General features: G+C 72.1%; 57 protein-coding genes and 1 pseudogene (2 of these 58 cut by a window edge). 21 read left to right on the top strand and 37 right to left on the bottom strand.

Features of this window, described 5'->3' with window-relative positions:
* Positions 1-34: the final stretch of a GNAT family N-acetyltransferase gene (locus IC605_RS05325; RefSeq protein ID WP_216319976.1), read on the top strand. Its footprint begins 788 nt before the window's first position; 34 of the gene's 822 nt are visible here — the last part of the coding sequence; its start codon lies off the left edge, out of view; its stop codon occupies positions 32-34.
* A 39-nt stretch (positions 35-73) separates the two neighbouring features.
* On the opposite strand, the gene IC605_RS05320 is transcribed toward IC605_RS05325, so the two are convergent.
* From IC605_RS05320 to IC605_RS05310, 3 genes are all read right to left on the bottom strand, one after another.
* Positions 74-289, bottom strand: a complete 216-nt coding sequence (locus IC605_RS05320; RefSeq protein ID WP_216319973.1) for a hypothetical protein — start codon at positions 287-289, stop codon at positions 74-76.
* Between the two features lie 169 nt (positions 290-458).
* Complete coding sequence (locus IC605_RS05315; protein WP_216319970.1) at positions 459-1,121, bottom strand: ribonuclease HII; 663 nt, start codon at positions 1,119-1,121, stop codon at positions 459-461.
* Between the two features lie 40 nt (positions 1,122-1,161).
* Positions 1,162-2,286 carry a ScyD/ScyE family protein gene (locus tag IC605_RS05310; protein WP_216319967.1) on the bottom strand — a complete coding sequence of 375 codons (1,125 nt, stop codon included), beginning with the start codon at positions 2,284-2,286 and terminating at the stop codon, positions 1,162-1,164.
* A 444-nt stretch (positions 2,287-2,730) separates the two neighbouring features.
* Between IC605_RS05310 and IC605_RS05305 the strand changes: the two genes are divergently transcribed.
* From IC605_RS05305 to IC605_RS05285, 5 genes are all read left to right on the top strand, one after another.
* Positions 2,731-3,927, top strand: coding sequence for a class I SAM-dependent methyltransferase (locus IC605_RS05305; protein WP_216320321.1), 1,197 nt, complete (start codon positions 2,731-2,733; stop codon positions 3,925-3,927).
* Positions 3,928-4,092: 165 nt separating this feature from the next.
* A complete protein-coding gene (gene rpoD / locus IC605_RS05300; protein ID WP_216319965.1) occupies positions 4,093-5,661 on the top strand; it encodes an RNA polymerase sigma factor RpoD in 1,569 nt (522 codons plus the stop codon).
* A 362-nt stretch (positions 5,662-6,023) separates the two neighbouring features.
* The gene (locus IC605_RS25350) at positions 6,024-7,412 is read left to right on the top strand and encodes a DUF4129 domain-containing protein (protein ID WP_216319962.1); all 1,389 of its coding nucleotides are present in this window, start codon (positions 6,024-6,026) and stop codon (positions 7,410-7,412) included.
* Complete coding sequence (locus tag IC605_RS05290; RefSeq protein ID WP_216319959.1) at positions 7,409-8,380, top strand: AAA family ATPase; 972 nt, start codon at positions 7,409-7,411, stop codon at positions 8,378-8,380. The genes IC605_RS25350 and IC605_RS05290 overlap by 4 nt, the downstream gene beginning before the upstream one ends.
* Before the next feature lie 32 nt (positions 8,381-8,412).
* The gene (locus tag IC605_RS05285) at positions 8,413-9,492 is read left to right on the top strand and encodes a DUF58 domain-containing protein (protein WP_343216509.1); all 1,080 of its coding nucleotides are present in this window, start codon (positions 8,413-8,415) and stop codon (positions 9,490-9,492) included.
* 46 nt (positions 9,493-9,538) lie between these two features.
* On the opposite strand, the gene IC605_RS05280 is transcribed toward IC605_RS05285, so the two are convergent.
* From IC605_RS05280 to IC605_RS05265, 4 genes are read right to left on the bottom strand one after another with little or no spacing between them, the layout of a single operon-like run.
* Positions 9,539-9,907: a DUF6960 family protein gene (locus IC605_RS05280; protein ID WP_216319956.1), complete on the bottom strand. Its 369-nt coding sequence runs from the start codon at positions 9,905-9,907 to the stop codon at positions 9,539-9,541.
* A 33-nt stretch (positions 9,908-9,940) separates the two neighbouring features.
* Positions 9,941-10,825: a complex I NDUFA9 subunit family protein gene (locus IC605_RS05275; RefSeq protein WP_216319954.1), complete on the bottom strand. Its 885-nt coding sequence runs from the start codon at positions 10,823-10,825 to the stop codon at positions 9,941-9,943.
* Positions 10,822-11,436, bottom strand: coding sequence for a helix-turn-helix domain-containing protein (locus tag IC605_RS05270; RefSeq protein ID WP_216319950.1), 615 nt, complete (start codon positions 11,434-11,436; stop codon positions 10,822-10,824). Before IC605_RS05270 ends, IC605_RS05275 begins: the two co-directional genes overlap by 4 nt.
* Before the next feature lies 1 nt (position 11,437).
* A complete protein-coding gene (locus IC605_RS05265; protein WP_216319947.1) occupies positions 11,438-12,412 on the bottom strand; it encodes a MerR family transcriptional regulator in 975 nt (324 codons plus the stop codon).
* Between the two features lie 193 nt (positions 12,413-12,605).
* Between IC605_RS05265 and IC605_RS05260 the strand changes: the two genes are divergently transcribed.
* Together IC605_RS05260 and IC605_RS05255 are read left to right on the top strand one after the other, a co-directional pair.
* Positions 12,606-13,484 (top strand): UbiA family prenyltransferase, encoded by an 879-nt coding sequence (locus tag IC605_RS05260; protein WP_216319945.1) that lies wholly within the window; start codon positions 12,606-12,608, stop codon positions 13,482-13,484.
* A complete protein-coding gene (locus tag IC605_RS05255) occupies positions 13,481-14,875 on the top strand; it encodes a phytoene desaturase family protein (RefSeq protein WP_246580383.1) in 1,395 nt (464 codons plus the stop codon). The genes IC605_RS05260 and IC605_RS05255 overlap by 4 nt, the downstream gene beginning before the upstream one ends.
* 54 nt (positions 14,876-14,929) lie before the next feature.
* Here the strand turns inward: IC605_RS05255 and IC605_RS05250 are convergent, their stop codons facing one another.
* The 7 genes from IC605_RS05250 to IC605_RS05220 all read right to left on the bottom strand — a co-directional run bounded on the left by IC605_RS05250 (position 14,930) and on the right by IC605_RS05220 (position 21,965).
* The gene (locus IC605_RS05250; protein WP_216319941.1) at positions 14,930-16,681 is read right to left on the bottom strand and encodes a S8 family serine peptidase; all 1,752 of its coding nucleotides are present in this window, start codon (positions 16,679-16,681) and stop codon (positions 14,930-14,932) included.
* Positions 16,682-17,052: 371 nt separating this feature from the next.
* Positions 17,053-18,624, bottom strand: coding sequence for an L-glutamate gamma-semialdehyde dehydrogenase (gene pruA, locus IC605_RS05245; RefSeq protein WP_216319937.1), 1,572 nt, complete (start codon positions 18,622-18,624; stop codon positions 17,053-17,055).
* A gap of 20 nt (positions 18,625-18,644) precedes the next feature.
* Positions 18,645-18,866, bottom strand: a complete 222-nt coding sequence (locus tag IC605_RS05240) for a hypothetical protein (protein ID WP_216319933.1) — start codon at positions 18,864-18,866, stop codon at positions 18,645-18,647.
* Between the two features lie 210 nt (positions 18,867-19,076).
* The gene (locus tag IC605_RS05235) at positions 19,077-19,487 is read right to left on the bottom strand and encodes a hypothetical protein (protein ID WP_216319930.1); all 411 of its coding nucleotides are present in this window, start codon (positions 19,485-19,487) and stop codon (positions 19,077-19,079) included.
* Positions 19,484-20,368, bottom strand: coding sequence for an SDR family oxidoreductase (locus IC605_RS05230; protein ID WP_216319926.1), 885 nt, complete (start codon positions 20,366-20,368; stop codon positions 19,484-19,486). The genes IC605_RS05235 and IC605_RS05230 overlap by 4 nt, the downstream gene beginning before the upstream one ends.
* Before the next feature lie 14 nt (positions 20,369-20,382).
* Positions 20,383-21,315: a proline dehydrogenase family protein gene (locus IC605_RS05225; protein ID WP_216319923.1), complete on the bottom strand. Its 933-nt coding sequence runs from the start codon at positions 21,313-21,315 to the stop codon at positions 20,383-20,385.
* Entirely contained in the window at positions 21,312-21,965 is a 654-nt protein-coding gene (locus IC605_RS05220) for a GntR family transcriptional regulator (protein WP_216319920.1), read from the bottom strand. The genes IC605_RS05225 and IC605_RS05220 overlap by 4 nt, the downstream gene beginning before the upstream one ends.
* Before the next feature lie 61 nt (positions 21,966-22,026).
* Here IC605_RS05220 and IC605_RS05215 point away from each other — a divergent pair, with 61 nt between their 5' ends.
* Entirely contained in the window at positions 22,027-23,577 is a 1,551-nt protein-coding gene (locus tag IC605_RS05215) for an FAD-dependent monooxygenase (RefSeq protein WP_216319917.1), read from the top strand.
* On the opposite strand, the gene IC605_RS05210 is transcribed toward IC605_RS05215, so the two are convergent.
* The 3 genes from IC605_RS05210 to IC605_RS05200 all read right to left on the bottom strand — a co-directional run bounded on the left by IC605_RS05210 (position 23,574) and on the right by IC605_RS05200 (position 24,865).
* Positions 23,574-24,053 carry an MgtC/SapB family protein gene (locus IC605_RS05210; protein ID WP_216319913.1) on the bottom strand — a complete coding sequence of 160 codons (480 nt, stop codon included), beginning with the start codon at positions 24,051-24,053 and terminating at the stop codon, positions 23,574-23,576. The two genes, IC605_RS05215 and IC605_RS05210, sit on opposite strands and share 4 nt — an antisense overlap.
* Positions 24,054-24,121: 68 nt before the next feature.
* Positions 24,122-24,388, bottom strand: coding sequence for a hypothetical protein (locus tag IC605_RS05205; RefSeq protein ID WP_216319910.1), 267 nt, complete (start codon positions 24,386-24,388; stop codon positions 24,122-24,124).
* A 75-nt stretch (positions 24,389-24,463) separates the two neighbouring features.
* Positions 24,464-24,865, bottom strand: coding sequence for a hypothetical protein (locus IC605_RS05200; RefSeq protein WP_216319907.1), 402 nt, complete (start codon positions 24,863-24,865; stop codon positions 24,464-24,466).
* A gap of 285 nt (positions 24,866-25,150) precedes the next feature.
* Here IC605_RS05200 and recO point away from each other — a divergent pair, with 285 nt between their 5' ends.
* A complete protein-coding gene (recO, locus tag IC605_RS05195) occupies positions 25,151-25,885 on the top strand; it encodes a DNA repair protein RecO (protein ID WP_216319904.1) in 735 nt (244 codons plus the stop codon).
* A gap of 305 nt (positions 25,886-26,190) precedes the next feature.
* On the opposite strand, the gene IC605_RS05190 is transcribed toward recO, so the two are convergent.
* On the bottom strand, positions 26,191-27,081 hold the full coding sequence (locus IC605_RS05190; RefSeq protein WP_216319901.1) for an alpha/beta hydrolase: 891 nt from the start codon (positions 27,079-27,081) through the stop codon (positions 26,191-26,193).
* Positions 27,082-27,237: 156 nt separating this feature from the next.
* Here IC605_RS05190 and IC605_RS05185 point away from each other — a divergent pair, with 156 nt between their 5' ends.
* Genes IC605_RS05185 through sdaAA form a run of 4 tightly spaced genes read left to right on the top strand, consistent with a single transcriptional unit; the run spans position 27,238 to position 30,794 of the window.
* A complete protein-coding gene (locus tag IC605_RS05185; RefSeq protein ID WP_216319898.1) occupies positions 27,238-28,482 on the top strand; it encodes a lycopene cyclase family protein in 1,245 nt (414 codons plus the stop codon).
* A 26-nt stretch (positions 28,483-28,508) separates the two neighbouring features.
* Positions 28,509-29,156: an HNH endonuclease gene (locus IC605_RS05180; protein ID WP_216319894.1), complete on the top strand. Its 648-nt coding sequence runs from the start codon at positions 28,509-28,511 to the stop codon at positions 29,154-29,156.
* Positions 29,157-29,214: 58 nt separating this feature from the next.
* The gene (gene sdaAB, locus IC605_RS05175) at positions 29,215-29,880 is read left to right on the top strand and encodes an L-serine ammonia-lyase, iron-sulfur-dependent subunit beta (RefSeq protein WP_216319891.1); all 666 of its coding nucleotides are present in this window, start codon (positions 29,215-29,217) and stop codon (positions 29,878-29,880) included.
* Positions 29,881-29,909: 29 nt separating this feature from the next.
* Positions 29,910-30,794: an L-serine ammonia-lyase, iron-sulfur-dependent, subunit alpha gene (gene sdaAA, locus IC605_RS05170; RefSeq protein ID WP_216319889.1), complete on the top strand. Its 885-nt coding sequence runs from the start codon at positions 29,910-29,912 to the stop codon at positions 30,792-30,794.
* Between the two features lie 22 nt (positions 30,795-30,816).
* On the opposite strand, the pseudogene IC605_RS05165 reads toward sdaAA, so the two are convergent.
* The 6 genes and pseudogenes from IC605_RS05165 to IC605_RS05140 form a co-directional block, all read right to left on the bottom strand.
* Positions 30,817-31,353, bottom strand: a pseudogene (locus IC605_RS05165) (Uma2 family endonuclease).
* On the bottom strand, positions 31,350-31,952 hold the full coding sequence (locus IC605_RS05160) for a hypothetical protein (protein ID WP_216319886.1): 603 nt from the start codon (positions 31,950-31,952) through the stop codon (positions 31,350-31,352). The pseudogene IC605_RS05165 and the gene IC605_RS05160 overlap by 4 nt, the downstream one beginning before the upstream one ends.
* Positions 31,949-32,251: a PadR family transcriptional regulator gene (locus IC605_RS05155; protein WP_216319883.1), complete on the bottom strand. Its 303-nt coding sequence runs from the start codon at positions 32,249-32,251 to the stop codon at positions 31,949-31,951. Before IC605_RS05155 ends, IC605_RS05160 begins: the two co-directional genes overlap by 4 nt.
* 62 nt (positions 32,252-32,313) lie before the next feature.
* The gene (locus IC605_RS05150) at positions 32,314-33,000 is read right to left on the bottom strand and encodes an HAD family hydrolase (RefSeq protein WP_216319880.1); all 687 of its coding nucleotides are present in this window, start codon (positions 32,998-33,000) and stop codon (positions 32,314-32,316) included.
* Position 33,001: 1 nt separating this feature from the next.
* Entirely contained in the window at positions 33,002-33,472 is a 471-nt protein-coding gene (locus IC605_RS05145; RefSeq protein ID WP_216319878.1) for a hypothetical protein, read from the bottom strand.
* On the bottom strand, positions 33,469-33,837 hold the full coding sequence (locus IC605_RS05140) for a histidine triad nucleotide-binding protein (protein ID WP_216319875.1): 369 nt from the start codon (positions 33,835-33,837) through the stop codon (positions 33,469-33,471). Before IC605_RS05140 ends, IC605_RS05145 begins: the two co-directional genes overlap by 4 nt.
* A 49-nt stretch (positions 33,838-33,886) precedes the next feature.
* Between IC605_RS05140 and IC605_RS05135 the strand changes: the two genes are divergently transcribed.
* Positions 33,887-34,927 (top strand): SDR family NAD(P)-dependent oxidoreductase, encoded by a 1,041-nt coding sequence (locus IC605_RS05135; RefSeq protein WP_216319873.1) that lies wholly within the window; start codon positions 33,887-33,889, stop codon positions 34,925-34,927.
* Positions 34,928-35,026: 99 nt separating this feature from the next.
* Here the strand turns inward: IC605_RS05135 and nadE are convergent, their stop codons facing one another.
* The 3 genes from nadE to IC605_RS05120 are packed head-to-tail and all read right to left on the bottom strand — an operon-like array spanning position 35,027 to position 37,474.
* Positions 35,027-35,866, bottom strand: a complete 840-nt coding sequence (nadE, locus tag IC605_RS05130) for an ammonia-dependent NAD(+) synthetase (protein WP_216319870.1) — start codon at positions 35,864-35,866, stop codon at positions 35,027-35,029.
* Positions 35,867-35,880: 14 nt separating this feature from the next.
* Positions 35,881-36,786 carry an NAD(P)-dependent alcohol dehydrogenase gene (locus IC605_RS05125; RefSeq protein WP_216319867.1) on the bottom strand — a complete coding sequence of 302 codons (906 nt, stop codon included), beginning with the start codon at positions 36,784-36,786 and terminating at the stop codon, positions 35,881-35,883.
* Between the two features lie 58 nt (positions 36,787-36,844).
* Positions 36,845-37,474, bottom strand: coding sequence for an NAD(P)-dependent oxidoreductase (locus IC605_RS05120; RefSeq protein ID WP_216319864.1), 630 nt, complete (start codon positions 37,472-37,474; stop codon positions 36,845-36,847).
* A gap of 259 nt (positions 37,475-37,733) precedes the next feature.
* On the opposite strand from IC605_RS05120, the gene IC605_RS05115 reads away from it, so the two are divergent.
* From IC605_RS05115 to IC605_RS05105, 3 genes are read left to right on the top strand one after another with little or no spacing between them, the layout of a single operon-like run.
* Complete coding sequence (locus IC605_RS05115; RefSeq protein WP_216319861.1) at positions 37,734-39,092, top strand: MFS transporter; 1,359 nt, start codon at positions 37,734-37,736, stop codon at positions 39,090-39,092.
* Complete coding sequence (locus tag IC605_RS05110) at positions 39,089-40,525, top strand: nicotinate phosphoribosyltransferase (RefSeq protein WP_216319858.1); 1,437 nt, start codon at positions 39,089-39,091, stop codon at positions 40,523-40,525. Before IC605_RS05115 ends, IC605_RS05110 begins: the two co-directional genes overlap by 4 nt.
* Positions 40,522-41,445, top strand: coding sequence for an adenylyltransferase/cytidyltransferase family protein (locus IC605_RS05105; RefSeq protein WP_216319856.1), 924 nt, complete (start codon positions 40,522-40,524; stop codon positions 41,443-41,445). Before IC605_RS05110 ends, IC605_RS05105 begins: the two co-directional genes overlap by 4 nt.
* Here IC605_RS05105 and meaB read toward each other — a convergent pair whose 3' ends face one another.
* The 5 genes from meaB to IC605_RS05080 all read right to left on the bottom strand — a co-directional run bounded on the left by meaB (position 41,446) and on the right by IC605_RS05080 (position 48,140).
* Positions 41,446-42,405, bottom strand: coding sequence for a methylmalonyl Co-A mutase-associated GTPase MeaB (meaB, locus tag IC605_RS05100; RefSeq protein WP_216319853.1), 960 nt, complete (start codon positions 42,403-42,405; stop codon positions 41,446-41,448).
* Between the two features lie 34 nt (positions 42,406-42,439).
* The gene (locus IC605_RS05095) at positions 42,440-42,985 is read right to left on the bottom strand and encodes a type I phosphoribosyltransferase (RefSeq protein ID WP_343216508.1); all 546 of its coding nucleotides are present in this window, start codon (positions 42,983-42,985) and stop codon (positions 42,440-42,442) included.
* Between the two features lie 105 nt (positions 42,986-43,090).
* Positions 43,091-43,453, bottom strand: coding sequence for an aspartate 1-decarboxylase (gene panD, locus IC605_RS05090; protein WP_216319846.1), 363 nt, complete (start codon positions 43,451-43,453; stop codon positions 43,091-43,093).
* Between the two features lie 71 nt (positions 43,454-43,524).
* On the bottom strand, positions 43,525-45,090 hold the full coding sequence (locus IC605_RS05085; protein ID WP_216319844.1) for an Rqc2 family fibronectin-binding protein: 1,566 nt from the start codon (positions 45,088-45,090) through the stop codon (positions 43,525-43,527).
* A 500-nt stretch (positions 45,091-45,590) separates the two neighbouring features.
* Positions 45,591-48,140 carry a BamA/OMP85 family outer membrane protein gene (locus IC605_RS05080; RefSeq protein WP_216319841.1) on the bottom strand — a complete coding sequence of 850 codons (2,550 nt, stop codon included), beginning with the start codon at positions 48,138-48,140 and terminating at the stop codon, positions 45,591-45,593.
* A gap of 213 nt (positions 48,141-48,353) precedes the next feature.
* Between IC605_RS05080 and IC605_RS05075 the strand changes: the two genes are divergently transcribed.
* Both IC605_RS05075 and IC605_RS05070 read left to right on the top strand, forming a co-directional pair.
* Entirely contained in the window at positions 48,354-49,031 is a 678-nt protein-coding gene (locus IC605_RS05075; protein ID WP_216319838.1) for a YggS family pyridoxal phosphate enzyme, read from the top strand.
* A 25-nt stretch (positions 49,032-49,056) separates the two neighbouring features.
* A complete protein-coding gene (locus IC605_RS05070; protein WP_216319835.1) occupies positions 49,057-49,845 on the top strand; it encodes a DivIVA domain-containing protein in 789 nt (262 codons plus the stop codon).
* Positions 49,846-50,036: 191 nt separating this feature from the next.
* Here the strand turns inward: IC605_RS05070 and IC605_RS05065 are convergent, their stop codons facing one another.
* The 5 genes from IC605_RS05065 to IC605_RS05045 form a co-directional block, all read right to left on the bottom strand.
* Positions 50,037-50,465: a DUF3293 domain-containing protein gene (locus IC605_RS05065; protein ID WP_216319832.1), complete on the bottom strand. Its 429-nt coding sequence runs from the start codon at positions 50,463-50,465 to the stop codon at positions 50,037-50,039.
* Entirely contained in the window at positions 50,462-50,833 is a 372-nt protein-coding gene (locus IC605_RS05060) for a hypothetical protein (protein ID WP_216319829.1), read from the bottom strand. Before IC605_RS05060 ends, IC605_RS05065 begins: the two co-directional genes overlap by 4 nt.
* Positions 50,830-51,906 carry a tRNA pseudouridine(13) synthase TruD gene (gene truD, locus IC605_RS05055; protein WP_216319826.1) on the bottom strand — a complete coding sequence of 359 codons (1,077 nt, stop codon included), beginning with the start codon at positions 51,904-51,906 and terminating at the stop codon, positions 50,830-50,832. Before truD ends, IC605_RS05060 begins: the two co-directional genes overlap by 4 nt.
* A gap of 257 nt (positions 51,907-52,163) precedes the next feature.
* On the bottom strand, positions 52,164-52,958 hold the full coding sequence (locus IC605_RS05050; protein WP_216319823.1) for a hypothetical protein: 795 nt from the start codon (positions 52,956-52,958) through the stop codon (positions 52,164-52,166).
* A gap of 4 nt (positions 52,959-52,962) precedes the next feature.
* The gene (locus tag IC605_RS05045) at positions 52,963-53,508 is read right to left on the bottom strand and encodes a MogA/MoaB family molybdenum cofactor biosynthesis protein (RefSeq protein ID WP_216319820.1); all 546 of its coding nucleotides are present in this window, start codon (positions 53,506-53,508) and stop codon (positions 52,963-52,965) included.
* 106 nt (positions 53,509-53,614) lie between these two features.
* Here IC605_RS05045 and IC605_RS24990 point away from each other — a divergent pair, with 106 nt between their 5' ends.
* Positions 53,615-54,169, top strand: the 5' end (the start) of a protein-coding gene (locus tag IC605_RS24990; RefSeq protein ID WP_216319817.1) for a hypothetical protein. 957 nt of this gene lie beyond the right edge of the window; only the first 555 of its 1,512 coding nucleotides appear in the window; its start codon is at positions 53,615-53,617; the stop codon falls past the right edge of the window.

Genomic DNA, 54,169 nt, shown 5'->3' with positions numbered 1-54,169 from the left:
GCTCGGTCTGGAGCGGCCGCCTGCCCGGCCGTGAAAAGCCCGCCCCCACTTGGAGGCGGGACCGGGGATCATCTCAGCGGCCTTCTTCGAGCGCCGCCGTGTGGTAGCGGTTGGCGAGGATGAAAAAGGTCGGTGCCCACAGGCCCACGAAAATGCCGAAGCGTTCGCCGTGGGAGCGTTCCTCGTGGGTGGTGCCCTGCCCGCCCTGGGTAAACCAGATGGTGATGGACCCCAGGATCGAGGCGAGTCCGGCGAGGGTCAGCAGGTTGGCGAGGTTGCGGTTTTGCATGGCGCGTCTCCTTTGCCACTCACGTCCCCGGCGGGACATGCGCGAAAGACCTCCGGCCCGGCGCACGGCGGCCCTTTCGCGTGGATGAGCTCACTGTGGAATGTGGGAAGGCTCAATTCTGCGGGATGTGAGACAACTCACCGTAGCCGCGGCGTGGCTAAAGGCCCGCTCAAGGGGAACGGTCGCCGCCCGGGCCGAAGAGAGCTCCCCCTGTGCCCAGCCGCCGGGCAACCGGCGCGAAGCTGCGGCGGTGCAGCGGGCTCACCCCCAGCCGATCCAGCGCGGCGCGGTGGGCGGGGGCGCCGTACCCCTTGTGCCCGGCGAACCCGTAGCCGGGGTACTCGGTGTCCAGCCCGGCCATCAGCGCGTCCCGCTCCGTCTTGGCGAGGAGGCTCGCCGCCGCGACCGTGAGGCTCAGGGCGTCGGCGCGGGGAGGCCACAGCAGGGGGAGGGGGGTGCTCAGCCGCAGATAGTCGGTGATCAGGGCCTGGGGCGGCGGGTCGAGCCGGGCGAGGGCCCGCCCGGCAGCGGCGTGGGTCGCGCCCAGGATGTTCAGCCGGTCGATCTCCTCCGGCCAGGCGTGCTCGACGGCCCAGGCGAGGGCCACCCGCCGGACCTCCGCCGCCAGGGCCGTTCGCTCAGGCGCGCGAAGTTGCTTGCTGTCACGGAAGGGCAGCTCGGTCGCCGTGGCGGGCAAGATCACCGCCGCGACCGTGACGGGACCCGCCCACGCGCCGCGCCCGGCCTCGTCCACCCCGGCGACGCGGAAGTGTCCCCGGCGCCAGTGCTCACGCTCGAAGGACCAGTCGGGGGTGACGCCGGGGGCGGGCATGGGGGCAGGCTAGCACCGGACCCCGCTGGCCCGACCGGAGTTACTGGGGGGTGTAGCGGGTCAGGCCGGTGTAGCGCATCACCCGCCCGCTGCCCGGGGCCCCGACCCCGTTCTCGGCCACGAAGGCGTCCCCGTCCGGGTTGAACGCGATGGATGTGGGGTAGTTCAGGCCGCTTAACACGGTCTCCTTGTCGCCGTTCGCCTTCAGCCGAATCACCGAACCCGCGTTGGCGACGAAGGGGTTGCCGCCCGCAGAGGCGTCGAAGCGTCCGAAGGACACCGCGTAGAGGTGGCCGTCTGGCCCGCGCTCCACGTCGGTGAGCATGGTCATCCCGGTGGCGAAGTCGCTCGCCGCGCCGCCCGAGACCTTCACGACCCGCGCCGCGCCCGAGGGGAAGGGCCCGCCGCTGAGCAGCGAGACATAGAGGCTGCCGTCATTGCCGAACGTCACCCCGGTCGGCACCGACTGCGCGCCCGTGCCCGTGAGCCCCGCGAGCGAGGCGACGAGGCTCACCGCGCCCGACGCCGGATCGACCCTGAACACGGCATTGGCCCCCGCGTCGGCCACGTAGAGCTGGCCGTCCGGGCCCGCCGTCAGGCCGTAGGGGTGGGTGTCGAGGCCGCCCTGCTCGGGGGCCACTCCGTCGGGGTTGGTGGCCGCCTCGAAGGCGAAGATGTTGGCGACCTCCTGCGCCCCGCTCTCACCGACCCGCAGCACCGCGGCCACCTTGTCCGGACGCCCGACGGAGAAGGCCGCGTTCCAGACCCCGCTTCCGATGTAGACGCTTGACCCGATCACGGCGATCTTGCCGCCCCCCGTCGGGCCGATGCCGGGCACGAACACCGACGGGGTGGAGGTCACGACGCTCTGGGTGCCGTCCGGGGTCACCCGCACCACCCGCGCCGAGTCGCCGTAATTGCCCTGCGCCGGACCCCCGGGCCCCACCGCCGTGAAGGTGATGGCGCCGCCCAGGCCGTCGTCGGTGACCCACACGCTGCCGTCCCCCGCGACGTACACTCCCTGCGGCCCGTTCAGGCCGCTCGCCACCAGCCTCGGCGGCGTCTGCGCGGCGCGTTCCCGGGTACACCCCACGAGCAGCCCCGCCAGGACCAGGGCCGCGAGCGACGAGGGGGCGAAGAGCCTTCGGGCTGAAGCTGAACGCATACGAGCCTCCATTTCCCGCAGCGGGCAGGGTCGCCCGCCGACCAGGAAGAGCCGTTCCCGCGACCCGGCAGCGTGCAAAAATTCTGACTTCCCGTGCCCCCCAAGTCAACGCGGGCGGCGTCCGGCGTTCGCGGGGAGAGGCCCCCGCCGCGAGCGTTGGCGTGGGCGGGGCCCTGTTCGGCTTCCCGGCTGGGTCCCTCCTGCGCTGGTTTTGTCCGGCGGGGCGGGGGAGAGGCAGGGTTAAGCCCCGCCTTTGGAGCGGGGCGCCAGCGCCGACTTCACCCGGTCGGTTGAGTTGTGAGACAGCCTTACGGTAGGGGCTGCCCGCTCCGTTCACATGGGGGTTGCGTCAGGACGCCTTCATGGACCTGACCGGGTGGGGGCTGGCCGGGTGGGCCCCGGCTCCCCGGCCTGTGATAGACGGTGGGGCGTGACGGTGCCAAGGTGACGGGCGGCAAGCGGCAGAAGATCAGGTTCCAGCGTCCGGCGGGCGCGGGGGACCGGGCATTCCCCCCCCAGGGGGAGGCCGGGGCGTACGCCGACGTGCGGCCCGCGCTCCTCCCGGGGCGGCTGGAGGGCCTGCGCGCCCTCACCAAGCCGGGGGTGCGCGGGTGGCCCGAGGTGGACGCGGCCCAGGCGCTCCTGGCGTGGGCGATGCGCAAAGGCCGGGTGCGCGGCGACGTGCTCGACCTCACGGCGATGGGGGGCCTCCTCGCCTCCCTCCCGGGCGTGACCCTGCGCGCGGTGGAGGGCTCGGCCCCGGCGCTGGCGGCCTTGCGGGCGGCGGGCCTCGACCCTGTGGCCGCCGTGCCGGGGGACAACCTCAGGGAACGCTGGCCGGAGCGGGCGAAGACGGTGGCCCTCGTCCTCGCGGGGGACCGGGGCAACGCCTACGCGCTCGCGCAGGTCGCCTGGGCGCACGCCTGCACCCCGCCCGGCGGCACCCTCTACCTCGCCGGGGACCGCGACAAGGGCTACGACCGCTACGTGCGCGCGGCGGGCACGGCCTTCGGCACGGGGGAGACGATTGCCCGCGACGAGGGGATGCGCGTCGCCCGCCTCGTGCGGCGGCCCGGCCCCACGCCCGCTCTTCCCGACCCCGAACGGTACGAGGCGTTCGGCGTGCGGGTGATTGGCCTGCCGGGCGTCTTCAGCGCGGGGCGGCCCGACAAGGCGACCGCGATCCTCCTCGGGGCGCTGGGGGGCCTTGACCTCGCCGGGAAACGGGTGCTCGACCTGGGCTGCGGCACCGGGTTGATCGGGGCGTGGGCGGCCTCGCGGGGGGCGGAGGTCACGCTCGTGGACGGCGACCTCCAGAGCGTGCGCAGCGCGGCGGCGACCCTCGCGGAGAACGGCCTCCCCGGCGAGGTGATCCACAGCGACGTGGACGCCGAACTCGGGGAGCGCACCTTCGACGTGGTGCTCACCAACCCGCCCTTCCACGTCGGGCGCGGCGTGGTGCTCGACGTGGCGCGGGAGTTCATCGCCGCCGCCGGGCGCCGGTTGAACCCGGGCGGGACCCTCGTCCTCGTCGCCAACGAGCCGCTGCCCTACGAGCCGCCGCTGCGGGCGCTGGGCGAGGTGCGCGAACTCGCGCGGGAGGGGGGCTTCAAGGTCCTCCAGGCCACGCGGGCGGGGTAGGCGGGAACCCTCGCCGGGGTTCTCGCGTACCTCTCTCCCTGCCTGCGGGAAGGTGAGGCAGGTCCGAATTCGCAAAGGGTCTTTGCTAGACTGACGCGTTCCGGCCCCGGCCTCCGTGCCATTCGCACCCGAGCAGTCCGTTTTCCGAACGCCACAGGAGCACGCATGGCAGAACCCACCCGCGCCCGCGCCCGCAGCAAGGTCACCGCGCCCCCCTCCCCGGTGGACGCCCCCGTGCCGAGCGACGCGCCCGCCGAGAACGTCCAGCCCCCCGTGACCGCCGAGGCCGAGACCCAGGCGCCTCCCGCCCCGGCGGCGAAGGCGGTCCCCAAGGCCAAGTCCACCGCCAAGAAGGCGCCCGCCACCCCGGCCGGTCAGGAGGACGGGCCCGCCGCCGAGGCCGCCCCCGCCGACGACGTGGCCCCCGCGCCCGCCGCCAAGGCCGCCCCGGCCAAGAAGGCGGGAGGCAAGGCCGCCGCGCCCGCCAAGCCCGCCGCCAAGGGGGGCCCCGCCGAGAAACCGTACTACGCGCACCCCAGCATTCAGGAACTCCTGAAGGCGGGCCGCGCGGCGGGCGTCTTGTCGAGCGAGGAGATCGCCGCCGCCCTCTCGGTCGCGCTGGAGGCGGCGGGGCTCGACCCCGAGAGCGCGGAGGCCTTCGAGGACCTGCAACTCTTCCTGGCCGCCCAGAACATCGAGGTGCAAGACCTCGACGACGAGGACGAGGAGGTTGAGGAGGGGGAGGAGGCCGCCGCCCCCGGAGCGGCCGCCGAGGGTGACGACGAGGAGAAGTACTTCGACGACATGCCGCGCGCCGTCTCCAACGACCCGGTGCGGCAATACCTCCACGAGATCGGCCGGGTGCCCCTCCTGACCCTGGAGGAGGAGATCGCGCTGGCCCGCCGCATCGAGGAGGGGGAGGAGGCCCGCAAGACGCTGGAGGAGGAGCCCGACCTCGAGGACCGCGCCCGCCGCCGCCTGATGCGCCAGACCGAGGACGGCGCCGCCGCCCGCCAGGGGCTGATCGAGGCCAACCTGCGCCTCGTGGTGAGCATCGCCAAGAAGTACACCGGGCGCGGGCTGGGTTTCCTCGACCTGATCCAGGAAGGGAACCAGGGCCTGATCCGCGCGGTGGAGAAGTTCGAGTACCGCCGCCGCTACAAGTTCTCCACCTACGCGACGTGGTGGATCCGGCAGGCGATCAACCGCGCCATCGCCGACCAGGCCCGCACCATCCGCATCCCGGTGCACATGGTCGAAACGATCAACAAGCTCACCCGCACCGCGCGGCAGCTCCAGCAGGAACTCAGCCGCGAGGCCACCTACGAGGAGATCGCCGAGGCGATGGGCCCGGGCTGGGACGCCGCCAAGGTCGAGGAGGTGCAGAAGGTCTCCCAGGAGCCCGTCTCGCTGGAGACCCCCATCGGCGACGAGAAGGACTCCTTTTACGGCGACTTCATCCCCGACGAGAACCTCGACTCGCCCGTGGACAACGCCGCCAAGACGTTGCTCTCGGAGGAGCTGGAAAAGGCCCTCTCCAAGCTCACCGAGCGCGAGGCCCTGGTGCTCAAGTTCCGCAAGGGGCTGGTGGACGGGCGCGAGCACACGCTCGAAGAGGTCGGCCAGCGCTTCAACGTGACCCGCGAGCGCATCCGCCAGATCGAGAACAAGGCCCTCAGAAAGCTCAAGTACCACGAGAGCCGCACCCGCAAGCTGCGCGACTTCTTGGATTGAGGGACAAAGACCCTCGGGAACTGGGCGGCTCATCCCGGGCCGCTCACTTCTATTTGACCCAATCCGGCTCAAGCTCTAGATTGAGGGTACGGGCGCCAGCGGCCGATGGATGGTGACGACAAGGACCCCCATGGGGGTTCCCGTCCGACCGATAAGGAAAATGCGCTGGTCGTGTTGGACTCTTCGGTTTCCGTTTTCTCCAAATATTCGCCTCCGCCCGCGTGGTGGGGGCTTTTCGCTGTGTGGTCCGGCTCGTCCTGCCCGTCGTCCGGGCACGCTAGCCTGATCCCATCGACACCGCGCCCGCCTCCCCCGCCCCCCGCCCCCCCTGGTGGGTCGACCGCTCCTCGCTGCTCGTCCTCGTGCCGCTCGTGGGCGCCGCGTGGCTGCCGTGGTGGGCGGTGCTCGGTTTTCTGGTCGCCCTCGCCCTGACGCGGCGGGAAGGGGACGAGCGGACGGTGCGGGTGCCGCTCCTGCTACTGGGGGGCGGCGTGGGATTGCTTCCGCTGCTGCCGGGCATGTTCGGTCCGGAGGGGGCGCTGGCGTTCACCCGCCTCTTCCTGGCCGTGCTGGGGGGCGTGGGGCTGATCTCGCTGGCGCTCTCGGAACTGGAGGTGGGGCGAACGGGACGGGGGGCGGGTGCCCTCGCCGCGCTCCTGCTCCTCGGCCCCCTGCTCGGCCAGGCGTCCCCGTTCGGGCTGGCGCTGGGGGTGCTCGCGCTGCCGCTGGCCCTGCTGGGCGCGACGGGGACGGAGGAACGCCCCCACCTGCGGCTGGGCGGCGGGGGCAGCGGTGTGGGGCGGGTGGTCGGGGTGAGTCTGCTGGTGGCGGCCTTGGTGGGCCTCCTCGCCCTCGCCCTGCCGGGGGGGGGCGGCGGTGACGGGATGACCCGGACGCCGACCTCGACTCCGGCGCGGGAGCGGCAGGAGATCCCGCCCACCCCGTCCGGCGACACCCTCCCGGGGACGCGGCGGGCCGCGCCTCTCCGCCCCACGCCCGTCGCCGGGCCGAACACGGGCACCGACCTCGTGCTCCTCGGCGGGGTGCTCTTCATCCTGTCGCTCGTCTTCGCCCTATGGCGGGTGGGCGGACGGGTACGGGCTGGCCCCCTGCGTTTCCGGTGGTGGGAGGTCGCGGCCATCCTCGGTCTGCTGCTCACGGCGGCGTTCGTGGTCGCGCTGGGGCTGGCGGCGCGGCTGGGGGACGGGGGCGGCTCTCTGGCGGGGGCGCCGGGGGGTGCAGACCCCTCCGGGGACGGGGACGCGGCGCAGACGGGGAGTCAGGCCGCCTCCCTCCTGGGCGGGCCCTGGCTGTGGTGGCTGAGCCTGCTCGTCTTCGTCGTGTTCGTGGGGCTAGCCGGGGCCGTGTTCTGGCTCGCGCTGCGCTTCCGTCCCCCGCCCGGCGAGGAGGACACTTCCCCCCGATCCTCCGACCCGCCCCCCCTCCCCGACGAGGCGGCGACCCACCGCGTCCGCGCGGCGTACCGGGCGGCCCTGGCGGCGCTCGCCGGGATCGGCCTGGGCCGCGCGGGCTCCGAGACGCCCGCCGAACACGCGGACCGCGCCGCGCTCGCCCTGCCGGACCTCGGCGGGCCGCTGGGCCTGCTCGTCGCCGCCTACGCGCCCGTGCGCTACGGGGGCCGCGTGACGAACGAGGACGCCGACGCCGCCGAGGGGGCCGCGCGCCGGGTGGCGGACCTCGCGGCAGGTGCCCGTCCAGTCCAAGCAACGACAGAAGGCGGAACAGCATGACGAACGAAGCAGTCTCCTCAGTCCAACCTTTCGCCCGCCGCGTCCTCGACAACGTGGCCCGGGTCCTCGTCGGCAAGGAGGATGTGACCCGACTCGCGCTGGCGGGCCTCCTCGCGGGCGGTCACCTGCTGCTCGAAGACGCCCCCGGCACCGGGAAGACGATGCTGGCCCGGGCCCTCGCCGTCAGCCTCGGGCTGGGCTTTCGCCGGGTGCAGTTCACCCCCGACCTGCTGCCGAGCGACGTGACGGGCGTGAGTGTGTACCGCCCCGCCACGGGCGAGTTCGAGTTCGTGCCCGGCCCCATCTTCACCGGCCTCCTCCTCGCCGACGAGATCAACCGCGCCACGCCCAAAACGCAGTCCGCCCTGCTGGAGGCGATGGGGGAGGGGCAGGTCACCGAATCTGGCGTCACCCACGTCCTGCAAAGGCCCTTCGTGGTGGTCGCCACCCAGAACCCGGTCGAGCACGAGGGGACGTACCGCCTGCCCGAGGCGCAACTCGACCGCTTCCTCCTCAAGCTCTCGGTCGGTTACCCCACCCTGGAGGAGGAGGTGCGGCTGCTCGCCCGCTTGCAGGGGGACCACCCCATCGAGACGCTCGGCCCCGTCGCCGTGCCCGCTGATCTGCTCTCGGCCCAGGGGGCGGTGCGCCGGGTGCGGGTGGCGGACGACCTGCGGCGCTACGCGGCGGCCCTCAGCGCCCGCACCCGCGCCCACGGGCAGGTGGCGCTCGGCGGCGGACCGCGCGCCAGCCTCGCCCTCCAGGGGGTCGCCCAGGCCCTCGCGGCGCTGCACGGGCGGGACTTCGTGATTCCCGACGACGTGAAGGCCGCCGCCCCCGGTGTGCTCGCCCACCGCCTGAGCCTGCGGGTGGAGGCGCGGCTGGCCGGAGTCCGGCCCGAGGAGGTCGTCGCCGACGTGCTGCGTCAGGAACCCGTGCCCGCCGAAGTCCTGGGGCACGCCCTCTGAACCTCCCCGCCCTCCTCCTGGCCCTGGGCGCCGTGCTGGCCGTCCTGCTCGCCGCCTTCCTGGTCTCTCGCAGGCCGCCCTGCGTCACCCTCACGCGCGAGTTCCCGGCCCAGGGTTTCGAGGGCAGCCGCCTGCCCTACCGCGTCCGGGTGGAGGTCGAGACGCGCTGGCCGCTGCGGGTGGTCGTGGAGGACCCCACACCGTTGACGGTCGTCGCAGGCGAGGCGTTCGCGCTGGGGGGCCTGACGGCCGGGCGTAGCGTCACCGAGCGGGCGACCACCCTCACCCTCAACCGCCGGGGCGAGTACGCCTGGGAGGGGGGCACGCTGCGCTGGGCCGATCCGCTGGGACTGTTCTGGCACGCCGCGCCCCTGAACGTCCCCGACCGGCTGGAGGTCTACCCCGGCACCCACGGCCTGATCCTCCCCGACCTGCTGCGCCCCCTGCTCAGCGAGGGCACCCTCGCGCGCACCCTGGGGCTGGAGGACCCCATCAGCCTGCGGGGCGCGCGGCCCTACGTCCCCGGCGATCCCCCGGGCCGGGTCCACTGGCGGCTCTCGGCGCGCACGGGGGCCCTCACCGTCCGCGAACTCGACCGGACGGCGGCGAGCAGCGTCACCGTCTTCCTCGACCTGAACGGCTCGGGCGTCTACGTGGACAGCGCCGTGCGGCTGGGGTCGAGCCTCGTGCAGGAGGCCCTGGCCCTCGACCTTCCCGCCAGCGTCGCTACGAGCGCCGGGGCCACGCCGACCGGACGCACGCCCGAGACGCTGCGGGCCGCCCTGCGCCGTCTCGCCGGGGCCGCGCCCGACCTGGGGCCGCCCGTCATCCCGCCCGTCCGCGCCGGGGGCAACCTGATCGTCCTGACCCAGCGCGCGGGTCACGCCCTCGTGGAGCAAGCTTTACGCGCCCGCGCCACCGCCTCCCGCGTGGTGATCGTCGCCGTCCCCGAGGGCTTCTACCTCGAACCCGGGGAGACGCCCAGGCGCCAGTGGGTCGGGGCGCCCGACACGGTGCGCGAGCTGGAACGCCGGGCCGGGGTGCTCGCCGAGGCGGGGGTGCTGGTGTTCGTGCTGCGGGGAAATCAGAGCGTGCTCAGGCTGGGGGGGTAAGAAATCTCTTCGCAAATCGCGTTGGCCGCCCCATGCTTCTTACCCTTCAAGTAAGGTCGTATTTGGAATAACGCTTTGTGGTGCGCCTACCTTGTTTTAAAATGAGATAAAACGCTTGCTCGTGCTGATGATGCCACAGCGCCTCGTAGATGATGCCTTCGATTCGGTCCTGGGTCTGCACTCGGTCCCCTACGCCAAAGGGCACATCACGCAGTTCACGCCATAACTCGGGCCGTACCCAGAAAATCTGGTCGCCATACCCAAGGGCAAGGTATTCGCCTTCTTCGCCGAGCAGCTCGAAAACCCGACCGTACGGCCCCAAAGCTCTCCAAGCGTCGAGGTCGTCAGAGTGGACGAGATGGACGCCATGTTCCTCGAACCAGGGATACAGCCCGAACCGACGAACCTTCTCCATGCCTTTTCAAGGTATCTCAGCAAAGGACGGGCTCTACCTTCCACTTCTCCCCACGATCCCCGGCAACTTGTCCTCCAGCCGCAGCATCGGCAGGTCGAACACCGTCCGCGCGGGCTCGTTCGGCGCGGTGTTGCCCTCCTTGAGCATCGCGTACTGGTCGCGGGTGATCGGCGGCTTGGGGAGAAGTTGCATCGCGGGCACGGCGAGGTCCATCAGCGCGAGCGGCACGGGCACGATGGGCTTTTTCTTGCCCAGGGCCGAGAGTTCGAGTTCGAGCAGTTGCCGGAAGGTGAACTCCTCGGGGCCGGTCAGGTCGTAGGTCTGCCCCACCGTCTCGGGCCGTTCCAGCGCTCCCGCGAAGGCCCGCGCCACGTCATCCACGCTGACGGGCCGGAAGGGAAACCTGCCGTCGCCGATCTGCGGGACGATGGGCGCCGTGCTCACGAGTTCGCACAGCACCCGCCCGAAGAAGTCGTCTCCCGGCCCGAAGATCAGGCTGGGCCGGAAGACGGTGAAGCTGAGCCCGCTCTCCCGCACGAGCAGCTCGGCGCGGGCCTTGGTGCTGGAATAGCGGCTGCCGCTCTCGACCCGGGCGCCCAGCGCGCTCATCTGCACGTACCGGGCGCCGCGCGGGGTGGCTGCCAGCACGTTGCGGGTGCCCTCGAAGTGGACCCGCTCGAAGGTCTGCGCCCCCGTCTCCTGGATGATGCCGACGAGGTGGATGACGGCCTCCGGGTTCGCCTCCCCGAAGGCGCGCAGGACGCCCCCCGGGTCGGTCACGTCGAGCACACTGCCCTGAGCACCCGGCAGCCCGGTCCCGCGCCGCGATCCGGCGACGACGGTGTGCCCCCTGGCGACGAGTTCGCGGACGACCGCCTTGCCGACAAACCCCGTGGCCCCTGTGACGAGTACCCTCATGCGTGCTCCTCTCCGTTCGGCTGGGCCGCGCGCGCGGCGATCTCACGCAGCTCGCCCATCCGCAGCAGGGTGATGTGGCGGTAGCCCGTCTCGATGAGTCCCGCGTCGCGCAGCTCGGTGATGACCTTGCTCACGCTCTCGCGGGTGCTCCCCGACCCTTCCGCGAGCAGTTCGTGGGTGGCGCGCACGTACAGGCGGTCCTCGGTGTCCTCCGCGCCCAGCGGCGTGTCGGCGAGTTCGAGGAGGTAGCGCACCACCCGCACCCTCAGGTCCCCGCTCTGGAGGTGAACCTCGTGCGTGATCGTGCGCTGGAGCTGCTCGCCGAGGTTGCGCGCCATGTCGAGCAGCGTCCGCTCGTCGAGCTCGGTGGGGTCGAAGGTCGTGATCGTCGCGTTGGTCAGCGCCTCGGCGCCCTGGGGGTGGGTGTGGCCGGTCAGGGTGTCCTCCCCGAAGTAGTCGCCGGGCAGCACGTGCCGCACCGTCAGCGTGCGCCCGCGCGGGGTGAGCTGCACCAGCCGCACCAGGCCGGTGTCGGCGCGGAAGAGGTTGCCCCCGCCCTCGCCCTGGCGGTAGACGAACTGCCCGCGCTGGTAGCGCAGTTTCTGCGCCACCTCAGGTTCCCCCCGCCCGCACCGCGCGCAGGTGCGCCGTGATCAGGTCGGCCGCGCGCACCACGTCGGGGCCCGCGTACCTTCCGCCCAGCTCGGCGGCGAGGTCGGGGTGGGCGTTGATCAGCGCGCCGCCATAGAAGACGGGCACCTCCAGCCCGCCGAGGTCGCGCCGCTGGGCCCGGGTCCCCTCCAGCGCCCACTCGCCGTTCAGGGCGAGGAGCACCGCGTCCGCCCGCCGCTGCCGGGCATACACCACGAGGTCGCCCAGCGGCATGTTCGCCCCCAGGTACTCGGTCTGCACGCCCCGGCGCCGCAGCACGAGCGAGATCATCAGGAGCCCCAGTTCGTGCTGCTCGCCGGGCGCGCAGGCGGCGATCACCCTCGGCCCGAACTCGCTTTCCACCCCCGCCGCGTCGAGCAACGCCTCCAGCCGCGCCCGCAGGAAAGCGCTCGCCCGGTGCTCGTGCGCCACCGTGATGTCGCCGCGCTCCCACCGCGCCCCGATCTCCACGAGCGCCGGGGTCACCACGCCCGTGAGCACGTCCTCCAGCGGAAGGTGTGCGTGCGCCTGGGCGAGCACCCCGCCCGCCCGGGTGAGGTGCCCGCCGACGAGCGCCTCCAGCAGCGCCGGGGCCAGGGAACCCACCGGGAGGTGGGGGGCGCCGGGCACGCTCGCCCCGGGTTCCGCCGCCGTCTCCCCGTGCCCCGCGCTCGCCAGGGTGAGCTGCGCCGCGCGGCCTGCCGGAACCCCCGCGCGCAGGTGCGACTGCATCACCTCGATCAGGGCGAGGTCGTGGGGGGAGTACAGGCGGTAGCCGCTGGCACTCCGCGCCGGGGAGGGAAAGCCGTAGCGCCGCTCCCACTGCCGGAGGGTGGCGGCGGGCACGCCGACCCGCGACTCCACCTCCGACGCGGTGAACATCGCCGTGGTGTCCGTGGCCGTGCCCGGAGCGGGGGGCGGGGGAGAGCCTTCCATCTGGGTCCCATTTCGCCACGAAAGCCCCCCGGCAGACCGTAAGGATTGTTAGCGGTTGCGCTTGCTGGCCGGGTGGGAGGGACGCAGGGGAAGCGTCCTTTGTCCCGGCGCGCGTTCGCCGCCCCCATCTACAATGCGGCGCGTCGCCCCGCCCCGGGCGGCCCCTTCACAGCTCCTCCCCGGACCCCCTGCCATGCGCACCCTGACCGTTCCCGCCCGACTGCCCCTGCGCCGCCTGATCGCCGTGTCCCGCCCGGCGCTGTGGGTGAACACGGTCGGCACCCTGGTGACGGGCGTGTGGCTCACCGGGCACCTCTATACCCTGGACCCCGGTGTCCTCGCGCTGCTCGCGTACCTCACCCTGCCCTTCAACCTGCTGATCTACGGCCTGAACGACCTCGCCGACCGGGAGGAGGACGCCGTTTCCCCCCGCAAGGGCGGCTGGCAGGGAGCGCGGCTGCTGGCCGGGGAGGGCGGGCCGCTCCTCGGCGCGGTGCTGGCCGTCAACGTGCCGTTTCTCGCCGTGCTCGCCCTGCTGCTCCCCCCGGCGGCGAGCGGGCTCCTGCTCGTGGCGGCGGCCCTCTTCGTGGCGTACAGCGTGCCCCCGCTGCGCCTCAAGGGCCGCCCCTTCCTCGACGGGCTGAGCAACGTCGCCTACGCGCTGCCCCTCGCGCTGCCCGCGCTGACCCTGGGCACCCCCGTGCCGTGGCTGCCGCTCGCCGCCCTGATGGCCTACTCGGTGGGCAAGCACGCCTTCGACGCCGCCCAGGACGTGCCCGCCGACCGCCTCGCCGGGACGCGCACGGTCGCCACCGTCGTCGGCGTGTCCGGGACCGCGCGCTACGCCCTGGGATGGTTCGTGCTCGCCGGGGCGCTCCTGTGGCCGGTCAGCTCCCTCACCGCCGCCGCCCTGTGGGCCGTGTGCGGGGGGATGGCGCTCGCCCTCCTCCGCGAACCCACCCCGGAACGCGCGGCGCGGCTCTACCCGCTGAGCATCGTCACGCCCTGGATCGTGGGGACGGTGGCGGGGGTGGGCTTGGTGTACCTGCTGGCGCGGGGGCTGTGGCCTTGAGCGGCCAGCGGCCAGCCGACAGTCGCCAGCGAGCACCCGGTCTCTCCATCGGCCTCCTCGGCGGCGGGCTCGCCGGGCTCGCGCTCGCCGCGCTGCTGGCGCACCGGGGGCACGCGGTCACCGTGTACGAGCGGGACCGGGCGGGCGGGAAGCTGCGGCGGGTCACGGTGGGCGGGCTGGAGTTCGACACCGGGCCGAGCCTCTTCACCCTGCCGGGGGTCTGGCGGGCCTTCCTCGCGCGGCTGGGGGAGCAAGACCCCCTCGACCTGCGCCCGCTGCCCGGGGGGCTGGGGGTTCATCACACGCCGTTCGGGGCCGTGCCGCTGCCCGTTCCGGCGGGTCACCCGCTTCACGCGGCGTGGGAAACGTACCGTGCCCCCGCCCGCGACCTCACCCCGCACATCGAAACGCTGCTCACCACGCCGCCGCGTCTGACCGACCCCAACTTCCGGCGGGCGAGTGCGGCCCTCTTCCGGGCAACGGGCGGGCACCTCAGCGCCGAGGGGTGGGTGCGCTCCCGGCGCCTGCCCCCTGCCCTCGCCCACGCCGTCCGCACCCACGCCCTGAACGCGGGGCTCGCCCCGGTGGACGCGCCCGCCCTGTACGCCCTGCTGCCCGCCCTGATCGCCGGGGACGTGGCCCGACCGGCGCGCGGGATGGGGGCGCTGCTGGACACGCTCCTCGGCCTGGGGGCGGCGCGCGGGGTGCGGGTGGAGGAGGGGGCGGAGGTCGTCCGCGTGGACCTGGCGGGCGGCACCCTTGCGCTGAGGGGGGGAGAGGTCCGTCGTCACGACCTCTTTGTCAGCGCCCTCGACCCGGCCCGCCTCGCCACGCTGACGGGGCGCCCCGCCCGCTCGCCCGCCTCGCGCCGCACGGTGAGCGGGGTGGCCCTGTACGCCGCGCTGCCGGGGGACGCGCCGCTGCCCGCCACCACCGTCTTGCCCCCCGCCGACTTCGCCACCTTCCGCGCCGCCGTGCGGGCCGGGGCGCTGCCGCCGGAGACCCTCGCCCTCGTCCACGCGGACGGGCCGCGGCTGGCCGTGCTGCTCACCGCGCCCGCGACGGGCCGGGACCTCACTCCCGACCATCCCTGGGTTCGCGCTCAGGTCGAGCGGGCCCTGCGCACCCTCGGCGTGCCCGGCCTGCTCGCCTCCGCCCGCGACGTGGTGGCCCTGCCGCCCGCCCACTACGCGGCGGGGGGACATCCCGGCGGCGCGATCTACGGGGCGGCCCTCGCCCCCTGGCGCGGCGGCCCCCTCCACCCCCAGCCGTACCGCCCGCACCGGAACTTGTGGCAGGTCGGGACGGGCGTGCATCCGGGCGGGGGCATCCCGGCGATCCTCGGCGGCGCGCTCATCGTGGACCGCCTGATGGGGGAGGGCGGGGTGTAGAGGCACGCCAAAGGCCGCCCCCATGATCTGGAGCGGCCCCTCTCTTGCCTGCGCCTACTGCCCGGTGATCGCCCTGAGCGGGTCCACCAGCCCGTACCCGAAATCGTTGTCCTTGCCCGCCGCGCCGAGGTCTTTCGCGGTGTTCGTCAGCAGGCTCAGGAGCTGCGCGTTCGTGAGGGTCGGCTTGGCCGCCCAGACGACGGCGGCGGCGGCGCTGACGTGGGGAGTCGCCATGCTCGTGCCGTCGAAGTACTCGTAGTCCGCGCCCGTCACGCTGACGGTGCCCGTGGTCGGCAACTTGCCGAGAAGGCCCTGCCCGTCCGCCTGGGTCAGCCCCACGACGGGCACGCTGTAGGTGTTCGTCAGGCTCATGCCCAGCGAGCCCGCCGTGTTGTTGTAGATCATGACGGCCTTGGCGCCGCTGGCGACGGCGTTGGCGGTCTTCTCCTCGAAGGAGCAGGTGCCGCGTGCAATGAGGGCGATCTGGCCGCTCAGGGCCGCGTTCCGCGCCGTGGTGCCGCAGAACTCGTTGTTCGTGCCGCCCGCGGCCACGATGGTGCCGCTGGCGGTCCCCTTGCCGCTGAGGTCGGCCGACTGCACGTCCGCGAAGGTCACCCCGCCCCCGCTCGCCGAGGCGCGGGTGCCCTGCCCGAGCGGCACGCTGCTCAGCACGTGGACGCCGGGCCCGGCGAGATCAACCTGGGTGCCGAAGTTGGAAAAGTCCGCCCTCGCCCCCGCGTCGTCGATGGCGCCCACGCCGACCACGTTGTCGTACGCGGCGGGGTAGGAGACGGCGGCCCCGTCGTTGCCGGTCGCGGCGATGATCAATGCGCCCTTGCTGTAGACGCTCGTGTACGCCCGCTGCTCGGTCTTGCTCGCGCGGCCCCCGCCGAGGGACAGGCTGATCACCACCTTGCTCTCGGTGCCCCCCTGGCTCCTGAGCTGCGCCGCGCACCAGTTCACCCCGTTGATGATGCCGCTCGACGCCCCCGAGCCGTCGTCCCCCAGCACCCGCGCCATGTAGAGGTTCACCCCGCTCGCCACGCCGCCCACGCCGTTCGGGTCCATGCCGGACTGCCCCCCCGCCGCGCCCGTCCCCGCCCCGTACTGGGCGAACACGGTGCCCGCGACGTGCGTGCCGTGGTGCGACACGTCGTTGAGCTGGTAGGGATCGCCCCGGTTGGCCTCCGTCGTGATGAAGTTCTTGAAGCCCCTCAGCTTGCGGGAGAACTCGGGGTGGTTCCCGTCGATCCCGGTGTCCCCGATGCACACGGCGACCCCCGCCCCCGTGTAGTTGCCCCCCCGCAGGTTGGCGACCCGCAGCGCGTTGTCGCCCCAGGTGTACTCGCCGCTCGCCGTGTAGAGGGGCGTCGCCTGCGCGGTCAGGGCCTGGGTGCCGAGCGAGGTCCGGGCCGCGTTCGCGTCCGTTCCGCCGCTGCGGCCCCCCAGCGCGCGGCGCACGAGGTCGGGCTCCACGTACTCCACGAGCGGGTTCTGTTGGAGGCGGGCGAGGGCTTCCGGCGACAGACGCGCGGCGGCGGCGCTGATCTCCGCCCACTGGCCCGTGAGCTGGCCCCCCGCCGCCGTGATCGCCTGCGCCTGAAGCTGCGCCTGCGCCGCGAGGTCCTGGGCACTCAGACTCTGCGCCCCCAGCCCGCCCTCCCTGAAGCCCACGAGGTAGGCACCTTCACTCGCGGTCGTCGGGCTGGGCGCACTGGCGACGGGTGTGCTCACCTGCCCCGGCTGTCCGCAGGCGGCGAGCGTGAGGGCGAGGGTCGCGGCGAGCAGCGTGCGGGTGTGCTTCATGAGAGACCTCCGTGGAGCCTGGAGAGAGGAGGGAAACCGCGCCGAGAGGCACGGAAACCGGAGCCGGGGAGCCTGCACTTGAGGTGGGTCTGAGCGGGATGCTAGAGCGGCCTTCACCCTTCCCTCACGGCTTATCTAGACCTTTTTGGATCAGGTTCAAGTCAGCCTCCTTCACGGGCCGTCCTGCCCCCGCGCCTGGAGTTGTCATTCGGAAGACAGGAGAAGGCTGCCGAACGCAAATGTCAGGACGGCGAACCGCCCGGCGTGCGTTTCAGGGGGGCGAACCTCTGGCCGGGCCGTGATGACCAAAGAGGCAGGACGGGCCACCCTCGACCCGTCCCGCCTCAGTTGCCTTGTTGTCAGGCTTGGCCTTACCAGCGCTCGGTCACGGTCTTGAGCTGGAGGAAGTTCGCCAGATAATCCGGCCCGCCCGCCTTGGAGTCGGTGCCGCTCATGTTGTAGCCGCCGAAGGGTTGCACGCCCACGATGGCGCCCGTGATCTTGCGGTTGAAATACAGGTTGCCCGCCTCGAACTCCTCGCGGGCCTGCTCCAGCCGCTCGCGGACGTTGCTGCACACGCCGCCCGTCAGTCCGTACTGGGTGCTGTTGGCGATCTCCAGCGCGTGCGCCCAGTCGCGGGCGCGCAGCACGGTCACGACCGGCCCGAAGACCTCCTCCTGGGCGAGGCGGGCCTGCGGCGCCACGTCCCCGAAGATGGTGGGCTGGACGAAGTAGCCCTTCTTGCCGCCGTGCTCGCCGGGTGCCTCGCCGCCGAGGAGGAGCTGGCCTTCCTCCCTGCCGACCTCCAGGTAGCCGCTCACCTTGTCGAAGCTCATCTGGTTGACGACGGCCGTGACGTTGGCGTTCTCCTCGCCCGTGCCCATCTTCAGCGTCTTGGTGCGCTCGACGAAGGCGTCCACCACCCGGTCGTACACCTCGTCCACCACGATCAGGCGGCTCATCGCGCTGCACTTCTGGCCGTTGAAGCCGAACGCCCCCTGCACGGCGGCGGTCACCGCCACGTCGAGGTCGGCGGTTTCGTCCACGATCATCGCATCCTTGCCGCCGAGTTCGAGGATCACTTTCTTGATCCACTTCTGGCCGGGCTGGACCTTCGCGGCGACCTCATTGATGTGCAGGCCCACCGCCCGCGAGCCCGTGAAGGTGATGAAGCGCGTCCGCGCGTGCGTGGTCAGGTATTCCCCGACCTCCTTGCCCACGCCGGGCAGGAATTGCAGCACCCCGGCGGGCAGCCCCGCCTCCAGCAGGATGTCCACCATGAATCCGGCGATCAGCCCCGAGTCCTCGGCGGGCTTGGCGATCACGCAGTTCCCCGCCACGATGGGCGCGGCGGCCATGCCGATGAAGATCGCGCACGGAAAGTTCCACGGCGAGATCGAGACCCCGACGCCCAGCGGCAGGTACATCAGCCCGTTTTCCTCGCCCTCGAACCACGTCGTCTCGGCAGCGCCAAAGCCCGCGTACTTCATGGCGCTTCTGGCGTAGTATTCGAGGAAGTCAATCGCCTCCGCGACCTCCACGTCGGCCTCGGCGTAGTTCTTGCCGACCTCGATGCTCATCAGCGCGCACGCTTCCAGGCGGCGGCGCTTCAGGATCGCGGCGGCCTTGAGCAGGATGCGGGCGCGGGCGTCCATATCCCACCGCTTCCATGTCTCGAAGGCCTTCCAGGCACCTTGCAGGGCGCGTTCGGCGTCCTCGACCGTCGCCCTGGCGGTCGTGCCCACCACCTCGCAGGTGTCGCAGGGGTTGAGGGAGGTGAGCTTTTCCGCCGTGTCCACCCGCTCGCCGTCGATGATCAGGGGGTAGTGCTTGCCGAGGAGTTCAGCGCGGACCTTTTTCAGGGCGGCCCGGTACGCCTGGCGGTTTTCCTCCAGGGTGAAGTCGGTGAAGGGCTGGGGGCGGTAGTCCTGGATTTTGAGCATGGGTGTTGTCCTTTCAACCTTTAGAAGCGGCCATAGCGGTAGCGGTCAAGGAAGAGCGCGTCGTCTCGGTCGTCGTGCCGGAAGTACCCCTCGTCGGAGTCGAGGTGCCAGGGTTCGCCGGGAAACAACATTCCCCAAACGTCCGTGAACATCTCCTCTGGCGAGTCGGTGATGTCGGGCAATGCGTCCTGTGTGTACCACTCCCAGTCCTTTTGGGAAAAGAAGTTGAGAGCGTATCTCAAAGTCTCTTTGACTAACCGACGTTGAGTAGCACTTAATTCCCGCAACTTGGGGATGAGGTAGTCCTCACAGAGAATGGCTCGACTGGTGGCGTTCTCCATGTTGAGTCGATTGAGAGGATGGTCGTCCATGTCGAAGTGCCATCCGGCCTTCGCCAAAAATTCGTTCAGCCAGTAAGCGTTGACTCGTATGGGGCTATCCACCTCTCCCCCTCACCCCGGCGGCACGAGGTCGAACAGCGAATCCTCGGGGCGGTCGACACGGCGGGCGTGCGGGTCGTGGGCGGGCAGGCCCGCCGGGAAGAGGCGCGCGGCGAGGTCGTCGAGGAAGGCGCGGGGGTGCGTCGGCGCGAAGGGGAGGCTGCCGAGCAGGAACCACGCGAGGTCGCGGTCGTCGAACTCGGCGAGGGCATAGGCCCAGGTGCGGACCAGCGCCGCCTCCTGCGCCTCGCCGAGGGCGTCGAGGTGGGGGATCAGGAGCGCCGCGACGGTATCGAGGCCCTCCGGGGTGCGGGGGTCCACGTACTCCAGCGGGTGGTCGTGCTGCCCGGCGTTCCAGCGGGTCATGCCGAAGAACTGCCGGAGGTAAAAGCCGTTGACGTGGCCGGGGTCGGGGAAGGTCACGCCCCCTCCCGCAGGAGCGGAGCCACGGTGTCCCGCGCGAAGTCGTCCACGCTGCGCGGGGCCCGGCCCAGCAGCCGGGCGAGTTCCGGCGTGACCCGCCCCGCGATCCCGAAGCGGGCGGTCGCGTAGATGCCCTCCATCACGATGATCTGCCCGGTCGCCACCCCGCGCGCCCGCATGTGCCGGAAAAAGGCGAGCGGGCTGGGGTCGGCGTAGCGAACGAGGCGCCCGGTGGCCGCCGTGAACTTCGCGGCGACCTCCCCGTAGGTCAGCGCCTCGGAGCCCGTCAGCTCGTAGGCGCGGTTCTCGTGCCCCTCCCCGGTGAGCACCACCGCTCCCGCCTCGGCCACGTCGCGCACGTCCACGAAGCTGGTGCGGCCCCCCCCGGCGGGGACGTAGATTTCGCCCCGCCGCAACTCCGGCAGGTGGGTGGTCGTCAGGTTCTGCATGAAAAAGGAGGGGCGCAGGAAAGTGTAGGCCACGCCGCTTTCCTGCATGTACTGTTCGAGCTTGGCGTGCGGCACGAAGCGAATCCGCTCGGCCCCCTGGATGGAGAGCAGGGCCATGTGCTCCACCCCCGCCCCCAGCGCCACGTCGAGGGCGGGCACCATGTCGCGCTGCACCTGACTGAGCTGCGGGGGCCGGGTCACGAAGAGGCGGCGCACGCCCCGGAAGGCCGCGACGTACGTGCGGCGGTTGCCGAAGTCGAGGTGGCCGTAGTCCAGCCCGGCCGCCGCCTCGCCGAGTTCATCCCCCAGCACCTGCCGGGCGTGCTCGGGGCGGCGGGCCAGGACCCGCACCCTCGCTCCCCGCGCCAGCAGTTCAGCCACCAGCGGCGTGCCCACGTTGCCCGGCGCGCCCGTCACTCCGATCAGGTCCATACCCCAGCCTACCCTCACCCCTTCAGCATGCCGCGCAGCACGAACATCACGTTCGCCGGGCGCTCGGCGATGCGGCGCGAGAAGTACGGGTACCAGTCGCGCCCGTAGGGGATGTACGCCCGCACCCGGTAGCCCCGCGCGGCGAGGTCTTTTTGCAGGTCGCGCCGGATGCCGTAGAGCATCTGGAACTCGAAGGCTTCACGCGAAATCCCGTGCGCGAGGACGAAGTGCTCCACGTCCGCGACGATGCCCTCGTCGTGGGTGGCGACGTTGACGTAATTCCCCGCCTTCATCTGCGCGTACACCAGGCGCCGGTACGCCGCGTCCACGTCCGCCTTGTCGGGCATCGCCACCGTCTCGGGTTCGAGGTACGCGCCCTTCACGATCCGCAGGTTGGGCCGCAGGTCCTGAAGGTCGGCCCAGTCGCCCTCGGCGCGGTAGAGGTAGCTCTGGAGCACCGTGCCGACGTGCTCGTTCCCGAACTCGCCGACCAGGGTGCGGAACTGGGCGAGGGTCTGATCCACCCGGGGGTGGTCCTCCATGTCGAGGCACACGAAGCCGCCGTATTCCCTGGCCCTGGCGACGATGCGCCGGGCGTTCGTGAGGCCGAGGTCCTCGCCCTCCACCGTCATCCCCTGCCCGATGCTGGAGAGCTTGACGCTGACGTAGGGCTTGAGTCCCGCCGCGTGCGCGTCGCTCAGGAGGCCCAGCACCTTCGCCGCGAACTCGTTGGCCGTGTCCGGGGACGTGACGAACTCGCCGAGGAGGTCGAGGTTGCCGAGGATGCCGTCTTTGTGCAGGTCCTGAACGGCGCGGATGGCGGACTGCGCGTCCTCGCCCGCCACGAAGCGCTGGGCGACCCCCCACCCGCGCGAGCGGACGAGGGACTCGATGGACCTTTGGCCCGAGACGGTGAGGACGGCCTTGCGGTAGAGCTGGTCGATCATGGCTGGTCTCCGAGTTGGTGCAGCACGAGGGCGGCGAAGGTGCGGACGTGGTGCCGGGCGGCCTCCCGCGCGGCGGGCGCGTCGCGGGCGAGGATCGCTTCCAGGAGCGTGGCGTGCTGTTCGCCGGTTTCGGGGTGCGCGTTGTACGTGCGCGTCTGGTGCTTGATCAGGGTCACCCGCAGCGAGAGCCCCCGCGCCAGGTCGGCGAGCGCGGCGTTGTGGGCGGCGAGCGTCACCGCCCCGTGGAAGGCGAGGTCGAGCCGCGTCTGCTCGCGGTAGCCCGCCGCCCGCGCCGCGTTCAGGGCGTCCAGCGCCGCGCGGAGAGCGGCGGCGTCGGCGGGGGTGTGCGCGCAGGCGGCGAGGGCGGCGGCCAGCCCGTCGAGTTCCTCGCGCACCACGTAGGTGTCGCGCGCCTCGCAGGCACTCACCGTCCGGACCCGCACCCCCTTGTTCGCCTCCGCCACGAGCAGGCCGTCTTGCGTCAGCCGCGCCAGCGCCTCGCGGATCGGCGTGCGGCTCACCCCCAGCCGCTCGCCCAGCTCCACCTCGCCCAGCCGCTCGCCCGGCGCGATCTCGCCGTCCAGCACCGCCCGGCGCAGGTGGCCGTACACGCCGTCGCGCACCAGGGTGGGTCGCTCGAAGGGGGTCATCGTGGATATTGTATACAAAAGTCGTCGGGACGATCTGCTCTCCCCCGACCGGGAGGAATCCATGACCGTGGATGTTCTGATCGCCGGAGCCGGACCCACCGGGCTGCTGCTCGCCTGCGAGTTGCGGCGGCGCGGCGTCCGGGTGCTCGTGGCCGACCCCAAGACTGGTCCCACCCGCGAGTCGCGGGCGATGTTCGTGCAGGCGCGCAGCCTGGAAATCTACGACGCGCTCGGGCTGGCGCGGGAGGCCGTCCGGCAGGGACGCCCGGCGCGGGGGGCGAGCCTCTGGAGCGGGCGGCGGCGGCTGGGCGGGGTCGCCTTCGGTCCGGTGGGGGCCGGGCGCACGCCCTACCCGTACATCCTGGCCTTCGAGCAGAGCGCCAACGAGGAGCTGCTCTCCCGCCACCTGCGGGCGCTCGGCGGGGAGGTGGCGTGGGGCTGGGCGCTCGAAGGCTTCACCCAGGGGGCGGGGGGCGTGCGGGCCACCCTGCGCGGGCCGGGCGGGGAGCGCCGGGAGGTGGGGGCGGCGTACCTCTGCGGCGCGGACGGCGCCCACAGCCCGGTCCGGCACGCGCTCGCCACCCCCTTCGAGGGTGAGCGCAGCCCCCGGACCCTCTTCGTGGCGGACGTGGCCGCGTCGGGGGCGCTCGACGGGGCGGCCGTCAACCTCAAGCTGGGGGCCGACTCCCTGCTGCTCGCCTTCCCGATGGCGGGCCCCGGCCACTTCCGGCTGATCGGCCTGGTGCCCGGCGCGGAGCCCGGCGGCGAGGCCCCCACCTTCGAGGCCGTGCGCCCGGTCGTGGCGTCCGTCTTCGGGGTGGCGGTGCAGGAGGTGCGCTGGTTCTCGCACTACCGGGTCAGCCACCGGGTCGCGCGGAAGTTTCGGACGGGCCGGGTCTTCCTGCTCGGCGACGCGGCGCACATCCACAGCCCGGTCGGCGGGCAGGGCATGAACACCGGGCTGGGCGACGCGCACAACCTGGGCTGGAAGCTCGCCGCCGTCGTGCGGGGCGAGGCGGGCCCGGACCTCCTCGCCAGCTACGAGCCCGAGCGCCGCCCCTTCGCCCGCTCGCTCGTGAACACCACCGACCGGGTGTTCCGCCTGATCTCCGGCGACACCCCGCTGGCGCGGCTCGGGCGCGGCACGGTGCTGCCCGCCGCGCTCGGTCGGCTGCTCGGCGGGGGTCGAGACGGAGAGGACCGCGCGGGCGAGCACCCCGGCCCCCTCGCCCGCCTCGCGTTCGGCCTCCTCTCGCAGACCCGGCTGAGTTACCCCCACAGCCCGCTCAGCGTGGGCCGGGCGGGGCGGGTGCGCGGCGGGGACCGCCTGCCCTACGTGCCGGGCAGCGGCAACTTCGGGGCGCTGCGGGAGCCGGGAGCCCAGGTGCATGTCTACGGGGTGCCCTCGCCCGGGGTGATCGCCTGGACCGCCCGCCACGAGGGGGTGGCCCTGCGGGTCTTCCCCTTCGGCGGGGCCGCAGGGCGGGCCGGGCTGATGGAGGACGCGGCGTATCTGGTGCGGCCCGACGGCTACGTCAGCGTCGCGCAGCCCACCTTCGACGGCGGGGCGCTCGACCGGGTGCTCGCCGGGCGCTGGCACTGGCGGCGCTAATTCCGGTCCGCCTCGTCCTCGCGGGTCTTGATCCTTTCCCCGGCGAGGCGGCCCAGCCAGCCCAGGGTGAAGAGGAAGAGCAGGGTGGCCCCGGTCGCCAGCACGTAGAGGTGCAGCCCGCACGCCACGCCGACCCCCGCCGTGGCGAGGAGGCCCGCCGCCGTGGTGAGCCCCCGGGCGCCCTCGCCGCGCCGGTCGGAGAAGATCGCGCCCGCGCCGAGAAAGCTCACGCCGCTGACGACCGCGCCGAGCACGCCCACGAGGTCGAAGCGGACCTGCTCGGAGTCGTCCGCGAAGCGGTAGATCAGGGTGTCGGCCAGCACGACGAACAGCGCCGCGCTCACCCCGACGAGGATGTGCGTCCGCAGCCCCGCGCTGATGCTGCGCCGCTCGCGCTCCCAGCCGATCAGGCCGCTCAGCACGAAGGCGGCGATGAGGCCCTGCATCAGCCGCAGCTCCGTCCAGAAGGTCTCCATGAGGCCAGCCTAGGCGCGGGCGCGGCGGGGTCCTTTCCCCGTTCCTTCAGCCGACTGTCATGGGAGGGTCAGGTGCCCGCCTCCGTGTGCAGGCAGGCGGCGCAGAGCCAGTCGTCGCCGCGCGCCCGGCGGGCCCGGTGGTGCCGCCGGGATCGCCGGACGCGAAACACCAGCTCGCCGAAGAGGGCCGCCAATCCCAGCCGTGTCAGAAACACGCCCAGAGAGACGACCCAGCCGCCCGGTTCCAGCGGATTGGCCGGAAGACAGACCCGCTCCGGGGCGCCGACCAGCCACCTCTGCTCGGGCCGCCGCGCGAGGGCCGCCCAGCGCGTCATCGGGTGGCGGCAGCGCGGGCACTCACGCCATATCTCCCGCCCGGGTGGGGCGCCCGGTCGTCTGGGGCTCACCCCTCAGTCCGCGTACACGGGCTCGATGGGGAAGATGCGGTCGGCGAGCCCTTCCAGGCCCCGGCGTCCGGCGCGTTTCTGGCAGCCCTCGGTGCCCAGGCAGAGGGTGACGTAGCGGGTGCGGCGGGCGGCGACGACCACCCGGTAGAGCGAGGCCTCCGAGCGCGAGCGGGTGTAGTGGCACAGGTCGCAGTGCAGGGCGTTGCGCCCCCTGGGTTCCAGCGGTGTGAACTCGGCGAGCTGCTCGCCGTGGACGAGGGCGAGGCGACCGTCCGCGACCGGGTAGAGCCCCAGGGTGGGCGCTCCCCCCTGTGGGTCCTCGCCGAACAGCTCGCGGTACGACTCGGGGAAGAGTTCCCGCAGCACGTCGCGGGCGCTGTGCCTCTTCGGTGGGGTGTCACTCATGAGGGGCAGTGTAAGGGGCGGGAGAGACACCGAACGTGGAGGACCTGACGCAACCGGGGGAGCGAGTGTGAGGCCCGGCAACCGTGCCCCCCGCCCGGTCGCCTCGCCCCCGCCGCACTACACTTCGTGGGTGAGGCAGGTTCCGCTCCATTCCAGACTTTCCGGCGCCCTCCCGGGAAGTCCTCTCCTCCGGAGCCGTTCCAGGCCACTTCGCGCAACGCGTTCTTTCTTCTCCCTCTGGTCGGGGAAGCTCCGTTTCTTCTCACGGAAACTCCCGGAGGCTCTATGAGGTCACGCAGCACCACCCGAGGCGGCATCGTGATCCGTCGGCGCGTGACGCCCGCCGGGGACATCATCGTCACGTTGCTCACGCCGCAGGGCAAGGTCAAGGCCATCGCGCGCGGCGGGGTGCGCGGGCCGCTGGCGAGCCGCCTGAACCTCTTCCACCACGTCGGCGTGCAGGTCTACCAGACGCCGCAGGCCGACCTGGCGACCGTGCAGCAGGCGGTGCTGGAGGGGGCCCTGCCGAAACTCGCCGAGCCCGAGAGATACGCCTTCGCGCACCTGATGGCCGAACTCGCCGACGCCCTGTTTCAGGAGGGCGAGTTCAGCGAGCAGGCCTTCGAGCTGTTCGCGGGAGCGCTGCGGGGCGTGTCACACCAGCCCGACCCCGAGTGGGTGGCCCTGGTGATGAGCTACAAGCTGCTCGGCCTGGCGGGCTTCGTGCAGCAGACGGCCCGCTGTGCCCGCTGCGGCGCTCCAAGTCCAGAGCATCCGGACCCGCTGGGCGGGCAACTGCTGTGCTCCGCGTGTTCCAGCCTGCCCCCCTACCCGGAGGCCAGCCTCGATTTCCTGCGCAATGTCGTGCGGCGGAGCGTCCGCGCGAGCATGGAGGCCCCGGTGCCGGAGGATGAGCGGCCCGCGCTGTGGAGGGCGCTGGAACGCTTCGTGACCGTGCAGGTGGGGAATGTGCAGAGCTGGCGGCAATTGGTGCCTCAAGCGGCGGCTATCTCGATCTGAACGCAGATTGTCAATCGGTGCGGCGGTATACCCTTCTTGCCCGACGGCTGCCACAAAACCACTCTGTCCCACTGCGGTGAACAACGAGATAAGTGCCGCCCCTTCCACGGCAGGGCCAGTCCAAAAGCGGAATGCTGACGACGGGAACGACAACGGAGGGAGTCCCTACCTCCCCCCGTATCCTGGCTATGTCTCCCAGGCTCAACAGCCAGAACAATCCACAGATCACGCCCACGTTGAGCAGCAGAATGACCGTTGGGCGCTTCCGTAGTTCATGCACGCTTCAATTTCTAAGCGCGGACATATTACTTGTGTCTTTCGATAAAGTCGATCATCTGCTGCCTTGTCCCCCCCAGGAACGTCAGCGGGCGGGCGATGGCGGCGGCAATGGTGATGTGGTTGACGCGCGGTAGCACCGTGCGGATGACGGGCACCCCGGCGGCCTTGAGCGCGGCCTCCATGTTCAGCGCGTTCTGCGGGTGGACGGTCTGGTCGTTCGCCGCGACGAGGAGGAGGTGCGGCGGCGCGTCCCGGCGGACGTGGCGGTCGGGCATCACCCCATCCGGCGTGCCGTTCTCGGGGAAGGCCACCCGGCTCTGGAACTGCCGGAAGTCGTAGGAGTACGGCCCCGCGATGCCGATCACCCCCCGCACGGCGCGGATGGGCACGCCCGCCTCGCGCAGCCAGCGCTCGTTGTCCACCGCCTCGACCGCGTTGAAGGCCCCCGCCGAGTGCCCGGTCACGAACAGCACGTCGGGGTTGCCGCCGAAGGTCTTGGCGTTGTCGCGCAGCCACCTCAGCGCGGAGGCAGCGTCCTGCACGAAGTCGGGGTAGCGGTTTTTGGGCGCGAGGCGGTAGTTCATCACGCCCGTCACGTACCCGGCGCGCGCCAGGCTCTCGCCCACGAAGCGGTGGCCGGACTTGTCGCCGTTCTGCCACGAGCCGCCGTGGATGAAGAGCACGACGGGCGCGTTCTGGACGTTCCTGGGCGCATACACGTCGAGCGTGTTGCGCGCGTCGGGGCCGTAGCGCCGGTCGGTGGCGACGTTCAGCCCGGTGAGGCTGACGGCGCGGTTGAGGCTCTGCTGCGCGTCCACCCCCGAGCAGGCGGTGAGCACGGCGGCCAGGGTCACGGCCAGCGTGCCGAGGGTGAGGGTCCGGCGCCGGGTGGAGGCGCGGGCGGGGAGGCGGGTCATGGGGCGCAGGCTAGCGGCTGTGGCAGCCCGAATCGGGCGCAGGGGGCACAGTCGGGATTGAGGGAGGCTTGACGCGGGACTTACCCGGTGGTCAGGCCCCGTTCCGGCGGGAATCCCCACACTCGCCCCTCGCCCTGCCGCGTTAGGCTGCCCGCGATGGCCCCGCACACCGACCTCACGGACGCGCTGGTGATCGGCGGCGGCCCCTCCGGGTTGGGCCTCGCCGCCGAACTCGCCGCCGGTGGCCTGAGCGTGCGGCTCGTCGCTCCCCACCCGCCGCGCCCCTTCCCCGCCACCTACGGCGCGTGGCTGGACGAGGTGCCCGGCCTCACCCGCGCCGCCCTCGCCCAGGTCTGGACGGACGTGCGCGTGTACACGGGAGAGGCCCCCACCCCCCTCCTGCGCCCCTACGCCCTGTTCGACAACGCCCGTTTGCTGGAGACGCTGCTCGCGCGGGCGGGGTCGGACCTGGCTTGGACCGTCGGCACCGCGGCGCACGCCGAATCGGTGGGGGAGGGGTGGGAGGTCCGGGGCGCGGGCGGCGAGCGGTGGCGGGCCCGGCTGGTGGTGGACGCGGGGGGACACCCCGGCGGGCTGACGCGGCCCACCCACCCGGGCGGCGCGGCCCTCCAGACGGCCTTCGGGATCGTCGCGCACTTTGACCGCCCGCCCGGCCCGCCCGGCGGCATGGTGTGGATGGACTACCGCGCGGAGCACCTGCCGCCCGCCGAGGTCCGCGCCGCGCCCACCTTCCTCTACACCATGCACCTGGGAGAAGGCCGCTACCTCGTGGAGGAGACGAGCCTGATCGCCCGCCCCGGCCTGACGCGCGACCTGCTCGAACGCCGGTTGCACGCCCGCCTCGCCGCGCAGGGCACGCCGCCGGGCGAGGTCGAGAGCACCGAGTGGGTCGCCTTCCCCATGAACACGGCGGCCCCCGACCCCGGTCCCGTCCTCGCCTTCGGGTCGGCGGCGGGGCTCGTCCACCCGATCAGCGGGTTTCAGGTCGCCGGGGCCCTGACGGACGCTCTCGCTGTCGCGCGGGCGGTCACGGGGGCGCTGGACCGCCACGGCCCCGCCCGGGCCGTCCAGGCGGGCTGGGACACACTCTGGCCCCCCGAGCGCCGCGCCGCCCGCGAGGTCTCCCTGCTGGACGCCGACGCCCTGCTCGCCCTGCCGGGAACCCTGCTGCCCGATTTCTTCGCGGCCTTCTTCCGGTTGCCCGCCCCCGAGTGGCACGCCTTCCTGGCCCCGCGTACGGGCGCCGGAGCCCTCGCCCGCACGATGCTGCGGCTGTTCGCCCAGGCGCCGAACCCGGTGCGGGTGCCCCTCGCCCGCGCCGCGCTGGGGCAGGCGGGACCGAGCGGGCGGGCGCTGCGGGCGGCGGCAAGCAAGGTTTGAGGTTGAGTTCCATACACTGCTTGATAATGGTTGAACTCGAGCTGGCTGGACGGGTATTTGTCTTTGATGACGGGGTAGCGGAGAAGCTGGGGAGACTCTCCGAGCAGGGGTGGTATCTGCGGTCGGGGTACGTGGCGTTCCAGCCGAGGAAGGCCGACGCGGCGATGTACCCGAGCCTCAAGCGGGACCGGATCGTTTCCCTGGGGGCCATCATTCATCTGCTCGCCTTCGGGAAGCTCCCCGCGAAGGGTCTGGTCTGCACGCAGAAGAATGGGGATGACAGCGACTTCCGGGTGGAGAACCTCGAATGGGTCTCGAGGTCGACCAGCGCCTACCGAGCCCTCGATCCCCAGGTCAATCCCCAGGGCGGTATCCGGCAACTCCCGTCCGGCAGGTACAACGCCCGCGCCTACCTTGACGGCAAGCTCCGCTCCGTCGGTACCTTCGACACCCGCGAACTCGCACAGGCGGCACGTGCAGAGGCGATAACCAAGGGAGTTGCTAGGACTCCTGCTCCCCCGCCCCATCAGAAGAAAGCGCAGCCTCAGACCTTAGACCAACTGCGGGGACGGGTCGCCGAACTTGAAGCAGAGGTTGAACACCTGGGCCTTCTAGAAAAGATTTCGGACCTTGAGGCTGAGTTGGAACGTCTGCGCTCCGTTTTGCCCTCCTGATTTCCTCCTCGTCCCTCTGCCCCGGACACTTGCCTAGACGCCTGCCTATACTGGGGTCATGTCCCTGCTCGACATGATTGGTCCCGTGATGATCGGGCCGAGCAGCAGCCACACGGCGGGTGCCTGCCGCCTGGGCCTGGTCGCCCACCACCTGCTTGGGGAGGCCCCCCGCCGGGCGGTGATCGGCCTGCACGCGAGTTTCGCCAAGACGGGGCGCGGCCACGGCACCCACCTCGCGCTCGTGGCGGGGCTGCTCGGGTACGGGCCCGACGACCCCCGGTTGCCTCGCGCGTTCGAGGAGGCCGAGGCGGCGGGCCTGAGCGTCGAGTTCCGGGACGTGGACCTGGGCGACGTCCACCCCAACACCGCGCACATCGAGCTGCACGGCGCAGAACACTCCGTGACGGTCCAGGGCAGCTCCACGGGCGGCGGGGTGATCCGCGTGACCGAGGTGCAGGGGTTGGGGGTGAACTTCAGCGGGTCGAGCCCGACGCTGCTGCTGCGCTATGCCGACGCGGTGGGCATGATCGCCCGGGTGGCGAGCACGGTCGCCGCCGACGGGGTGAACATCGCCGCCCTGACCTGCACCCGCGAGGCGCGCGGCGGGCGGGCCCTCCTCGCCATCGAACTCGATCAGGCGCTGAGTCCCGAGGCCCTAGCCTTCCTGAACCGCTGGCCCGACATGAACTGGGTCCGCCCCCTGCCCAAGCTGATGGACGGCTGAGCCCGCCCGACTCCCAAGGAGTTTTCCCCATGACCACCCTCGAAGCCCTGATGAACGCCCCCGCCCCCGCCTCTGCCTGGGTGCTGGCACAGGACTGTGCGGAAACGGGCCTGAACCCGGACGATGTGCGCGCCGAGATGGCCCGCCGCATCGGCGAGATGCGCGCCTCGGTCGAGCGTGGGCTGCGGAGCGACGCCAGGAGCATCACGGGGATGGTGGGCTGGAACGCCAAGGGCCTGTGGGACGCACCCGACGTGCTGGGAGCGCCCCTCCTGAGGCGGGTGCAGGCCTACGCGATGGCCGTGAACGAGGAAAACGCCCGCATGGGCCGGATCGTCGCCGCGCCCACGGCGGGCAGCGCGGGCACGATTCCGGGAGCGCTTCTCGGCGTGGCGGATCACCTCGGCCTGCCCGACGAGCGGCTGGTGGACCCGCTGATCCTCGCGGCGGGGGTGGGCAAGGCGATCAGCAAACGGATGTTCATCTCGGGCGCGGCGGGCGGCTGTCAGGCGGAGATCGGGTCGAGCGCCGCGATGGCCGCCGCCGCCGTCACCGAACTCCTGGGCGGGTCACCCCGCGCCTGCGTCCACGCCGCGTCCCTGGCCCTGATGAACACCATCGGCCTCGTGTGCGACCCGGTGGGGGGCTACGTCGAGGTCCCCTGCGTCAGCCGCAACGCCTTTTTCGCCGTCCACGCGGTGAGCGCCGCGCAACTGGCGCTGGCGCAGCTCGAATCCTTTATCCCGCCCGACGAGGTGGTGGGCGCGATGGCTTCAGTGGGCCGCCTGATGCCCGCCGAACTCCGGGAGACGGCGGAGGGGGGCCTCGCGCAGACGCCGACCGGGCTGGCGGTGACGGCGCGCATGGAGGGACGCGAGGAAACGGGCGGAATGATCGAGCTGCCGATGGCGTGATCCGGGCTGTTCTCCCCCCTCCTTACAGCACGCCCCGGTACAGCTCCTCCAGGCTCAGCGGGCGGCCCAGGCAGGGCACGTCCACCTGCCCCCCTCCGCGATGCTCGCGCACGAGCCAGCCTTCCTCACCGCGCTGGTATTCCACGACGTACCGCTCGTCCTGCGAGACGATCAGGTAGGTCTGGAGCGTGGGAATCGCCGTGTAGACGGCGTGCTTGTGGCGGCGGTCGTTGTGCGCCGTGCTGCTGGAGAGGACGTCGGCGAGCAGGCAGGGTCAAGTTTCAAAGGAGCGCCCCGGTTGCTCCCCGCCGCACACCAGCATCACGTCGGGGTAGCAGGAGCTCGACGCGCCGTGAATGCAGAGCTGCATGTCGGACTGGTAGAGGCGGCAGCTCAGGCGGTCGGCGTCAGGGAGCAGTGCAGACACGATACGCAAGCTGATCCGCACATGCTCCCCGCTCGCCCCCGCCTGGACATGCAGCGGGTACACGAAGCCGCCCACGTACTCGCGCTTGCAGGGGCTCTCGCGCTCGGAGCGCAGGTACTCGGCCTCGCTCATGGCTTGGGGAGCGTCCGGCATGGGGTCATGTTACGGTGGGGGAGGGCTCGTTTGCGTCTCACGCCGTTGCCTGCCCAGGCGCCGAGGAACCCAAACAAGGCACATCCTGCGGCCGTGAGCAGTCTGTCAAGGCGGAGAGGATACTCGACAAAATCTGCGGTGAAGTGTTGATCGAATTTGACGGTGGGATCATCCCAGACACCCTCGACGTATACCAGCTTCCCGATCAGCCAGAGCAGAAGAGGAAGGGCAGCCAAGGTTAGTGCAGCATACTTCGGTTTGATGCCCCGCAGCCCCAATGCCAGCCCGAGCAAAATCAATATCCCGACCATCAGCAAGTCAAATCTCACCTTGTTGACGTTGAACCAACCTCCAACGACGTTCTGATCCATGTGCCAGGCGTAACGTAGGAACAGCACCCAACCGCACAGCCAGAAGGCTGAGAGAACCGAGAGCGCGAGGACGGCCAAAAGGCAATCCACCACAAAGGCATGTTGTCTGAGAAGCGAGACATGCTGCCGCGTCTCCCGCGCCCACCCCTCATCCTCCACGCTCGCCGCCTCGTTCTCCATTCCCTGTCGCCAGTCCTTGGGCCTCACGTCAGCGCCCCTTTCGTGCGAGCGGCCGCAGCCGACCTCTTGACCTCCCGCGCCAGCCTCAGCCCCTCCCCGGTCAGCGTGTAGACGTGCCGGGGCGGTTTGCCCGCGTGCGGCGAGTCCTCCCATTCCGCCGCCAGATACCCCTGCGCGTGCAGCCGCCGGAGGATCGGGTAGAGCGTTCCACTCCTCAGCTCCGTCGCCCGGCTCAGGTCGTAGCCGTAGCTGGGGGCGGGATGCGCGGACAGCAGGGCGGCGAGGACGGCGCGCGTGTGAGGGCTGGAGTTGGGGGAGCGGACCATAGACTATTTCTACATATGTAGACTTTAAAATCAAGAGGGAGGGACCGACCTCCCCCTCGTCCTCAGGCGGGAACGCTCAGGCCCAGCGCCTCCCGCAACTCGGCGTGTGTGGACAGCACCCGCGCGGCGCCCGCGCCCAGCAGCGCCCCCGCGCCGTCCGGGTGCGCGTGGCCGCCCGCGAGGAGGCCCCAGACGGTCGCCCCCGCCGCCACACCCGCCCGCAGGCCCGTCACGCTGTCCTCGACGACGAGGCAGCGGGTGGGGGAGACCCCCAGGGCCGCCGCCGCGTGGAGGTACAGGTCGGGAAGGGGCTTGCCGCGCCCACCGACGTGGGCCGGGTCGTAGGCGTGCTCGCCCACCAGCCCCGCGAGGCCCGCCGCCGCGAGCTTGAGGTGCAGGCGGCCCCGCTGGCTGTTGCTCGCCACCGCGAAGGGGAGGCCCGCCGCACTCAGCGCCCGCAGGGTGTCCGCCGCGCCCTCGATGGCGGGCGTGCCCTGGAAAGCGGCGGCGAGGCGCTCGTCCATCAGGGAGACAAAGGTGCCGGGCCGCTCCCAGCCGTGCTCGGCGCGCAGCCAGTCGAAGAGCGCCTCGTGGGTGCCGCCGACCGCCCGCGCCAGCAGGACCTCCCGGTCGAGCCGCAGCCCGTGTTCCGCCAGCGCCTCCAGCCAGACCGCGTTCGCCAGCGCCTCGCTGTCCACCAGCACGCCGTCGAGGTCGAAGAGGACGGCGCCGAACTTGATATTCTTCATATCATTCTCTTTCATTTGATAGTTTGGCGGCCAAAGCGCGTATAGAGGTATGTTGCACACGACCTTGAAGATTCCAAGCTTCAACAATCCCATCCTTGAAGAAGTGTGGAGACGCTTCTCCACTGGCGTCGCTAAGTATGGGACTCGCCAGTGCGGTAGTGGAAACGACCTGTATATCATCAATTAAATCTACACCACTCTTACCGCTGACTTTAATAAAAACATACACATCGTTGTTGTTGTGCTCGCTTTGTGAGCGCAGACAATTTATCGAGTAATGATTGGCGCGGGTTTTCTTTAATTCTAGTTCCCAGCCTAGATACTCAACATCATGAAATGTCTGACGTGTGTACGTTGCGCCTCCTAAAAGCTTTGAAAACTCCAACTCATATTTAGCCCCAGGAAACAGAGGATGACATTTTGTTTCAAGGAGCTTGGCAACCAGTGTATCGAAATCAGCTTCGATGTTCACAAAACGTCGCTCTCCGGTCCCTGCTCCCACCCCGCGAGGATGTGGACGTGGGTGTGGAAGACCACCTGCCCGCCGCCGGGACCGCAGTTCACGACGAGGCGGTAGTCCGGCGCGTGCTGGCGGGCGACCTTGACGGCCGTGAGCCAGAGGTCACCCATCTCGGCAGCGTCCGTGATCTCGTCCACGCGGGCCGTGACCTTCTTGGGGATCACGAGGAGGTGGATGGGCGCCTTGGGGGCGATGTCGCGGATGGCGATGTAGCCGTCGTCCTCGTACACCACGTCGCTGGGGAGCTCGCGGGCGATGATGCGCTCGAAGAGGGTGCGGGTCCGGGCGGAGTCGGGGGCGGGCTCGGCGTTGGTCATGCCTTCACTCTAAGGGGGCCGCGCCCCCCGGAACGGCAGACTCAGGAACATGAGCCGACGTTCTCCCCGTCTTTCCAAGCGTCTGCTGCTCGCCGCCGGAATCGGGCTGTTCGCCGCCCGGCGGACGCTGGTGACTCCCTACGCCCTGAGCGGCAGGCGCGTGCTGATCACGGGCGGGTCGCGCGGCCTGGGGCTGGCGCTCGCCCGCGAGTTCACGGCTCGGGGGGCCCGGGTCGTCCTGCTGGCCCGCAGCGCCGCCGAGCTGGAGCGCGCCGCCGCCGATCTGCGGGGCCGGGGGGCCACCGTCCACACCGTGACGGGCGACCTGACCGTGGCCGCCGACATCGAGCGCGCGGTCGAGGAGGTCGCCCGGGTGTACGGCGGCCTCGACGTGCTCGTGCACAACGCGGGGCTGATTCAGGTCGGGCCGCTGGAGAACATGACGGAAGCCGACTTCCGCGAGATCACGGAGATCAACGCCTTCGCGCCCCTGCGCCTCACCCGCACGGCCCTGCCCCTGCTGCGCGCCTCGCGGGGGCGGGTGCTGATCGTGTCCTCCATCGGCGGGAAGGTCGCCGTGCCCCACCTCGCCCCGTACTCCTTCAGCAAGTTCGCCGTCACCGGGCTCGGGCAGGCCCTGCGCGCCGAACTCGCCCGCGAGGGGGTGGGGGTGACCACCGCCTGCCCCTGGCTGATGCAGACCGGCAGCCCGCGCCACGCCCTCGTGAAGGGACAGGTCACGAAGGAATACACCCTCTTCGCCACCTTGGATAACCTGCCCCTGTTGTCCCTCGACACGACCGTCGCCGCCCGCCGGATGGTGGACGCCCTCGTGCGCGGCGACGCCGAGGCCATGATCGGCGGCCCCGCCCTGTTGATGCGCTACGCCCAGGCCCTCGCCCCGCAACTCACCGCCGACCTCCTGGCGCTGGGAAACCGCTTCCTGCCCGGCCCCTCCACCGGGGACCGCGCGGTGCCGGGCGCGAGTGCCGAGACGGCCCTGACCCGGAAAAACCCCATCAAGCGCGCGTCGGAGGCCGAGTTCAACGAGGGGGGCAGCGTCTCCCCAGGGGGCGAGGAGCCGTCCTGAGCCGAGGTCAGCGCTCAGCCGTCAACAACAATCGACGACAGAAAAAGCGTTCGCCCGTGCAGCGGCGAACGCTTCCTGTCGTCGCTGAAAGCTGACCGCTCACCCCAGCTTCCCCGGCTCCTCGCCGAACGGCGTCACCGGCACCGCCCGCTTGTGCCGGGTCGCCAGAAAGAGCCGTTCCAGCCGCTCGGCCACCTCGCCCGGCACCTCGTGGCCCTCCAGGTAGTCGTCGATCTGGCGGTAGGTCAGGCCCAGGGCCACCTCGTCGGGGAGGCCGGGGCGGTCGTCCTCCAGGTCGGCGGTGGGCACCTTGCGCCAGGTGCTCTCCGGGGCGCCGAGGTGCCCCAGGAGCCGAGCGCCCTGCCGTTTCGTCAGGCCGGTCAGTGGCGTGAGGTCCACCCCGCCGTCGCCGTACTTGGTGAAAAAGCCCGTCACCGCCTCGGCGGCGTGGTCGGTGCCCACGACGAGGAGGTTTTCCTGCCCGGCGACCGCGTACTGGGCGATCATCCGCTCGCGCGCCTTGATGTTCCCCCGCACGAAGTCGCGCAGCGGCGTGCCCAGCGCGTCGTGGGCCGCCCCCGCGCTCGCGTCCGCCGCCGCCTTGATGTTCACGGTGAGGCTCCGGTCCGGGCGGATGAAGCCCAGGGCGGTCTGGGCGTCGGCCTCGTCCGCCTGCGTTCCGTACGGCAGCCGCATGGCGACGAAAGTGCACTCCCCGCCTCCCTCGCGCACCCGCTCGGCGGCGAGCTGGCACAGCCGCCCGGCGAGGGTGCTGTCCTGGCCGCCGCTGATCCCCAGCACGAAGCCGCGCGCCGGGGTCTGCCCCAGGTAATTCACCAGGAAGGCCACCCGGCGCTCGACCTCGGCGGCGGGGTCGATGTCGGGCCGGACGTGCAGCTCGCGGAGGATGTGGGCGCGGAGGGCAGGGTCGGCAGGCATGGGCGGAGTGTAAGCTACCGGGTTTCCGGCGGGCTTTCATCGACCGTCACGACGACCTTGCCGCGCACCTCGGGCCCTTCCGCGTAGGCGTGGGCGGCGGTGATCTCCTCCAGCGCGAAGGTGCGGTCGAGGGGCACCCGCAGCTCGCCGGCGTCGATCAATCGGGTCAGCAGGCCGAGGTCGAGCCCGCGCTCCGCCGTCCGCACCGAGGCGAAACGGGGCTGGGGGCGGTGCAGGGAGGCGCGCACCTCGGCGGGGGAACTGGGAAAGGGCTTGGTGCTGATCACCCTCCCCCCCGGCGTGAGGGCCCCCTCCACCCGCGCGAAGGACAGGGCGGGGGGCGTGTCGAGAATCAGGTCCCACCGCCCGCCCCGCCCGCCGAGGTCGGCCTCCCCGGTGGCGAGGACCTCGTGGGCGCCGAGTTCCCGCACGAAATCGAGTTTGGAGGCGCGGGCCACCCCCGTCACGTGGGCGCCGAAGAGCCGCGCGAGGAGCACCGCGAAGGCGCCGATGCCGCCCGCCGCCCCGTACACGAGGACCCGTTCGCCGGGGCGCAGCCTTCCCAGCCCCCGGAGCGCTTGCAACGCGGTGAGCCCGGCGAGGGGCACCGCCGCCGCCTGCGCGAGCGGCACGCCCTGCGGGGCGGCGGCCACCCGCGACTGCCGGATCGTCACGTACTCCGCCGCACCCCCGCCCCCGTGCCCGACGACGGCGTACACCCGCTCGCCCGGACGGAAGGCGGTGACCGCCGGACCGCACGCGGCGACCTCGCCCGCCACGTCGAAACCCGGCGTGAGCGGCAGTTGCAGCCTGCCGATGAGGCCCAGCCCGCCCCGGCGCAGCCGCAGGTCGGTGCCGTTCACGCTCGACGCGCGCACCCGGATCAGCACCTCGTCCCGCTGGGGGAAGGGCCAGGGCACCTCCTCTATGTTCAACACCTCGGGTGGACCGAAGGTGTGAAGTCGGGCGGCCCGCACCTCAGTTGCTGATGGCGGGGGCCTGCCGCACGTACTCGCGCCCCGCCACCTGATCGAGCATGAAGCGCGACACGCTCGCGCGGGTGATCTGCGTGCCGATCTGCCCGACCAGCCCGACCCGCAGCGGCCCCTCGGGCCCGTCGGTGAGGCGCGGCACCCGCACGACCGTCCAGTCGAGGCCACTCTCGCGGATCAGGGTGGCGTGCGCCACGGAATCCCGCAGCACGTCGGGCTGGAGCAGGCGCAGCGCGGTGCGGAACACGTGATCGACCGCCTTGGGCTGGTCCCCGGCGAAGGGGACTCCCGCCCCCGTCAGCGTGATCAGGCGCCTGATTCCCTGCTCGGGGAGCACCTCGACCAGGTGCCGCGCCGCCAGGGTCATCACGTCGGGTGGGCCGCCCCGCACCGGCCCGAGGGCGCTGAGCACCGCGTCCGCCCCCCCCACGAGCCGGGCGACGGCCCCGCGGTCGCGGGCGTCGCCGGGAACGACGGTCAGGAGGTCGTCCTCCTTGCGGTGCACCTTCTCCGGCGTGCGCGCGAGCACCCGCAGACGGTGGCCCTGCACGAGGGCCTGGTCGATCAGGAGCCGTCCCGTGCGGCCCGTGCCGCCGAGCAGGGCGAGGGTCGTCATGGTTGCCCCGCGCCGGGAAGACCGGGCCGAAGGAACGGGGACGCGAGGGGCAGGGGTGAATACATGGTTCGCCTCCAGGGCGCGCGCCGGAGAGGGAAAAAGCGCCGCGTGCCCGGAGTGTGACAGAAAGCCGAGTCCCTCACCGGGCGAAACATGACAGCCCCCACCTCCGGAGGGTGTTCCCCGGTCAGGCGCGAAGAGCCGTTGTTCATCCACCCGCCCCCGGAGGCGCCGAGGCCCCGTATTAGACTTCTCGGCGATGACCCAGACCCTCCCCCTGCCCGCCGCCCTGCCCGTGGACGACGCCATCGACCGGCTGGGGCTGGGCCCCTTCCAGTGGCGCCTGCTCGCCATCTGCGGCCTGACCTGGGCGGCGGACGCGATGGAGGTCCTGCTGATGGGTTTCGCCCTCCCCGGCATCAGCGCCGCGTTCGGGCTGGAGCGCGGCTCGGCCCCCGCGACCCTTCTCCTGACGGCCACCTTCGCGGGGATGCTGGTGGGTGCCCTCTTCTGGGGCTGGCTCGCCGACCGCATCGGGCGCCGCACCGTCTTCCTGACGACCGTGACGCTCGGCGTGGTCTTCGGCCTGCTCGGGGCCTTCGCGCCGGGGGTGGCGTGGCTCGTCGTCGCCCGCTTCCTGACGGGCTTCGCCATCGGCGGGACGCTCCCGGTGGACTACGCGATGATGGCCGAATTCGTGCCGACCGCGTGGCGGGGCCGCTTCCTGGTGTACCTGGAGAGCTTCTGGGCGTTGGGGACGATTGGGGTCGCCGCGCTCGCGTGGGGCCTGAGCACCGCCTTCGAGCCGGAGGTGGCCTGGCGCTGGCTCCTCGCCCTCGCGGCGTTGCCGGGGGTGGTGGGGCTGGTCGCGCGGCTGGGCATCCCCGACTCGCCCCGGTCGCTGCTCGCGCGGGGGCAACAGGGAACGGCGAGGGCGGCGCTGGAGCGGGTGGCGCGGGTGAACCGGACCACCCTCCCCGACGCGCCCCTCGCCGTGCCTCCTCCTGCTCCTCGCGTGACGCCCGCCGCGCTCTTCCGGGGAACGCTGAGCCGCCGCACCGTCCTGCTCGCGCTGATCTGGTTCGGGCTGAGCCTGGGGTATTACGGCATCTTCTCGTGGCTGCCCTCCTACCTGCGGGCGCAGGGGCTCGACCTGGGGGCCGTTTACCGCACCAGCCTCCTCCTCGCCCTCGCGCAGGTGCCGGGGTACGTGCTCGCCGCCTACCTCGTGGAGAAGGTCGGGCGGCGGGCGACGTTGGTCGGCTACCTCGCCGCGAGTGCGCTGGGCGCGTATCTCTTTCTGCTGGCGGACACGGCGAACGGAGTGCTGCTGACCTCCGCCGGGCTGTCCTTCGCGCTGCTGGGGGCGTGGGGGGCGCTGTACGCCTACACGCCCGAACTGTTCCCCACGCCGCTGAGGACGACCGGCATGGGCTTCGTGAGCGGCATGGCCCGCCTCGCCAGCGTCCTGTCGCCCAGCGTGGGGGCGCTGCTCCTCACCGGGCAGCTCGCGGTCGCGTTGACCCTCTTCGCCGTGTGCTTCGCCGTCGCCGCCGTGTGCGGGTGGGCCATCGGGGTCGAGACGCGCGGCCAGCGGCTGCCGGAGGTGGTGGGATGACCGCCTCGCCCCTCTTCACCGACCTCTACCAGCTCACGATGATGCAGGGATATTTCGCCCACGGCCTGCACGCGCAGGAGGCGGTGTTCGACCTGTATTTCCGCAAGCTGCCCTTCCAAGGCGGATTTGCCGTCTGGGCCGGACTGGAGCCCGCCCTGGATCTGCTGGAGGGGCTGCGATTTTCGGGGGACGACCTCGCCTACCTGGCGTCGTTGGGGCTCTTCACGCCCGGCTTTCTGGAGGCGTTGCATGACTGGCGCTTCACGGGCCGGGTGACCGCCTTCCGCGAGGGCCGGGTCGTCTTCCCGCACGAGCCGCTGCTCACCGTCACCGCGCCGCTGTGGGAGGCGCAACTGGTCGAGACGGCGCTGCTCAACACCCTCAACTTCCAGACCCTCGTGGCGACGAAGGCGGCCCGCTGCGTCCTCGCCGCCGGGGCGAGCCCGCACGGGGGGCAGGTCGTCGAGTTCGGCGCCCGCCGCGCGCAGGGACCGGACGGGGCCCTGAGCGCGGCCCGAGCCGCCTTCGTGGGAGGCGCCATCGGCACGAGCAACGTGGAGGCGGGGCGGAGGTACGGCATCCCCGTCAGCGGCACCCACGCCCACGCCTGGGTGGAGAGCTTCCCGGACGAGCTGGCGGCCTTTCGCGCCTACGCGAAGCTGTACCCGGACGCGACCACCCTGCTCCTCGACACGGTGGACACCCTGCGCAGCGGGTTGCCCAATGCCCTGACCGTCGCCCGTGAACTGCGCGCCTCCGGCCATGAACTCAAGGGCGTCCGGCTCGACAGCGGCGATCTCGCGTACCTGTCGCGGCACATCCGCTCGGCGCTCGACGCGGCGGATTTCCCGGACGTGCGGATCGTGGCGAGCAACGACCTCTCCGAGTCGGTCATCGCCTCCATCATCGCCGAGGGCGGGCGGGTGGACGTGTACGGGGTGGGGACCGGGCTCGTCACGGCAGGCGGGGAGGGCGGAGGGGCGCTCGGCGGCGTGTACAAGCTCGCGGCGTTGAACGGCGTGCCCAAGATGAAGCTCACGGGCGAGCCCGCCAAATCCAGCCTGCCGGGGTCGAAACGGGTCTGGCGCGCGGTCGATGAGGACGGCCAATACGCCCTCGACGTGCTCACGCTGGGGGACGAGCCCCACGCGGGCGAGCGGGTCAGCGACCCCACCAATCCCCTTCGCTCCACCCGGCTGCAAGGCGGCCTGACGTGGCAAGGCGCCCGCGAGGTCGTGATGGAGGGCGGGCGGCGCACCGGGTCACCGGAGACGTTGCCTCAGGTGCAGGCGCGGGCGCGTGAGGAACTGGGCCGCCTCCCCGCCGGGACCCTCCGCCCGCTCAATCCCCATGTCTACCGGGTGAGCCTCGGCGGGGATGTGGCCGCCCTGCGCGACCGGGTGGCCGACTCGCTGCGCGCCCACGCGGGATGAGCGGGGGGGACCGTGCCCGGTCGGCGGTCTACGTGGGCCGTTTCCAGCCGCCGCACCGGGCGCACCTGGGGACGGTGTTGGACGCCCTGGAGGCCTTCCCGCGCGTGCTCGTCCTGCTGGGCAGCGCGAACCTCGCCCGCTCGGTCCGCAACCCCTTCACGGCGGGGGAACGGGCGGGCATGTTCCGCGCGGCGCTCGGAGAAGCGGGAGTCGAACGGGGCGGCGTCCTCTTCCGCCCCCTCGCCGACCGCTTCGACGCGGACGCCTGGGCGGCGGACGTGCGGGCGGCGGCGCGCGAGGTGCTGGGTGACCTTACCCCCGCCCTCGTCGGCTTCGAGAAGGACGCGAGCACGAGCTACCTGCGCTGGTTCCCCGGCTGGGACCGCCTTCTCACCCCGTCCGTCCCCGGCCTGAACGCGACCGACCAGCGCGCGGCGTTCCTGACCGGGCGACCGCTGCCGGAGGGAGTGCCGAAGGCAGTGCGCGCCTTCCTCGCCCGCCTCGCCCTCACCCCCGCCTTCAGGCGGTTACAGGCCGAGTGGGCGGCGGTGGAGGCGGCCCGCGCGTCCCTTCCGCCCGGCGCCCAGTTGCACGAGGAACGCTGGCTGCACGTGCAGGCCGGGCAAGTCTGGCTGCACACCCGGACTGGGCCCATCGGGCGCGGCCTGTGGGAGTTGCCGGGCCGAGTCCTCCCGCCCGGCGAGGAGCCCGCTCTCCCCGCCGACGTCGTGATCGACCACCCCGCCCGCGCCCTCGTCGCCCCCACGACGGCGCACCTCTCCCTGCGGCCCGTGCCCGACTTCCTCCCGTCCCGCCCCGTGACCCTCGCCCGCGCCCTCGTCCAGCCGCGCCGCTTCCACGAGGATCACCACGTCTTGCTGACGCGCTGGCTGGCGGGGGAGTTGCGGGGCGAAGGGTAGTCACTCCCCCAGCAATTGCCGCACCCCCTGCACCGGCGTCAGCGTCCCCGCCAGCACCTCCGCCCGCAGCGACCGCAGCCGCTCGGCGTCGATCCCCGCCTGAAACGCGCGCCACGCCGCCTCCCGCAGCAACTCCCCGAACCACGCCCCGGTCTGCGCGCGGCGGCGGCGCTCCACCCGCTCCGGCTCTGAGCGGTACTCCTCCACCGCCGCCCACACCTCGTCCAGCCCGGCCCCCGTCAGTGCGGAGGCTTGCAGGGCGCGGGGTCGCCACGGCGCGTCGTGGGGGGTCAGCAGCCGCAGCGCCGCCGAGAGTTCCCGCTGGGCGACCCTCGCCGCCGCCGGGTCCGCGTCCGCCTTGTTCACCACGCACAGGTCGGCGAGTTCCATGATTCCGCGCTTGATGCCCTGAAGTTCGTCGCCCGCGTTCGGCAGGGTCAGCAGCACGAAGAGGTCCGTCATCGCCGCCACCTGCGTCTCGCTCTGGCCGACGCCCACGGTTTCGACGAGGATCACGTCGAAGCCCGCCGCCTCGCAGAGGGTGATCGCCTCGCGGGTGCGCCGCGCCACCCCGCCGAGGGTCCCGCCGCTGGGGCTCGGGCGGATGTAGGCGCCCTCGTGCACCGTCAGGGCGGGCATCCGCGTCTTGTCCCCCATGATGCTTCCGCCCGTTCGCACGCTGCTCGGATCGACCGCCAGCACGGCCACCCGGTGCCCCGCGTCCGCCAGCCGCACCCCCAGCGCCTCGATGAAGGTGGACTTGCCCACCCCCGGCACCCCCGTCAGCCCGACACGCACGCCCCGCCCGGCGTGGGGCAGGACCTGGCTCAGGAGTGTCTGCGCCTCCCGCTCGTGGTCGGGCCGGGTGGACTCGGCGAGGGTGATCGCCTTGGCGAGGGCGCGGCGTTCTCCGGCGAGGAGGGAGGCGGCGAGGGGATGTGGCGGGTCGGCGGCGGGCATGGGGGCCAGTCTGCCGCGTTTGGGGAGGGCAGCACTACTCCCGGACGCCCGTCCAGATCAACGGCGTTTCATCGGCACACAGCGGGCAGCTCTCCTCCGCGAAGGTCCGGTAAGGGTGAGGCGCGAGCGGCACGGCGGGCACGTCCGGCAAACGGGCCCCATCCCGCACCGCCCAGGCACTCAGCCCCAGCACCTCGTGCCCCCCCTCCCGCAGCGAGCGGACGAGGACGCGGGCGCCCTGCCCGGTGCAGATCAGGTCGTCCACGAGAACCACCCGCTCGCCCGGCTCCGGCACGTGCATCCGGTGGAAGACGGCCCGCTCCCCCTCCACGTTCAAGAAGGCGACGGGAAGTCCCAGGTGCCGGGCCACGAAGGCCGCGAGCACCGCGTCGCACTGGCTGGCCCCGACGATGAGGGTCGCTCCCGGAAAGGCCACGGCGATCTGCCCCGCCTGCACCGCCGCCAGCGAGTCCAACCGCGCCGGGTCGCGCGTGACCTCCCCCTTTTCCAGCCAGCCGTCGCCGTGCAGGCCGTTTCGAAAGGCCGTGTGGCCGCCGCGCCGCGTCAGGTCCAGTAGCACGCCGCACACGGTAGAGCGTAGGGACGGCGCTTCCTGACGAACTTGCCTACAAAAGGCGAGGAGCCCGCGCTCGGCAGGCTCCCCGGTGACGTACTCGGTTCGGGCTCAGGCGGGCTGGAGGTCCAGCATCCGGTTCCTCGCGTCCACAAGGACGACGCGGGGTTCGAGAAGGCGGGCCTCTTCTTCGCTGTAGTTGCCGTAGGCGGCGATGATCACCATGTCGCCGGGCTGGACCAGGTGGGCGGCGGCCCCGTTGATGCCGATGACGCCGCTGCCGCGCGGGCCGCTCAGGGCGTAGGTGCTCAGGCGGTTGCCGTTGGTGATGTTGTAGATGTCCACGCGCTCGTGGACCAGGATGTCCGCCGCGTCCAGCAGGTCCTGGTCGATGGTGACACTGCCCACGTAGTCGAGGTCCGCCTGGGTGACGGTCGCGCGGTGGATCTTGGCCCTGAACATGATGCGTTCCACAACCGGGAATTGTACGGCCCCCGCCTCGCCCCCGTCGTGACCTGATCCTTGATCTGACAGGGTGGCAAGGCTCACCCCGCCGCCGCGTTCTCCTCCGGCAGTGTGCCGTCCACGAAGACCGTTTTCTGGTCGGTGTAGTGGACCTGTCCGGCGGGAGACCCCCTGGGCCGCCACACGAACTTGACCCGGGTGTAATCCACCGGGACGTTGCTGCTCCCGCGCGCCTTGGAATGCGCGGCGGCGAGCCGGGCCGCGTACAGGATGTCGGGCAGCGCGAGGTCCCTGCCCCCCGCCCGCACGAGGACGTGGCTGCCGGGGTAGCCCTGAGCGTGGAACCAGTAGTCGAGGCTGCGCCCGATGCGGTGCGTCAGGGTCGCGTTCTCCTTGTTGTTGCGACCGACCAGCGCCTCGAAGCCCCCCGGCGTGGTGAAGCGGATGCCGTACGGACTCTTCTCGGGCCGCTCGGCCTGGAGGGTCTGCGACAGCGCCTCCAGCTCCTCCAGGCCCGCCGCGTCGAGTTGCGCAAGGCGTTCGCGGGCTTCTTCCAGCTCGGCGCGCAGGGTGGGCTCGCGCTCCGCCAGCCGCTCGTACACGTCCTCGCGGCGGCGGGCACGGGCGTAGCGTTTTTCCGCGTTCTGCACGGCGGAAAGCTGCGGGTCGAGCGCCACGGGCACCTCGCCGCTGCCGTCGAAGGCGGGCAGGAGGGCGGAGGCCGTGCCGGGCTCCACCGTGTGCGCGTACGCCATCAGCAGGTCGGCCTCGGTGCGGTCCTGCGCGGCGTTGTCCAGCCCCGCCTCCGCCCGCGTCACGTCGGCGAGCTGGTTCTGCACCAGGGTCAGCCGCTTCTCCAGCGGCTCGCGCAGGGCCTTGCGGAGCCCTGCGGCCTTCTCCGCCCGCGCCGCCTCGCGCGCCCCCTCCCGCATCGTCCCCTCGCTGACGGTGGGGTCCTCCACCAGGGAACGCAGGGCCGCCAGCGCCCCCGGCCAGCGGTCGCCCGGCGCCTCGTCGGGGGAGAGCCCCGTGCGGCGGACGAGTTCGGCGCCGAGCAGGAGGCCCAGCCCATCCACCCGTTCCCGCCACCTGCCGACGGGGAGGGTGGCGAGAGAGCGGGCGTCCTCCCCCGTCATCAGGCGCGGGTCGAGCTTCTCGTAGGGGGGCGGCGGCGTGTAGACCCCGCCCGTCCGCACCGTGCGGAAGCGGTTGCGGCTTCCGGTGATCTCGCGGGCGGCGAGGACGATCCGCCCCTCGAAGCCCTCGCCCGCCTCCAGCACGAGGAGGTTGGCGTTGCGGCCCGTCACCTCGAAGAGCATCCGAACCGGGGGCTGGTCCACGAAGCCCGTCTCGCCCGCGAAGTGCAGCGCGAACACCCGGTCGAGCTTGAGCTGCTCGGCTTTCAAGAGGTCCCCGCGCACCCGGTTCGCCAGATACCGCTGGAACCCGTTGTGCGGGTCACCCCTCATCCGCTCGCGCGACAAGAAGACCACGGGCTGCGGTGGCCGGTACGAGAGCACGAGGTTCCCCACCCCGTCGAGGAGCAGCGCGGCGGTCGTCTCGTCGGGGAAGGCCCAGCCCAGCGTCCGGGCGGGCAGGTGCTTCGAGAGGTCCCGCAGCACCCGGGCGAGCATCAGCCCTTCCATAGGGGCTCCTCGGCGGTCGGTCGGGGGTCGCGCTTCATCGGGGCATGGTAGCGGCTCGGGGCGGGGAGGTGGGCCATGACAAAACCGCCCCGGCAAGGGCGGCAGGAAAGGTGGAGAAAAGGGTGCAACCGGGAGCGAGGGCTTTACTTCAGGGCTTGGAGGACCGCCGCGAGGCCGGTGAGCAGGGTTCCGAGGGCCGCGATGATCACGGCGACCTCACCTGCTGTTGGCTTTCGCGGGCGTTTCGGTGTATCCTTACGTTGTTTACCCATAAGGATTCACCTCCTTTCTGCACCCGAGCGGCAACTCGGGTGCTTTCGCTTGTACCCGTGTTGCGCCCCCCACCCGGTTGTCATGCACCCCGTCCCGTGAAGGGACAAGGGGACTCTACCTCATTCCGGGAGCATGGACGGGCGGTTCCCACGCTGCCCAACCGAGCTTCCCCTAGCCAAAACGAGAGGTAGGCCCCGTGAGGCCCACCCCTCCCTCTTCCTGCCCGCTTACCAGAAGTTGCCGATGCGGAAGTAGAACTTGCTGCTGGTGTTCTGGGGGCTGTAGCCGTAGTCGAAACGCAGGGAAGGCAGCCGCGCCCCGCCGAAACCCAGGTTGAGCTGCACGCCCGCGCCGAAGCCGTAGTTCAGGCTGAAGGCCTCGCCGTCGTTCCAGGCATCGCCCGCGTCGGCGAAGAGGACGCCGTAAACGCCCTGGGTAAACGAGTTCGTGAGGTTGAAGTCGTAACGGTATTCGGCGCTGGCGGTGAAGTAGTTCGTGCCAAAAAGCTGGTTGTTCTCCAGCCCGCGCAGTTGCCGGGCCGCGACCGGGGTGCTGCCGCCGCCCACGTAGTAGCCCGTGCCGCTGGGGGTGGTGCCGTTGATCGTGCCCGCGTTCGCCCGCACGGCGACCGCCTGCTGGCGGGTCTGCACGCCGAAGCCCTTGTCGAGGGTGCGGCCCAGCCCGAAGTAGGTGCTCACGCCGCCCTCGATGTCGGTCCAGCTCACCGGAGTGGCCCCCGAGACGCCGAAGTTGTACGAGAGGTCGGTGTTCGCGCGCACGCCCCGGCTGGGGAACTCGGGGTTGTCGGTCGTGTCGTAGTTCAGCCCGGTGCGCAGGCTGGTCGTGCGTGTGGCGGGCGTCAGGAGGGCCCGCGCCTGCTCGTCGGTGGTGGCGCTCGTCTCGTCGCCCTCCAGCCCCTCGAGGAAGTAGGTGCGGTAGCTCGTTCCCACGCCCACCGAGCCCGTCAGGTTGCGGGTGAGGTTGCGCCCCACGCTCACGCTGAAGCCGGTCGTGCGCACCGTGTACTGGCGCCCGGTGTCCTCGTCCGCGCCCGTGGTCGTGTTCTCCTGCGTCAGCGGCAGGTTGCCCGCCACCGAACTTCCCACCGAGGCCGTCAGGCTGGTGCGCCTTTCGCGGAAATCGAGGAAGTTCAGGTCCAGCCACGGAATCGTGTACGAGACGTTGCCCACGAGGTTCTGCCCCGCGTCGTTCTGCTGGGCGCCCGCCGTCACGCTGGCGTTGTGCCCCAGGCCGAAGACATTCGGGTTGCTGTAAGACGCCTCGCCGCCGAAGCCCGTCAGGCTGTCGTAGGAGAGCGCCAGGCTCACCGGGATGCCCTGGTTGGCCTCCGCCACGGTCAGCACGTAGGTCACGCTCTCGGGGTTTTGCGGATCGCTGCGGACGTTCTCACCCACGACCTGCACGTAGCCCAGGCGGCTCACGTTGGCGAGCCCGGCGCGCAGGTCGTTGAGGTTGAACAGGCCCCCCGGCTTCGGCAGCTCGCGCAGCACCACCCGGTCCTGGGTGCGGTGGTTGCCCTGCCACTGGAGCTCGTACCCGGCGAGGCGCACCTCGCGCAGGTTGAAGGTCAAGGTGCCGTTCTCGAAGGTGATCGCGTCGCGCGTGCTGACCTCGTACCCGGCCTTGCGGTAGGCGTCACGGATCGCCAGGAAGTCCTCCTGCGCGAGCTGGGGCGAGTACACGTCGCCCACCTTCGTCTTCACGGCGGCGGCGAGGGTGGCGGTGGGCACCCGCGTGTTGCCCCGGAAGGCGATTGCGCGCACCGGCCCGGTCGCCACCTCGGCGGCCCCGAAGTACACGGCGGCCTGCCCGGGGTTCTGCGGATCGGGTTGCAGCGCGAAGCCCACCGGCTTGCCCGTCGCGTTCGACAAGGCCCGCACGTCCGCCTGGATGCGCGAGAGCACGAGCGGCTGCCCCGCCCGCGTCTGGAGGGCGGGCGTGGCCGTCCCGGCGGGCAGGCCCAGCGCGTCGAGGTTCACGGCGCTCGCCCTGCCCTCGACCACCCGCACGCGCAGCACCCCGTTCTCCAGGGTGGTCGCCGCCGTATTCACGCCGCTCTGGAGATATCCGGCGGTGCTGTAGGCCCGTTGCAGCCCCTCGACGGCGGCGTAGTAGGCGGGCACGGTGAAGCGCTTGGCGTCGTAGAGCGGGCGGAAGAGGTTCGTCACCGTCTCGCGGGGGATCAGGGTCACGCCCTCGACCTCCACGCGGGTCACGGGGGCCGTCTCGTCCACCACGAAGTTGACGTTGACCGTGCCGTCGCGCTGCGTCTGGGTCTGCGCGCTGATGCTGGGCACGAAGGGGAAGCCCTCCGAGCGGAAGTTCTGCGCCAGCGCCTCCTTGGCCTGGTCGAGCCGCCCGGTGTTCAGCGTGGCGCCGGGCGCGATGTTGAGCAGTTCGGCGATGCTCGACTTGAAGCCCTCGGTGGGGAGGAAGGTCAGCCCGGAGACGTCCACCTTCCCGATGGTCGCGTTGGGCGTGACGGTGATCACCAGCGTGTCGCGCCCGCCGATGGTCCGCAGGTCGGCGGTGGCGGTCTTGAAGTACCCGGTGGCGAGCACGTCCTGTTCGACGAGGCGCAGGTTGACGCTGGAGAGCGCGGCGCCCGGCTGGACGCTGAGGGTGGCCTTGACGTAATTCGAGAGCAGGTCGTTGGTGCCGTTGACCACCACGTCCTGCACGGTGGCGGCGGTCTGCGCCACGGCGACCGGAGCGGCGAGGACAAGGGTGAGGGCGAGGGTGTGGGGATGTCGCATACTTCTCCTAGTCTGGCACGGGGCGGCGGCGCTCTCCCCGGCAAGGTGCCGCAGATGGACACGGAACCTCACCTTTCCCGCTCCAGGGCTGAGAAAGGTGAAGGAGACTTGACGCGCCCTCCACCTCCGGCGCCCGCCTGGACGCGCCCCCCCGCCCCGGCCCACAATGTCGGGCGTGCGCCCTGCCCCTCACCTCTCCCCGGGTCCCCCCCGATGAGCCTGCCCGAGGTCCTGGCCGGACTGCGAGGGGCCGAGGCCGCCTCGGGCCGCCCGCCCGGCAGCGCGCGCCTCGTCGCCGTCACGAAGGGGCAGCCGCTCGCCGCGATCCGGGACCACGTGCTCGCCCACGCCGGGCTCCAGCCGGGAGGCTTCCCCCTCGGCGAGGGCCGCGCCCAGGAGCTGCGCGACAAGGTGGCCGAGTTCGAGGCGGCGGGGGTCACGGGGACCGAGTGGCCCAAGATCGAGTGGCACTACATCGGGCCGTTGCAACTCAACAAGGTCAAGTACATGCGGGCGGTGACGCTGGTCCACGCGCTGGAGGACGTGCGGCAGGCCCAGGCCCTCGCCGACCTCGCCGCGAAGTGGGGCCGCGCGCCGGACGTGCTGCTCCAGCTCCACAACGGCGAGCCGCAGAAGCACGGCGTTGCCCCGGGGGACCTGCGTGCCGTGTATGACGGCGTGAGGGCGACCGGCCTCACCGTGCGCGGCCTGATGGTGATGGCGCCTGATACGGAGGACGAGGCGGCGACCTCGCGCGTCTTCGAGGACACGGCCCGCCGGGCGCACGACCTCGGGCTCGGGGAACTCAGCATGGGGATGAGCGGCGACTACCCACTGGCCGTCCGGGCCGGGGCGACCCTCGTGCGGGTGGGCACGCGGCTCTTCTCATGACGCCCGGGCCCATCATGAAGCCGCCATGAACGTTTCCATCCCATCCTCGCCCCTTCCCGCGTCCGACCCTGGCCTGAGCCCCCGCGACGTCCGCTACCAGGAGTTTCCCAGCCGCCTCCAGGGCCTCGACCGCGCGAGCGTGCGCGCCTTCCTGGGCCGGGTGGCGGACGGGCTCGAAAATCTGCTCAAGGAACGGCAGGCCCTGCAAGGCCGCCTCGCCGCGCTGGAGGCCGAACTCGAAAGCCGCCGCGAGGCCGAGGACGCGATTCGCCGGGCGGTGGTCGCCGCCGAGCACATGGGCCGCGACCTGCGCGAGGCGGCCCAGCGCGAGGGCGAGGCCCTGATCGAGCAGGCCCAGGCCCGCCGCGAGGCCGTCGACCGCGAGGGGGAGGCCCGCGCCGCCGAGCTGACGGCCCTGCACCGCGCCCGCCTGAGCGAGCTGGAAGACGAGTTCCGGGGGCGCCGCTCGGAGCTGGAGCGCGAGCACCACGTCCTCACCCTGGAGCGCGACCGGGCGCACGCCGAGCGCACGGTCTACCTGGAGCGGGCCTACAGCGAGCGCCACGCCGACCTCACCGCCCGCCTGAGCGCCGCCCGGGGCGAATACCTGCAATTCGTGGCCCAGTACCGCGCCCTCGTCCACGCCTTCGCGGAGATGAGCACCCGCCACCTCCCCCACGTGGACGACCCGGCCCTGCCCGCCGGGGCCCCCCTCGACCTCCACGCCCGCGCCGTTCCCCTCCCCGGGGAGCACGAGACGGCCCACGAGTCCCGGTCGGAGGTCCAGCCAGCGGAGGTCCAGCCGTCGCCGTAGTGCCCGCTCAGGCGTCCACGCGCCGCGCCCAGAACCGGGCTCTTCTCCTGACGGAGGACCAGGCGTTTCCTGGCTTTGAGTGAGCGGTTTCGTGGGTCACACGCCCCCTCTCCCGCAAGGGGAGAGGATCAAAAACCTTCCGCCAGCGGCAATTTCCACCCTCCTTTGCCGACTCGATCTGGTGAACCTGGTCAAGATAAAAGCCTGGCCCAGAACCGCTCGACTTGAACGCCTGGGCTCAGCCATACCAGGGCCACCCGCGCGCCCATCCCCCACAGCACCGCCGCCTGCCCGAACTCGCCGCCCCACCCGACAGTCTGCCGCAGGGTCGCGCCGGGGACGATGAGTGCCGCCTCCTCCCACTCGCCCTCCCCGTTGACGGCCGGGAGAGGGGAGAGGCCCGCCGCCGTGACCCGGGCCAGCAGCTTGGCCCCGGCCCGCGCGTTGTCCCCATTCCCCGCCCTCCGCCCACCCGGATTCCACGCCGTGACGACGGCCCAGCGGCCCCGCGCCCACGGAGGGCTCAGGCCGCGTTCCCCCGACAGCCGGAAGCGCTCGCCCGGGGTGCCGTACGTCGTGGCGAGAAAGGCGGCCCGCTGTTCCGGGTTCCCCCCGCTCACGGGCGACGGACGGGGGCGTCTACGTTCAGCAGGCCCGCGCCCCGGAATTGCAGGGTGAGCCTCACGCGCTGCCCCGGCTGGAAGCTGCCCCCCAGGGCCACCCGGTACGGCGTGTCCCCGTTGACGAGCAGCGTGCCCGGAAGGGGAATGGCGGGAACGGCCACGCACAGCGGCGTGCATCTCAGGAGCCGGGCGCGGCCCTGAGGGCTCCACACGCCGGTCAGCTCGTCCGCCCCCGCCGCCGTGACCCGCCCCTCCAGCACCGCCCCCGCGAAGGCCGGGCGCAAGGTCACCTCCGCCGTGGGTGACCGCGCCGCCAGCCCCGCGCCCAGGGCGGCGAGCAGGGCGAGGGGAAGGGCACGCCTCACTCCCCCTCCTCCCCGTCCTCCGGCTCGCCCGCCGCCGCGTCCACGTCCGTTTTCATCAGCTCGCGCAGGACACTGGTGGCGAAGCTGCCCCGGGGCAGGGTGAAGGCCACCGCGTAGCCGTCCTCCCCGGGCCGGACCTCGGCGCCCTCCAGAAACACGCGCGTCAGGCGGCGGTCCCCCCGGCGGGAGGCGAAGACCTCGGGGGTCAGGCCGAATTCAGCGAGCGCCTCGCGTTCCAGCTCGCCCGCGTCCAGGGTCAGGGGCCTCGCCTTCTTCCCGAAGAGGGTGCCCGTGGCGCTCACCTCGCCCCGCTCGGCGCGGGGGGACTCGGCGGCAGGGTCCTCGACGAGGAAGACGCCGCCCGTATCGTGCTTCTTCGCCATGTCGCCAGCGAGGAGGCGGTCGAAGAGGCCGCGCGCGAGCCGCAGGCTCAGGAAACGATTGAACACCAGGCTCTGCACGCTCGTCGTGAGGAAGCGCCGGACGCGGGGGTCGCGCAGCCTCGACTCGCCGCGCAGCACCCGCAATCCCTCCTCCGCGTTCAGGCCCCGGAGCCCGAAGCGTTGCGGCCCGAAGTAGTTCGGCACCCCCCGCGCCACGAGGAGGGCGAGGGTCGCCGCCGCCGTGTCCGCCGTGCCCGGCGCCTCCCGCACCCGCACCACGAAGCGGTTGCCGCGCAGGTGGCCCAGCCCGAGCTTGTTGGTGTGCCGCGTCGTTTCCAACACCCGTACCCCGTCCATCCTGAAGGCGGGCAGCCGCTCCCCGTATCTTGCGGGCACGCTGACCCACTGGGTCGTGACGGCGTGCCGGTCCTTGAGCCCCGCCACCCCCACGTCGCGGTCGCGCACGCCGAGCTGCGCGCAGAGTTCGCGCACCACGTGGGCGGTCGTGTGCCCGGTCTTTTCCAGGTGGAGGTAGAGGTGCTCGCCCTCGCCGGACAGGGGATAGGCGGGCACCTCCTCGACGCGGAAGTCCTCCGGCGTGGCCCGCAGCCGTCCCCCCGTGCCGGGTGTGTCCGTCAGCGCGGCGAGGGCCGACCAGTCGAAAGCGAGACTCACGATGGCGCCCACCATACGCCGGGGCGGGGAGGGGGGTCCAGTGTGGGGGAGTCAGTTGGGGAGAGGGCCGCTCTTCTGCTCCTCCCCCCTTGTGGGGGAGGCTGGGAGGGGGGAAACGCAAGCGCCATACCAGCGCGGCGGGAATACGGCTGCCTCGATCTTCCCGCTGGCCCTGGGACGCCGTGCCCGCTCACCCCCTCCTAACCTCCCCCCTCTGCAAGCAGCTCTGCGAGTCGAGGGGGAGGGCTTGAAGGGTACCGGCCTCCGCCCCCTTAGTTCAGCACCCGCGAGTCCGCGTAGGCGGGCGGGGTCCAGTCCGCGCTGAAGAGCCGGGGCTCGGCCTTTGCGCCCCGCCCCTCGGGGACGTACCAGACGCGCACGCCGCCCGCGCGCGCGCCCAGCGGCAGGAAGGCGCTCTGCCCGGCGGCGAGGCGGTTCAGGGGTGAGCCGGCCTCGTCACGCACCCGCAGCCAGGCGTTGACGCCGGAGGGAGACCAGCCCGCCACCCGCACCGGCCCGCTCGACACGTTCACCAGCCGCGCGCCCCGCTCGGTCAGGGTGACGCTGAGGTCGGGCCACTCGGGCCGCCGCACCCGCCCGAAGCGGACCTCCAGCCCCGGCAGCCGGGAGGCGGGGCGCCTGGCCGGGAACAGCCCCGCCGTGAGCAGCCCGCCCAGCCCCGCCAGCAGGGCGGCGAGCGCGGCGGTGACGGAGACCCCGGTGCCCCCCTGCGCGGCGACCAGGCCGAGCAGGGTCAGGCCGCTCAGCAGGAAGGTCAGCGGCCAAGCCCAGCCGGGCCGCTCGCGGGTGGGACGAAAGGCCCCCGGCCAGAACTCCGCCAGCAGCAGCAGGGCCGCCCCCACCCCGAAGAGGGCGGGCACGTCGGTGAGCGGGGTCAGCCACAGCAGCGCCAGGCCGGGCACCGCCCACCACGCCGCGCGCGGCACCCACCGTCGCCGCGCCTCGCCCGCCACCCGCCACAGCCAGTACGCCGCGATGAGGCCCAGCGCCAGGGCGTAGGGCAGGGTCAGGCGCGAGATGGGCGCCAGGGTCAGCCACCCGTCCACGGCCTCAGCTCCCCCCTCCCGGCTGGCCGTGCCGCGCGACCTCGAAGGCGAGGTGGCCGAGTTCGCCCTGCAGCAGGCCCGTCCAGGCCGTCTGCACGGCGTTGAGGCTGCCCGGCAGGGCGAAGAGGAGGGTGCCCCCCGCCAGGCCCCCGACCGCCCGCGACAGCATCGCCGCGCCGCCGACCTCGCGGTAGGAGAGCATCCGGAACAGTTCCCCGAAGCCCGGCATCGGCTTGGTGAGCAGCGACTCCACGACCGGGATCGTCACGTCCCGCCCGGTGATGCCCGTGCCGCCGCTGGAGATCACGACCACGGCGCCCCGCATCAGCTCGCCCAGAGCGAGGCGGATGCCCTCGGCCTCGTCACGCACGATGCGGTAGCCGGTGACCTCGTGCCCGGCCCCGCGCAGTTCGGAGAGCAGGTACGCGCCGCTCGTGTCGGTCTCGGGGGTGCGCGTGTCGCTCACGGTGAGCACGGCGGCCCGCACGGCTCTCGGCGCGGCCGCGTGGTGCTCGGTGGGCGGCGGGTGGGGGGCGGGGGCGTCCGTCATGCCCGGCACGATACGCCGGGGAGGGGTGGGGGCGGGGTGGACCACTTCACCGTGCCACGCCACCGTGCGGCCTCGCGGCCGGGGCCCGGCCCGTATACTTGACCGCGTGAAGCCCATCGGCCCCTACGTCGCCGCACGTGACCTGACGGGCGACCTGCCCGGGGGTGGGGTGCGGACCTTGCGCGCGACCGACCGCCTCACCGGGATGCCGGTGCTGCTGCATGTGCTTGACCGGGTGGTGATCCTGCCCGAGCTGCCCCACGCCCCGGCGCTGCTCCCCTTCACCGACTCCGGGGTGGACGGTGTGGCGGTCTACCTCGTCACCGAACTGCCCCCCCACGCCGTCCCCGCCTCCGACCCCCTTCTCGCCGCCCGCGGGGCGCTCGCCGGGCTGGCCGCCCTGCACGAGGCGGGCCTCATCCACGGCGGGGTGGGGCCCGCCCAGTTGTGGAGCGTGGACGGCCGGGTGGCCCTCGCCGGGGCCGGGCTGCCCTGGGGCCGGGGCCAGACCCCGGAGGACGACCTGCGCGACCTCGCCGCGACCCTGGAGGCCCTCGGCGGCGTCCCCGCGCCGCTGCGAGACGCCTCCGGGACCTCCTCCGGGACCTCCTCCGCCCGCGACCTCCTGGCCCGGCTGGAGCGACCCGCCGCGTCCTCTCCC

This window comes from Deinococcus aestuarii (assembly GCF_018863415.1).
Classification (GTDB): domain Bacteria; phylum Deinococcota; class Deinococci; order Deinococcales; family Deinococcaceae; genus Deinococcus; species Deinococcus aestuarii.
The sequence above is the reverse complement of the archived record's forward strand: the minus strand, read 5'-3'. Positions and strand labels throughout refer to the sequence as shown.

Excerpts from the sequence above, each read along its gene's own strand:
- IC605_RS05320 (WP_216319973.1), bottom strand. The coding sequence starts at position 289 with ATGCAAAACCGCAACCTCGCCAACCTGCTGACCCTCGCCGGACTCGCC.
- IC605_RS05315 (WP_216319970.1), bottom strand. The coding sequence starts at position 1,121 with ATGCCCGCCCCCGGCGTCACCCCCGACTGGTCCTTCGAGCGTGAGCAC.
- IC605_RS05310 (WP_216319967.1), bottom strand. The coding sequence starts at position 2,286 with ATGCGTTCAGCTTCAGCCCGAAGGCTCTTCGCCCCCTCGTCGCTCGCG.
- rpoD (WP_216319965.1), top strand. The coding sequence starts at position 4,093 with ATGGCAGAACCCACCCGCGCCCGCGCCCGCAGCAAGGTCACCGCGCCC.
- IC605_RS05290 (WP_216319959.1), top strand. The coding sequence starts at position 7,409 with ATGACGAACGAAGCAGTCTCCTCAGTCCAACCTTTCGCCCGCCGCGTC.
- IC605_RS05280 (WP_216319956.1), bottom strand. The coding sequence starts at position 9,907 with ATGGAGAAGGTTCGTCGGTTCGGGCTGTATCCCTGGTTCGAGGAACAT.
- IC605_RS05275 (WP_216319954.1), bottom strand. The coding sequence starts at position 10,825 with ATGAGGGTACTCGTCACAGGGGCCACGGGGTTTGTCGGCAAGGCGGTC.
- IC605_RS05265 (WP_216319947.1), bottom strand. The coding sequence starts at position 12,412 with ATGGAAGGCTCTCCCCCGCCCCCCGCTCCGGGCACGGCCACGGACACC.
- IC605_RS05260 (WP_216319945.1), top strand. The coding sequence starts at position 12,606 with ATGCGCACCCTGACCGTTCCCGCCCGACTGCCCCTGCGCCGCCTGATC.
- IC605_RS05250 (WP_216319941.1), bottom strand. The coding sequence starts at position 16,681 with ATGAAGCACACCCGCACGCTGCTCGCCGCGACCCTCGCCCTCACGCTC.
- pruA (WP_216319937.1), bottom strand. The coding sequence starts at position 18,624 with ATGCTCAAAATCCAGGACTACCGCCCCCAGCCCTTCACCGACTTCACC.
- IC605_RS05230 (WP_216319926.1), bottom strand. The coding sequence starts at position 20,368 with ATGGACCTGATCGGAGTGACGGGCGCGCCGGGCAACGTGGGCACGCCG.
- IC605_RS05225 (WP_216319923.1), bottom strand. The coding sequence starts at position 21,315 with ATGATCGACCAGCTCTACCGCAAGGCCGTCCTCACCGTCTCGGGCCAA.
- IC605_RS05220 (WP_216319920.1), bottom strand. The coding sequence starts at position 21,965 with ATGACCCCCTTCGAGCGACCCACCCTGGTGCGCGACGGCGTGTACGGC.
- IC605_RS05215 (WP_216319917.1), top strand. The coding sequence starts at position 22,027 with ATGACCGTGGATGTTCTGATCGCCGGAGCCGGACCCACCGGGCTGCTG.
- IC605_RS05210 (WP_216319913.1), bottom strand. The coding sequence starts at position 24,053 with ATGGAGACCTTCTGGACGGAGCTGCGGCTGATGCAGGGCCTCATCGCC.
- IC605_RS05205 (WP_216319910.1), bottom strand. The coding sequence starts at position 24,388 with ATGACGCGCTGGGCGGCCCTCGCGCGGCGGCCCGAGCAGAGGTGGCTG.
- IC605_RS05200 (WP_216319907.1), bottom strand. The coding sequence starts at position 24,865 with ATGAGTGACACCCCACCGAAGAGGCACAGCGCCCGCGACGTGCTGCGG.
- recO (WP_216319904.1), top strand. The coding sequence starts at position 25,151 with ATGAGGTCACGCAGCACCACCCGAGGCGGCATCGTGATCCGTCGGCGC.
- IC605_RS05190 (WP_216319901.1), bottom strand. The coding sequence starts at position 27,081 with ATGACCCGCCTCCCCGCCCGCGCCTCCACCCGGCGCCGGACCCTCACC.
- IC605_RS05185 (WP_216319898.1), top strand. The coding sequence starts at position 27,238 with ATGGCCCCGCACACCGACCTCACGGACGCGCTGGTGATCGGCGGCGGC.
- IC605_RS05180 (WP_216319894.1), top strand. The coding sequence starts at position 28,509 with ATGGTTGAACTCGAGCTGGCTGGACGGGTATTTGTCTTTGATGACGGG.
- sdaAB (WP_216319891.1), top strand. The coding sequence starts at position 29,215 with ATGTCCCTGCTCGACATGATTGGTCCCGTGATGATCGGGCCGAGCAGC.
- sdaAA (WP_216319889.1), top strand. The coding sequence starts at position 29,910 with ATGACCACCCTCGAAGCCCTGATGAACGCCCCCGCCCCCGCCTCTGCC.
- IC605_RS05155 (WP_216319883.1), bottom strand. The coding sequence starts at position 32,251 with ATGGTCCGCTCCCCCAACTCCAGCCCTCACACGCGCGCCGTCCTCGCC.
- IC605_RS05150 (WP_216319880.1), bottom strand. The coding sequence starts at position 33,000 with ATGAAGAATATCAAGTTCGGCGCCGTCCTCTTCGACCTCGACGGCGTG.
- IC605_RS05140 (WP_216319875.1), bottom strand. The coding sequence starts at position 33,837 with ATGACCAACGCCGAGCCCGCCCCCGACTCCGCCCGGACCCGCACCCTC.
- IC605_RS05135 (WP_216319873.1), top strand. The coding sequence starts at position 33,887 with ATGAGCCGACGTTCTCCCCGTCTTTCCAAGCGTCTGCTGCTCGCCGCC.
- nadE (WP_216319870.1), bottom strand. The coding sequence starts at position 35,866 with ATGCCTGCCGACCCTGCCCTCCGCGCCCACATCCTCCGCGAGCTGCAC.
- IC605_RS05120 (WP_216319864.1), bottom strand. The coding sequence starts at position 37,474 with ATGACGACCCTCGCCCTGCTCGGCGGCACGGGCCGCACGGGACGGCTC.
- IC605_RS05115 (WP_216319861.1), top strand. The coding sequence starts at position 37,734 with ATGACCCAGACCCTCCCCCTGCCCGCCGCCCTGCCCGTGGACGACGCC.
- IC605_RS05110 (WP_216319858.1), top strand. The coding sequence starts at position 39,089 with ATGACCGCCTCGCCCCTCTTCACCGACCTCTACCAGCTCACGATGATG.
- IC605_RS05105 (WP_216319856.1), top strand. The coding sequence starts at position 40,522 with ATGAGCGGGGGGGACCGTGCCCGGTCGGCGGTCTACGTGGGCCGTTTC.
- meaB (WP_216319853.1), bottom strand. The coding sequence starts at position 42,405 with ATGCCCGCCGCCGACCCGCCACATCCCCTCGCCGCCTCCCTCCTCGCC.
- IC605_RS05085 (WP_216319844.1), bottom strand. The coding sequence starts at position 45,090 with ATGGAAGGGCTGATGCTCGCCCGGGTGCTGCGGGACCTCTCGAAGCAC.
- IC605_RS05080 (WP_216319841.1), bottom strand. The coding sequence starts at position 48,140 with ATGCGACATCCCCACACCCTCGCCCTCACCCTTGTCCTCGCCGCTCCG.
- IC605_RS05075 (WP_216319838.1), top strand. The coding sequence starts at position 48,354 with ATGAGCCTGCCCGAGGTCCTGGCCGGACTGCGAGGGGCCGAGGCCGCC.
- IC605_RS05070 (WP_216319835.1), top strand. The coding sequence starts at position 49,057 with ATGAACGTTTCCATCCCATCCTCGCCCCTTCCCGCGTCCGACCCTGGC.
- truD (WP_216319826.1), bottom strand. The coding sequence starts at position 51,906 with ATGGTGGGCGCCATCGTGAGTCTCGCTTTCGACTGGTCGGCCCTCGCC.
- IC605_RS05045 (WP_216319820.1), bottom strand. The coding sequence starts at position 53,508 with ATGACGGACGCCCCCGCCCCCCACCCGCCGCCCACCGAGCACCACGCG.